The organism is Providencia sp. AGC89, from assembly GCF_053543535.1.
Window position 1 is genome coordinate 1 of the sequence record NZ_JBIXLP010000018.1, and the last position, 56,129, is coordinate 56,129.

41 protein-coding genes and 1 pseudogene are annotated in these 56,129 nt (G+C 41.8%); 15 read left to right on the top strand and 27 right to left on the bottom strand.

Translation table 11 applies throughout. From position 1 onward, the window contains the following. The 3 genes from ACIPUA_RS05520 to ACIPUA_RS05530 all read left to right on the top strand — a co-directional run. Positions 1–416, top strand: a 416-nt coding sequence (locus ACIPUA_RS05520; protein WP_449059406.1) for a hypothetical protein, incomplete at its 5' end; no start/stop codon positions are given. A 9-nt stretch (positions 417–425) separates the two neighbouring features. Then, positions 426–998: a 3'-5' exonuclease gene (locus ACIPUA_RS05525; RefSeq protein WP_449059407.1), complete on the top strand. Its 573-nt coding sequence runs from the start codon at positions 426–428 to the stop codon at positions 996–998. A 38-nt stretch (positions 999–1,036) separates the two neighbouring features. Further along, positions 1,037–1,291 carry a pyocin activator PrtN family protein gene (locus ACIPUA_RS05530; RefSeq protein ID WP_449059408.1) on the top strand — a complete coding sequence of 85 codons (255 nt, stop codon included), beginning with the start codon at positions 1,037–1,039 and terminating at the stop codon, positions 1,289–1,291. Positions 1,292–1,342: 51 nt separating this feature from the next. Here ACIPUA_RS05530 and ACIPUA_RS05535 read toward each other — a convergent pair whose 3' ends face one another. From ACIPUA_RS05535 to ACIPUA_RS05545, 3 genes are all read right to left on the bottom strand, one after another. Then, positions 1,343–1,768, bottom strand: a complete 426-nt coding sequence (locus ACIPUA_RS05535; protein ID WP_449059409.1) for a hypothetical protein — start codon at positions 1,766–1,768, stop codon at positions 1,343–1,345. Between the two features lie 3 nt (positions 1,769–1,771). After that, positions 1,772–2,041 (bottom strand): hypothetical protein, encoded by a 270-nt coding sequence (locus ACIPUA_RS05540; RefSeq protein WP_449059410.1) that lies wholly within the window; start codon positions 2,039–2,041, stop codon positions 1,772–1,774. Positions 2,042–2,552: 511 nt separating this feature from the next. Continuing rightward, positions 2,553–2,762 (bottom strand): YdgH/BhsA/McbA-like domain containing protein, encoded by a 210-nt coding sequence (locus ACIPUA_RS05545; protein WP_042848863.1) that lies wholly within the window; start codon positions 2,760–2,762, stop codon positions 2,553–2,555. A 245-nt stretch (positions 2,763–3,007) separates the two neighbouring features. Here ACIPUA_RS05545 and cbrC point away from each other — a divergent pair, with 245 nt between their 5' ends. Further along, positions 3,008–3,595: a PF03691 family colicin E2 tolerance protein CbrC gene (gene cbrC / locus ACIPUA_RS05550; RefSeq protein ID WP_048608749.1), complete on the top strand. Its 588-nt coding sequence runs from the start codon at positions 3,008–3,010 to the stop codon at positions 3,593–3,595. A 46-nt stretch (positions 3,596–3,641) separates the two neighbouring features. Here the strand turns inward: cbrC and ACIPUA_RS05555 are convergent, their stop codons facing one another. From ACIPUA_RS05555 to ACIPUA_RS05575, 5 genes are all read right to left on the bottom strand, one after another. Next, positions 3,642–4,436, bottom strand: coding sequence for an inositol monophosphatase family protein (locus tag ACIPUA_RS05555; RefSeq protein WP_042848865.1), 795 nt, complete (start codon positions 4,434–4,436; stop codon positions 3,642–3,644). Positions 4,437–4,539: 103 nt separating this feature from the next. After that, positions 4,540–5,013 carry a DUF6882 domain-containing protein gene (locus ACIPUA_RS05560; RefSeq protein ID WP_048608753.1) on the bottom strand — a complete coding sequence of 158 codons (474 nt, stop codon included), beginning with the start codon at positions 5,011–5,013 and terminating at the stop codon, positions 4,540–4,542. 3 nt (positions 5,014–5,016) lie between these two features. Then, positions 5,017–5,952, bottom strand: coding sequence for a uridine-preferring nucleoside hydrolase UriH (gene uriH / locus ACIPUA_RS05565; protein WP_042848868.1), 936 nt, complete (start codon positions 5,950–5,952; stop codon positions 5,017–5,019). Between the two features lie 104 nt (positions 5,953–6,056). Beyond that, positions 6,057–8,216, bottom strand: a complete 2,160-nt coding sequence (locus ACIPUA_RS05570; RefSeq protein WP_449059411.1) for an ornithine decarboxylase — start codon at positions 8,214–8,216, stop codon at positions 6,057–6,059. Positions 8,217–8,488: 272 nt separating this feature from the next. After that, positions 8,489–9,502 (bottom strand): mechanosensitive ion channel family protein, encoded by a 1,014-nt coding sequence (locus ACIPUA_RS05575; protein WP_042848870.1) that lies wholly within the window; start codon positions 9,500–9,502, stop codon positions 8,489–8,491. A gap of 153 nt (positions 9,503–9,655) precedes the next feature. On the opposite strand from ACIPUA_RS05575, the gene ACIPUA_RS05580 reads away from it, so the two are divergent. Beyond that, entirely contained in the window at positions 9,656–10,063 is a 408-nt protein-coding gene (locus tag ACIPUA_RS05580) for a DUF2750 domain-containing protein (protein WP_042848879.1), read from the top strand. A 51-nt stretch (positions 10,064–10,114) separates the two neighbouring features. Here the strand turns inward: ACIPUA_RS05580 and ACIPUA_RS05585 are convergent, their stop codons facing one another. From ACIPUA_RS05585 to rbsK, 3 genes are all read right to left on the bottom strand, one after another. Further along, positions 10,115–11,131 (bottom strand): aldose 1-epimerase family protein, encoded by a 1,017-nt coding sequence (locus ACIPUA_RS05585; protein ID WP_042848880.1) that lies wholly within the window; start codon positions 11,129–11,131, stop codon positions 10,115–10,117. Positions 11,132–11,200: 69 nt separating this feature from the next. Further along, the gene (gene fucP / locus ACIPUA_RS05590) at positions 11,201–12,508 is read right to left on the bottom strand and encodes an L-fucose:H+ symporter permease (protein ID WP_042848871.1); all 1,308 of its coding nucleotides are present in this window, start codon (positions 12,506–12,508) and stop codon (positions 11,201–11,203) included. Between the two features lie 107 nt (positions 12,509–12,615). Further along, positions 12,616–13,545: a ribokinase gene (gene rbsK / locus ACIPUA_RS05595; RefSeq protein ID WP_042848872.1), complete on the bottom strand. Its 930-nt coding sequence runs from the start codon at positions 13,543–13,545 to the stop codon at positions 12,616–12,618. A gap of 168 nt (positions 13,546–13,713) precedes the next feature. Here rbsK and deoC point away from each other — a divergent pair, with 168 nt between their 5' ends. Beyond that, positions 13,714–14,382: a deoxyribose-phosphate aldolase gene (deoC, locus tag ACIPUA_RS05600; RefSeq protein ID WP_042848873.1), complete on the top strand. Its 669-nt coding sequence runs from the start codon at positions 13,714–13,716 to the stop codon at positions 14,380–14,382. Between the two features lie 55 nt (positions 14,383–14,437). Beyond that, positions 14,438–15,217, top strand: coding sequence for a DNA-binding transcriptional repressor DeoR (deoR, locus tag ACIPUA_RS05605; protein WP_042848874.1), 780 nt, complete (start codon positions 14,438–14,440; stop codon positions 15,215–15,217). A gap of 40 nt (positions 15,218–15,257) precedes the next feature. Here deoR and rnz read toward each other — a convergent pair whose 3' ends face one another. Continuing rightward, a complete protein-coding gene (rnz, locus tag ACIPUA_RS05610) occupies positions 15,258–16,172 on the bottom strand; it encodes a ribonuclease Z (RefSeq protein WP_042848875.1) in 915 nt (304 codons plus the stop codon). A 235-nt stretch (positions 16,173–16,407) separates the two neighbouring features. Between rnz and ACIPUA_RS05615 the strand changes: the two genes are divergently transcribed. The 3 genes from ACIPUA_RS05615 (at position 16,408) to ACIPUA_RS05625 (ending at position 35,715) form a co-directional block, all read left to right on the top strand. Next, positions 16,408–18,696 carry an inverse autotransporter beta domain-containing protein gene (locus ACIPUA_RS05615; protein ID WP_449059412.1) on the top strand — a complete coding sequence of 763 codons (2,289 nt, stop codon included), beginning with the start codon at positions 16,408–16,410 and terminating at the stop codon, positions 18,694–18,696. 186 nt (positions 18,697–18,882) lie between these two features. Beyond that, positions 18,883–21,051, top strand: coding sequence for an inverse autotransporter beta domain-containing protein (locus tag ACIPUA_RS05620; RefSeq protein ID WP_449059413.1), 2,169 nt, complete (start codon positions 18,883–18,885; stop codon positions 21,049–21,051). 447 nt (positions 21,052–21,498) lie between these two features. Then, entirely contained in the window at positions 21,499–35,715 is a 14,217-nt protein-coding gene (locus ACIPUA_RS05625; protein ID WP_449059414.1) for an Ig-like domain-containing protein, read from the top strand. Positions 35,716–35,751: 36 nt separating this feature from the next. Here the strand turns inward: ACIPUA_RS05625 and rtcR are convergent, their stop codons facing one another. Continuing rightward, on the bottom strand, positions 35,752–37,332 hold the full coding sequence (rtcR, locus tag ACIPUA_RS05630; RefSeq protein ID WP_449059415.1) for an RNA repair transcriptional activator RtcR: 1,581 nt from the start codon (positions 37,330–37,332) through the stop codon (positions 35,752–35,754). A 486-nt stretch (positions 37,333–37,818) separates the two neighbouring features. On the opposite strand from rtcR, the gene ACIPUA_RS05635 reads away from it, so the two are divergent. From ACIPUA_RS05635 to ACIPUA_RS05645, 3 genes are read left to right on the top strand one after another with little or no spacing between them, the layout of a single operon-like run. Further along, the gene (locus ACIPUA_RS05635; RefSeq protein WP_042848432.1) at positions 37,819–38,937 is read left to right on the top strand and encodes a slipin family protein; all 1,119 of its coding nucleotides are present in this window, start codon (positions 37,819–37,821) and stop codon (positions 38,935–38,937) included. 2 nt (positions 38,938–38,939) lie between these two features. Beyond that, complete coding sequence (locus ACIPUA_RS05640) at positions 38,940–40,166, top strand: RtcB family protein (RefSeq protein ID WP_042848433.1); 1,227 nt, start codon at positions 38,940–38,942, stop codon at positions 40,164–40,166. Positions 40,167–40,177: 11 nt separating this feature from the next. Continuing rightward, positions 40,178–40,972 carry a nucleotidyltransferase domain-containing protein gene (locus tag ACIPUA_RS05645; RefSeq protein WP_042848434.1) on the top strand — a complete coding sequence of 265 codons (795 nt, stop codon included), beginning with the start codon at positions 40,178–40,180 and terminating at the stop codon, positions 40,970–40,972. Between the two features lie 87 nt (positions 40,973–41,059). Here the strand turns inward: ACIPUA_RS05645 and ACIPUA_RS05650 are convergent, their stop codons facing one another. The 5 genes from ACIPUA_RS05650 to ACIPUA_RS05670 form a co-directional block, all read right to left on the bottom strand. Continuing rightward, positions 41,060–41,515 (bottom strand): DoxX family protein, encoded by a 456-nt coding sequence (locus tag ACIPUA_RS05650; RefSeq protein ID WP_071547663.1) that lies wholly within the window; start codon positions 41,513–41,515, stop codon positions 41,060–41,062. A gap of 192 nt (positions 41,516–41,707) precedes the next feature. Beyond that, positions 41,708–42,274, bottom strand: coding sequence for a molecular chaperone TorD family protein (locus ACIPUA_RS05655; RefSeq protein WP_042848437.1), 567 nt, complete (start codon positions 42,272–42,274; stop codon positions 41,708–41,710). A 37-nt stretch (positions 42,275–42,311) separates the two neighbouring features. Then, positions 42,312–43,211, bottom strand: a complete 900-nt coding sequence (locus ACIPUA_RS05660) for a dimethyl sulfoxide reductase anchor subunit family protein (protein ID WP_272678418.1) — start codon at positions 43,209–43,211, stop codon at positions 42,312–42,314. Beyond that, entirely contained in the window at positions 43,208–43,846 is a 639-nt protein-coding gene (locus ACIPUA_RS05665) for a DMSO/selenate family reductase complex B subunit (protein ID WP_042848441.1), read from the bottom strand. Before ACIPUA_RS05665 ends, ACIPUA_RS05660 begins: the two co-directional genes overlap by 4 nt. Next, entirely contained in the window at positions 43,843–46,263 is a 2,421-nt protein-coding gene (locus ACIPUA_RS05670; protein ID WP_449059416.1) for a DMSO/selenate family reductase complex A subunit, read from the bottom strand. The genes ACIPUA_RS05665 and ACIPUA_RS05670 overlap by 4 nt, the downstream gene beginning before the upstream one ends. 192 nt (positions 46,264–46,455) lie before the next feature. Here ACIPUA_RS05670 and ACIPUA_RS05675 point away from each other — a divergent pair, with 192 nt between their 5' ends. Further along, the gene (locus tag ACIPUA_RS05675) at positions 46,456–47,229 is read left to right on the top strand and encodes an AraC family transcriptional regulator (protein ID WP_042848444.1); all 774 of its coding nucleotides are present in this window, start codon (positions 46,456–46,458) and stop codon (positions 47,227–47,229) included. Between the two features lie 134 nt (positions 47,230–47,363). Next, positions 47,364–47,984 (top strand): flavin reductase family protein, encoded by a 621-nt coding sequence (locus ACIPUA_RS05680; RefSeq protein WP_449059417.1) that lies wholly within the window; start codon positions 47,364–47,366, stop codon positions 47,982–47,984. Positions 47,985–48,043: 59 nt separating this feature from the next. Here ACIPUA_RS05680 and ACIPUA_RS05685 read toward each other — a convergent pair whose 3' ends face one another. The 9 genes and pseudogenes from ACIPUA_RS05685 to ACIPUA_RS05725 all read right to left on the bottom strand — a co-directional run. Next, on the bottom strand, positions 48,044–48,553 hold the full coding sequence (locus ACIPUA_RS05685; RefSeq protein WP_449059418.1) for an AAA family ATPase: 510 nt from the start codon (positions 48,551–48,553) through the stop codon (positions 48,044–48,046). Positions 48,554–48,754: 201 nt separating this feature from the next. Then, the gene (locus ACIPUA_RS05690; RefSeq protein WP_198861112.1) at positions 48,755–49,420 is read right to left on the bottom strand and encodes a hypothetical protein; all 666 of its coding nucleotides are present in this window, start codon (positions 49,418–49,420) and stop codon (positions 48,755–48,757) included. 52 nt (positions 49,421–49,472) lie between these two features. After that, the gene (locus ACIPUA_RS05695; RefSeq protein WP_042848447.1) at positions 49,473–51,119 is read right to left on the bottom strand and encodes a Na+/H+ antiporter; all 1,647 of its coding nucleotides are present in this window, start codon (positions 51,117–51,119) and stop codon (positions 49,473–49,475) included. A gap of 295 nt (positions 51,120–51,414) precedes the next feature. Then, positions 51,415–51,903 carry a MarR family winged helix-turn-helix transcriptional regulator gene (locus ACIPUA_RS05700; RefSeq protein ID WP_048608822.1) on the bottom strand — a complete coding sequence of 163 codons (489 nt, stop codon included), beginning with the start codon at positions 51,901–51,903 and terminating at the stop codon, positions 51,415–51,417. Between the two features lie 73 nt (positions 51,904–51,976). After that, complete coding sequence (locus tag ACIPUA_RS05705; protein ID WP_166687121.1) at positions 51,977–52,732, bottom strand: maleate cis-trans isomerase family protein; 756 nt, start codon at positions 52,730–52,732, stop codon at positions 51,977–51,979. Next, the gene (locus ACIPUA_RS05710; RefSeq protein WP_048608766.1) at positions 52,729–53,760 is read right to left on the bottom strand and encodes a carbon-nitrogen hydrolase family protein; all 1,032 of its coding nucleotides are present in this window, start codon (positions 53,758–53,760) and stop codon (positions 52,729–52,731) included. Before ACIPUA_RS05710 ends, ACIPUA_RS05705 begins: the two co-directional genes overlap by 4 nt. A gap of 9 nt (positions 53,761–53,769) precedes the next feature. Continuing rightward, on the bottom strand, positions 53,770–54,681 hold the full coding sequence (locus ACIPUA_RS05715) for a fumarylacetoacetate hydrolase family protein (RefSeq protein WP_042848451.1): 912 nt from the start codon (positions 54,679–54,681) through the stop codon (positions 53,770–53,772). Positions 54,682–54,777: 96 nt separating this feature from the next. Continuing rightward, positions 54,778–55,905 carry a cupin domain-containing protein gene (locus tag ACIPUA_RS05720; protein WP_042848452.1) on the bottom strand — a complete coding sequence of 376 codons (1,128 nt, stop codon included), beginning with the start codon at positions 55,903–55,905 and terminating at the stop codon, positions 54,778–54,780. 29 nt (positions 55,906–55,934) lie between these two features. Continuing rightward, positions 55,935–56,129, bottom strand: a pseudogene (locus ACIPUA_RS05725) (hypothetical protein); the annotation flags it as partial.

Consider the following 56,129-nt stretch of genomic DNA (forward strand, 5'->3'; position numbering starts at 1 on the left):
ACGACTGGAGTCATGGTTCGCCATATGAATATTTTGCTCTTTTATCTAATTACCATAAGGTAATTAACCTCTGTGAGCATATTGAGCGTATTTCTCAAATTAACGAAGATAGTACTAAATTGATTGAAGCATTCTGCGCTGATGATGCCGAATGGCATAAGTTACTTGATACAAGGGAGCAAGAAAACTCAAAACTAATCCGTTTAGTAGTTAAGTTAGCTGATAAATACTCTGAAATACAAAAAGAATTAGAGCGTATTAATAACTTGCAGCCTGTAGCTTGGATGTACCCTGTATTTCATGATGAAAAAATGCAATTCACAACTGATGCGGTTGCATCTGAAAATATTGATATCCATTTTCAATCTCATGGTTCACCACTTAAAGTCACACCACTTTATAAATTAGATAAATAAGGACTAACAATGAAATATAAGCACTTAATGGTAGATCTGGAAACTATGAGCAATAAAGGTAATGCCGCTATTGTTTCTATTGGTGCTGTAGCTTTTGAGCCGTCAACGGGTGAAATTGGTCCTACTTTCTACCGCACGGTTGATTTAACGAGTTGTGAGCGCGTTGGGCTTCATATTGATGCCGATACCGTTCTTTGGTGGATGAAGCAAAGCAGTGAAGCAAGAGCCGCTATTGTTGATGAGCGCGCAGAGCCTATTATGTATACGCTTACATGTTTGTCTATGTTTGCTGAAGAGCATTTATCGAATAAAATTTGCGTCTGGGGTAATGGTAGTGATTTTGACAATGTTGTTTTAGCTAATGCCTATAACGTATGTGATTTAGAGCCATTCTGGAAATTTTATAATAACCGTGATGTTCGCACCATTGTAGAACTTGGTCGCAGTGCTGGTATTGATCCTAAGCGTACGCTCGAATTTGAAGGAGAACAACACAACGCATTAGCTGATGCAATCCATCAAGCTAAGTATGTGTCTATTATCCACCAGCATTTGATTAAACCAGTTAACGACGATATTTAATTTTTAAATCTGTATGCGGCAGATATGTGGGGATAAATATGAACACAATGTTTTTATTAATGGCTGAATGTGGAACATCTCAGATACCACTAGAGATAGTCGCTGAAAAATATTTAAATTTGACACCAGCATATGCAGATAAAAAAGCAGCTTTAGGTGAATTACCATTTTTAACATACAGAGATGAAAATAGCCAAAAATCACCAAGAATGGTTCATATTAGTGACTTAGCTGAATGGATCGATAAACAAAGAAACATCGCTAGAAAAGAATTTGATAAAATTCAAAGCTAAATAAACATGCTAGCTACAAAATGCTATTACTATGTAGCTAGCATGTATACATTATGAGCTGAAAACCTTATAAAGTGCGATACCTGCGGCAACTGCAATTCCTATAAGCCATCTAATATTCGCTGATTGATTATCTTTTATCTTGTTAATAACAGTTTGTTCTGACCTTAGTATTGATTCTCTTAGTATGTCATTTTTATCATCTATTTTTGTTAAAATAGTGTCATGCTTATCTGCTATTTTTTGATTTAAATTATCACACTTGTCATCTAATCTATCTTTAATAATTTCATGATTTACTTCTACTTTGTTAGTAATAGAAGTTATATGATTTTCTAAAGTAATTTTGATAGCACTGTGAGATGCCGATAATCTATTTAATTCCTGCATAACCCATTGCAGTTGAGAGTTATCAGATGATGAACTAGGTGTGCTATTTGGGTTTGGAGTGCCATTTAAGTCCATTTTTTTACTCATATACTACCCCTTTTTAACGCTTAACCAATCCCACAGTTCCCTATTGTGCCTTCCCCAGTATGCGGTAAAAAGAGTAACTATAGTATTGTTGAGATCTACTGTATGAGATTCCAATAACTCATAAAATTCTTTAGGGGTAACAATATTGTTAGGACTAGATACAACCCAAGCTTTGGAGTCAATTTTATACCTATCTCCTTGGGGAACTATAGCATTAATAGCTTTTTCAACCTTTTCTGGACTACCTGAGGTTTGTACCATAAATACAGGCATACAAGTTTATCTCCCTATTGTTTGCTTACCTTGCTAGTTATTTTGTAATGATAGCATAAAATATTTTTATTCATTAGCATTTGAATGCTTATCTGAATAAGAAAAACAAACTTAGCAGGACACCAATAGCGCACCATGATTTTATAACTTATTGATATTTAATTGTGGTGCATCCCATCGAGCATTGGCGCAACGGAAAAGCGGTTTAGGTTATGGTAGCCTTGTTTTGGGGTATTTTGATGCATGCTGCTCTTTTGTGTTGATGTTGAAAGCCATTGAATAGCCCCTAACAATGATAAAGGGCCAATAATAAATAAAGGAGAGTATTATAACATAGACCGTTTGGGATGCGATGTATTCGCACAGATATCAATTAAGGCGTGGATGATATAACAATACCCCGATAGGGATTTCTCCGCTATCAGGGGGCATGTCATTTTTCAGTTGCAATCTTTAAGTAAAATCCGAAATTTTGGACAAAATATTTAATTAAGATTAACAGCCCAACATATTATTTAGTTTCTGCGCTCATTGTGACAAAATTACCCATACGTGCACTGGTAATGGTGTAGCTATCTGCACCCGCAGCTTTTGCTTTTGCCGCAATAATCGCTTCTGCTGAGTCTAAGGTATCGCTAGTTGCAGTTAAGGTTGCAGCGGAAGCACCAAAAGCCATTACCGATAATACAGAAGCTGCCATTAAAGTTTTAAACATGTTCATAATATAATTCCTTCGTTCGTTATAGGGGGAGGCAACCCGTGTTGCCTTCGATGGAGGTATCATATCGCCAAACCATATTTAAGTTAAAGCTAATAATATCGCTGTTCATATTCAAATTATTTGAATAATAAAAACGCAATTAAATAAACTCGTTGAAAGAGAATTAAAGTGACCTATCACGTTTTGTGATAGCCTGATTAAATCGTCATTCAGGGTAATAACCCCCTATTCCATAGGATTTTTATATGTCACTTGGTAATCGAAAACTTCCTCATTTTAAATACCACCCAAACCCTATTGAAACCAAAGCGTTTCTCACTGACAAAACTGTCACCTGTGATTGTTGCCAGCAACTTACAGATATTTATTATGAAAGCCCTTTTTACTCCGTTGAGGATATCAACGCATTTTGCCCTTGGTGTATCGCAAATGGCTCTGCTAGTGCAAAATTCGATGGAGAATTTCAAGACCCAGAAAGTGTGGAAGGGATCGATTGTGAATATGATAATAACGGCGAGTTTTTACAGACTATCAACCCCTATCCAAGCGAAATGTTTGATGAGCTAATCAAACGCACCCCTGGTTATCATGGTTGGCAGCAAGAGACTTGGCTGGCTCATTGTAATGAACCCTGTGAATTTATAGGTTACGTTAGTTGGAAAGACATCAAAGATAGGCTCGACGAGTTTGTTTCCCTTGCTGACGATGTGGCTGATTATGGTTTTTCAGTGGAAGAGCTAGCCACTATTTTAGATGAAGATGGAGCCGCACAGGGCTATTTATTCCGTTGTTTACACTGCCAAAAATTACGTTTGCATTTTGATTTCAGCTAATCAATAAAAAGGGCTGCACGAGGCCATATTGACCTCGCATTGACCTTTAAGGAGCCATCAATTCTACGATTTGCTCTGCAAGCTCTGGAGTTGCAGTAGAGAGCAAGCTTCCTGCAAACATGGCTTGTGTGCGTTCACCATTCAGCCCACAAACCTCACCTCCTGCCTCTCGAATACAGGGAATGAGGGCAGCGCTGTCCCATGGTTTCATTATGGTATCAATCGCACCATGAATACGACCAGATGCAACCATAGCATGTTGGTATGCATCATTTGCAAAAATAAAATCACGCGCTTCGCCCACGATGGCATCAAGATGATAAATTTGCGAGCCTTCAGAAGAATTATAATGACTGCTGTGGATCCCAGATGCACTGATTACAGCTTCTGATAATGATTTAGGGGATTGTTCGCCCAATTTCAGTTGCCGTAACGATTGCCCTGAGCTTTCCAACCAGCAACCTTCCCCTTGAGATGCATAGAACATCGTTGATATAGCAGGGAAACTAATGACACTTAGGAGTGGCTCCCCATTTTCAACATAAGCAATTAACGTACTAAAAAGCGGCACACCATAAATAAATGCACGCGTTCCATCAATTGGGTCGATAACCCAACCCGAACTAAACTTTTGCTCACCTTCAAAACCAAATTCTTCACCTAAAACTAAGGTATTAGGTGTACGCTTCGCAAACAGTTCCCTGATTTCTTCTTCAACTCGGATATCCGTTTCAGTCACTACCGAGCGATCGGCTTTATAGTCAAATTTCCCCGCGCTATAGAAAGCTTCTACCGTCATTGTTTTGACTAGTTTAGCGGCTTCAAGTGCGATATCTAACATGAGTATGCTCCTGATTGAAAAAAGAAAACCAGTATAACTGACAGGTCACTCAACCAAAGAGGGTTTAAATGCCTTGTTCACTGCTGAATAAGCCATTCCCGAGCTAAATTTGTTGTAGTGAAACATCACCAAAAGTCATAAAAACCAACGTGTGACCCGCGACACCTCGGTAAACACCTTGCTGGTTGTTTAATTCGCAAGCTAACGCGGTGAGCTGCCAAGCGTCATATTCTTCAATGTCGCTCACTCGTGCGGTCAACAACGGGTTATCACTGCGCTCACCATAGGCTTTAACTGCAATGGCATCATGTGTAAGCGCGGGTTGGATCGAACTATTTGCCCAACTCCACATCCAACTGCCTTGGTTTTGGTCATATGTTCCAACGATTTGTACCGGTGCAGTCGCCATTACATTGTCTGGAGCGTGAAAAATAATCGTCCCTTCGTCTTGGTCTACCGACCAATCGGCTTGGTCCAATTTCCACGTGTCACAATGAAACTGATTTTTAGCTTGTAAGGCATTCATACTGCGTTCAATAAGCGCCTCGTAAGGCATTTGTTCTAATTCGTTATTCATGAGTTACCTAATATTTTTTAACGCATTGATGACCAACTGCCAAAATTTATGGTGGTCTAACTTAACTGCGACCTGTGTATGGCAGTCAGCTGGTGCTGGGTGACGGAAATCAGCTACCGTCATACCTAATGTCAATGACCCTGTTAATTCGATATCAATAGGAACTTTTTGTGTAGTAATAACTGAAGGATCAATCACATAAGCTACAGCGCAAGGGTCATGAACCGGAGGAGCATCAAAGCCTTGAGCTTGTTTGTACATTTTCCCGAAAAAATCCAGAAGTTCCACAACAAATTGCGAACAATCACTACCTATCGCTGCAATTTCATTTACAACATCCGGGGTCGCGAGGGCTTGGTGCGTCAAATCTAACCCCACCATGGTCAGTGGCCATTTTTCATTAAAAACAATATGGGCAGCCTCTGGGTCAATTTTGATATTAAATTCCGCAACTGCGCTCCAATTCCCCACATGGTAGCCACCGCCCATCAGCACCACTTCCTTCACCCGCTCCACAATGCGGGGCTCTAGACGAGCAGCAAGCGCAATATTGGTTAATGCCCCTGTTGGTACTAACGTTACCGTTTTAGGGGGGTGTGACATAATGGTATCAATAATCAATGAAACAGCATGTCTTTCATCTAATTTAAGTGTGGGCGTTGGTAAAATAGGGCCGTCTAACCCTGAGTCCCCATGTATGTCTGGTGCAACTTCGCTATTACGCACTAATGGGCGAACAGAGCCCGCGGCAAAAGGAACCCCCGTGATCTTAGCCATTTCAGCAATCGCTAGAGCATTATAAGTGACTTTTTCGAGGGTTTGGTTACCTGCAACGGTTGTTACAGCCAATAAATCAATGTCTGGGTTGCCGTAAGCCAGTAATAATGCAATTGCATCATCATGACCAGGGTCGCAATCAAGAATTATTTTTTTGCTCATACCTTACCTTATCAATAAATGAGGAGTCAGCTATGACTAGTCTGACCCCAATGTAACGAGCTAATAAGGTAAAATCTATGCTTACTATCTGAATAACTACAAAATTACTTTAAAACATGTGCATAGACACGTTTTTTCTCACCTTCATTCTTGGAAATATAAACGCCTTGTAATTCAGGAGCAAAACCCGGTAGAGCGTTGATCCCAGCTTCAAGAGCTTTGAAGTAACGCAATACAGGGCCTGACCAAACTTCCCCTGGCACAACACACAATACCCCAGGAGGGTAAGGCAAGGCTCCTTCAACGGCAATACGCCCTTCTAATTCATCCAAGGGTAGTAACTCACAGTTACCCCGAATAAATTCAATATGGGCTTGCTGAGGGTTCATTTTTACCTTAGGGAAATGTTGCTTACGGAACATTTCTTTTTGCAATTGCTTAATATTATCGTCAACGCTGAGTTGGTGCATTTCTTGGCACAGACGGCGTAACGTATAACCATGGTAATGGCTTTCATAGCGCTGATAAACCGACGGTAATACGTCAACTAATAATGCATCTTCATCGAGTAATTGCTCAAAGCGAACTAAATGAGACACCAGCAATTCCAGCTTTTCGCGCGTTTCCGCTGGTGTTAATAGAAATAGAATGGAGTTTAAGTCGCATTTTTCAGGGATCACACCATGTTCACGTAAAAAATGCGCCAAAATAGTCGCAGGTACACCGAAAGCCTCATATTCACCACTTTCGACGTCGATACCCGGTGTCGTTAACATTAATTTGCATGGGTCAACGAAGTATTGATCCTGTGCATAACCATCAAATGCATGCCAACGTTGCTTAGGGATAAAATTAAAAAAGCGCTGCTCACTCGCAATTTGCTCAGTAGGATAATCCTGCCATAACTTGCCATCAACCATTTCAGGAACAAAGGGCTTAAAGTAACGGCAGTGCTGAAGTATGGATTTTCTGACTTCAATGCCCACTTTTACACAATCCATCCACATCATATTGCCGGCAGCGCCTTGATGTATACGTGCATTGACATCCAGAGAAGCAAATAGTGGGTAAAATGGGCTCGTAGAGGCATGCATCATAAAGGCATTATTGAGTTTTTTATGAGAAACAAAACGCTCTTGACCTTTGATGTGATTATCTTTTTTATGGATCTGTGAGGCTTGAGAAAACCCGGCTAACTGCTTATGGACGGACTGAGTGACCATAATACCAGGGTCATTTTCAGTTAATTCGAGCAGTAATGGCGAGCACTGACGCATCATCGGTATAAATTGCTCATAACCAACCCATGCAGAATCGAATAAAATATAATCACATAAATGCCCAATTTTATCGACCACTTGTCGTGCGTTATACACTGTTCCGTCATAGGTGCCTAATTGGATCACCGCCAATCGAAACGGCCGTACAGCTTGCGACCGTTCTGGCATAACATCTGTAATTAATTCACGTAAATAAGTTTCTTCAAAGCAATGTGCATCAATACCACCGATAAAGCCAAATGGGTTACGCGCCGTTTCAAGATAAACCGGTGTCGCCCCCGCTTGGATCAATGCGCCATGATGATTTGATTTGTGGTTATTACGGTCAAATAATACGAGGTCGCCCGGTGTTAATAAGGCATTTAATACCACTTTATTCGACGATGAAGTGCCATTTAGGACAAAATAGGTTTTATCTGCATTGAACACTTTAGCCGCAAATTTTTGGGCTTCTTTCGCAGCACCTTCGTGGATCAGCAAATCCCCCATCGCAACATCTGCATTGCAGAGGTCGGTACGAAAAAGGTTTTCACCATAAAATTGGTAAAACTGCTCCCCCGTAGGGTGACGACGGAAAAATTGCCCCCCTTGGTGCCCAGGGCACGCAAAAGTCACATTATGACCCGCAGCATAATCCATCATTCGAGCAAAAAATGGGGGTAATAACTGCTCAAGATACTGATTAGCAGCATCAAGTAATTGGCGGCTATTTTCTTCACGCTCAGCAGGTGCTGGCGGCAAAATGGCCGTTAAATAAGGAGGTATTTTTTCATCCGTTGGTAGCTGTTTATCACTAATGATAAACAGCGGAATACTGAGCTGACTCTCAGCAACCCTTTTCCACAGCCCTTGGTTGGCATCTTGTTCAGATAGCACAACAGCAGCAATATTGTTTAACTGTGAATCGCGAATATCTACCCACTGAAATTCACCAGTAAAATAGATAGCGACCCCCTGGCTACATGCCACATTGATTTTATTCATAACAGTCTGGCTCTTAGTTAGCTGAGGAAAAGAGGCGGCCAATATACTTGATAGGTAGGGGAATTGGAATGACCTGCGCCTTGGCAAAAAAATCAGCAAAACAAAAAGTCGATTATTTTTTATAAGCCTCTGGTTAATAGCATAAAAATGCTAACAGCTAGCAGCTCAATTACCGAAATTTTATTTTTACATTTCAAAGATATAAAGATAAACCGACTAATTAATTAATAATTAACAATCAATTAGTCGGCTAATTTATCATGTGCGGAACGTTAGTTGTTTTTTTCCACATACAATGTTTGAGATGGGAATGCGAAGTCAGCATTATGACGTTTTACGATATCGATTATCTTTAAATATACCGCTTGCTGCGCAGCTAACCACTCTGCCCATACGGTTGTTTTCGTAAAACAATACACCATAATATTTAACGAAGAATCGGCAAAGGCATCAAAATATACTAATAATGTTTGCCCTGTATCGATATTTTCATCTTGTTTTAGCATCGTGCGTATCTCATCAACAATCGCACCAATTTTGTCAGCGTCTTCATAACGCAAACCAATTTCTGTTTTAATACGTCGATTAGTCATACGCCCAGGGTTTTCCACACTAATTGAAGAAAAAACTGAGTTCGGTATGTAGAGAGGTCGATGGTCAAAAGTAATAATTTTTGTGATCCGCCAACCAATTTCGACCACGGTACCTTCAATATTTCTATCTGGTGAACTGACCCAATCACCAATATTAAAAGGACGATCAAAGTAAAGCATTAATCCCGAGAAAAAGTTACTGAGAATGTCTTTACCTGCCATACCAATGGCGATACCACCAATACCACCAAATGCCATCAGCCCTGATAAGCTCATGCCAAAATGTTCACCAAAAAGCAGTACAATGATAACAAAAACTGTCGTTTTAAATACCCTAGCCACAATACGTGCTGATGTAGGGTCACTCCCTTTTTGAATTTGTTTCTTTTCTAATCGATTCGCTAATTGAAACAATTTTCGCATTAAAATTAAGGCGATAGCTGAAATTGTTAAAAAATTAACTAAAGACGTTGAAATAAAACTTAAATCAAAGTCTGTTGCTGCCATATCCACATACTGGGCCAATACAATCACAATGCCACAGAGTACAACTGTTTGAATAATATGGATAAGAATGCTTTTATTTTTGTGCTTATGCCTTTTATGGAGCACTTCAAAAACGACATACAGTGCAAGGCATGCTGCAATCAATGTCATTCCAATCGCATATTTTTCAAGTAACGCTTCTATCATCTCTAACCGCCCTAAAATTTAACCGACAGGTATTATTATTGTGAGTTAGTTCATTTTTGCTGCATGTTGTTATCAATTCATTTTGTTATTAAGATAACAATAATAAATATAATTTTCCCAATAATTATCAATTACTTTTTCGATAATCCAATAATGAATAACACACTATTTTCCCCTAACGAAAAAGAAATCTGCAACGTCCAGAAGCTGCGACCACAACAAAAATACACGTATTTTGTAGGCAAAATAGCCGATTGGGAGCAAGTTTGGGCAATCAGTGATGGAAATAGCCTTATTACAGTAAGAAACGGTATGCATGACCTTTCCCTCCCTTTATGGCCAGCTAAAGCATACGTAGAGCAGTGCTTAACCGGCGAATGGGCTCATTTTTCACCCATATTATTTTCCCTTGAGCATTTGATGACGGAAGTATTACCAGATATGCATGAAGCAAATATTAAAGTTGCAATAATGATGCAACCTGATAGAAAAAACATACTACTTTATGATGCAGCGAGGCTACTTTCTGATTTACAAGAAGAATGTCAACAATATGAATAAGGCAGCGAATCGCTGCCTTTCATCAAAGATCCCCTGAAAAATCGTCAATGACTATTTTTCAACCCCCGTTGTTACGGTAAATTGACGTGTTTCACCCGCTTGTAACCAAATTAATGTTTGGTTATTTTTTGCCGCCATAAAGCCTTCTGGCCGGCAAGTTGCAGGGAGTACAAACGCGCCAACCTTTTGGTCTCCATTATATAAAATCCAGCGGGTGGCATAATTAAGTTCATTCGAGTTAAAACGTGTGATGAACGTATTCCCATCTGGCGATGTCATCCTGAACTCTGGCTCGGTAGTATATTGGCTCAAGTTATCCATAAAGAAAACAATTTCAGGGTCACACATGTCTGGTTGGTCAAGTTGATTTAACGTCACTTTGCCTGATTTTAAGGACTCATTAAACTCAAGCCACTGCTCGGTTGGATGTACATGACCCGGTATTGATTCACGCAGCTTAATCGCATGTTCTGGGATATTTTGCGTCAATGTTGCCTTATCTACATAAGCATAATTCATATGGCACATATACTGGAGTGGCATAGGAACAGACGCCAAGTTTGTCACTGACATTTGTATATCAAATAACGTACTGTTTTCCTTTAATAAAACTGATGGGGTAGCGCGATAATGATGACCAAAACCCATCACATACTCATATTCACCGACAATTTTTAAGCTATCTTCTGTCAGCTCAAGCCAACTGCTATCCATTGATGCACAAGGCATTTCTCCATGCAATGGGTGAGTATCCTCTGGTGAAGGGCAGCCATTACTGATTAAACCTGAGTGAAAAGCAAAGCAACCATACGTTTCTACGACTGTTGGGACACGTTTCGGGGCTGAAAACATATTTTCCATTTTCAGATTTTGGCCACAAAATTCAGCATCCCAAATCATTTGCCCTAAAAAAGGTAAAATAGTTAAATAACCTTGCTGATTTTCAATACGTAAACCTTCTACGCCCGTTTGATAACGGAAAGCTGTCGCAGAAAATTGGTCATTTTGTAAAATAAGGGTCGGTTTTTCCGTAAATAAGCTTCTGTGAAGTGGTATTAGTGTATTCATTTTCATACTCACGGTTTGATTAAATGGATGGAATTGGGTAGCTCACACTACCCAAATTGATTCGCTGAATTATTTTGCTTCTTGTTTTGCTTTAAAACGGCGTTCACCAACAAAGTAAATACCAACATAAACAAAGCACAACATAGAAACCAAGAATGAAAGCTGTAAAGAGTGCAACATATCAGCGACATAACCTTGTACCGCAGGGACAACTGCAGCCCCAACAATCGCCATCACAATGACCGCACCCGCCATTTCAGTATGTTCATTATCGACTGTATCCAAAGTGCCCGCATAAATAGTCGCCCAGCAAGGTCCAAATAAAATGCTCACCATTACAGCGGCGTACACCGCGGTAAAACTTGGAATAAATGCAACATAAATAAGGAACAGAGCACCAATCACAGAATAGATAATTAATACTTTTTCTGCGTTAAAACGAGTCATTAAGATATTGGCGATAAATTTACCAATAAAGAAACACGCAAAGCTATATACCATGAAGTTCGATGCATCACGTTCATTAATATCGCCCATTTCTAACGCTAAACGAATAGTGAATGACCAAACAGCAACTTGCATCCCAACATATAAGAACTGAGCAATAATCCCTTTTCTAAAACGGCTATTTTTGGCTAAATACTTTAACGTATCGATCGCAGAGGGGCGTTTGTGATCCTGAGTTTCTGCAACTTTACATTTAGGAAACTTAGTAATAAGGAATAAGATCATCACCACGACCAATACCATGATCATATAACGATAGGGTTCGAGTGTATTTTCTAACATCGCTAGGCGGAATTCATGAATTTGTTCCGCATTCATTCCCGCCATTTGGCTTTGCAGGCTATCTCCTTCGGAGAAAACGAGATATTTACCCAGTAAAATCCCCCCAGCCGCACCGATAGGGTAAAAGGTCTGGCTAATATTCAAACGAAGTGTAGCGTACTGTTTTGGACCAATCATCGAACTATAGGTATTTGCTGCGGTTTCAAGGAAACTTAAACCAATAGCAATCGCGAAAATTGCCGCCAAAAACATCGTATAGGTTGCCATATGTGAAGCTGGGAAGAACAAACTACACCCTGCGATGTAGAGGATTAGCCCCACCATAATAGTGTATTTATAGCTGGTTTTTTTGATCACCAAAGATGCAGGGATCGCAATCAAAAAGTACCCACCATAAAACGCACTTTGCACCAAAGCTGATGCAAAGTTACTAAGTTCAAAAACACTTTTAAACTGTGTGATCAAAATGTCATTTAATGCCGCTGCACAACCCCAAAGAGGAAAAAGGCAGGACAGTAGGATAAATTGAAATAGAGGAGTCTTACTCAGGTAGCCATCCGGTAACTGAGTGATGTTCTTAATGTTCATAGTAACCCTTATAATTTTATAATTTATACCCGATGACTTGCTATTCAGTTCTAGTGACTGATTAATACATCAAAGGGTATACAGCTACGTTGACTATTATTATTTAGCTATTTGTTAACTGTGTTGATTTGCACAAATTCCGTAAATTGCTCAACACTTGGATAAGAAGATTGAGTCCCTTTCCCTGTCACACTAAATGCAGAAAACATCACTGCTTTTTTCAGTGCTTCTTCAATATTCCCGGTGTGTACATAATAATGAGAAAAACAGCCAATAAAGGCATCTCCAGCGCCACTGGTATCAATGGCATTTACTTTGATAGCAGGTATATACAACTCACTATCGCGCGTCATCCACAAAGCCCCTTTATCACCAAGTGTGACAATCAGGTTTTTTAGGCCTTTATCCAATAGTGATTGTGAAGCTCGGCGGATGTTGTCCATCGTGTCGACTGGCATATTGGTTAGAATTTCTAATTCCGTTTCATTGGGTACAAAGAAATCACAACGGCAGGCAAAATCTAGATCGAGCGTTCGTTGAGCGGGGGCCGGGTTAAGTAATACGGGTATCCCATGCTTGTTACCAAAAGCGATCGCGTGATACACCGTTTCGAGTTGGACTTCTAATTGTAGGACGATCAGTTTGCATTTTTTTAGATCTTCAGCAGCCCGATCGATATCCTCTGGTGATAAAAACTTATTCGCTCCTTTAACGATCAAAATACTATTAGACGAATTTTGATTAACAAAAATTGGCGCGACACCACTTGAAGTACACGGAACTTTTTCCACATAGCGCGTGTTAATCCCGTAAGATTCAAGATTACGGATGGTGTTATCTGCAAAGATATCATCGCCGACTTTAGTTAACATAATCACTTTAGAATTCAATTTAGCCGCAGCAACAGCTTGGTTCGCACCTTTACCGCCGCAACCAATTTTGAAAGCTGGCGCTTCTAGCGTTTCGCCTTCTTTTGGCATTTGATCGATATAAGTGATCAAATCAACCATGTTTGAACCAATAACTGCTATATCCATAATGTCCCTCGTGTTAAATAAATCACATAATGATATGATACTAACATTATCATGTTGCAAAAATATCATTTGTGATTAGGATCTCGAATAACGAATGATCAAGTGTTACATCTACCACATTTCCTCATTCTTTGTTGTCTTATCCACATTTATATAGGAAAGTTGAAAATGCAAGACTTAGCAAAATATATTGATCACACTTTACTCGCTGCTAATGCAACTGTTAGTGATATCACAAAATTATGTGCAGAAGCGGCAGAGCACCATTTTGCCTCAGTATGTGTCAATACAGGATATGTGCCTTTAGCCAGTGAGCTGTTAAAAAACAGCGACGTTAAGGTTTGCTGTGTGGTAGGCTTCCCTTTAGGTGCATGTTTAACTGAAGCTAAAGCTTTTGAAGCGGCTGAAGCCGTGCGCCGTGGAGCTGATGAAGTTGATATGGTCATCAACGTCGGGATGCTAAAAAGTGGTGATTTAGACTTTGTTCGTCAAGATATTGAAGCTGTTTTTGCCGCTTGCGGTAACGCAACACTCAAGGTTATCTTAGAAAACTGCCTACTAACAGATGAAGAAATTACACAAGTTTGTGAAATTTGCCGCACAATTAAAGTTGGTTTTGTGAAAACTTCAACAGGTTTCAGTACAATGGGGGCGACTGAACACCATGTTGCTCTAATGCGTAAAGTAGTCGGCAACGAAGTTGGTGTAAAAGCGTCTGGCGGCGTTCGCGATCGTGAAACTGCCATTAAAATGATTGAAGCTGGTGCTAACCGTGTTGGCGCTAGTGCAAGTGTTGCAATAGTCACGGGGAATAATGACCAGCCAAGTGACTACTAAATGCTGGGGCGCGGTCTAACCGCGCCAATTTTATGTATTACAAAAGGACTGTAGGGTGATAGAAACTAAACAAAAAGAACGCCTTCGCCGCTTAAGTGAATGTTTAAAACGTTCAGGACGCATTCATTTAAAAGAAGCCGCTAGAATACTCGAAGTATCAGAAATGACCATTCGACGAGACCTTAGCGCAGATACCGAAGGCCCTATCCCAATGTCACTACTCGGTGGCTATATTGTTTCTGTTACCCAACCCGCCAATTTAATCGCTCAAGAACAACAAGCGGATATTTTTACCCCAGACCAAACCGAAGCACTGTATATTCCAAACCTTGCCGCGAGTATGGTTACTGAAGATGATGTGATTTTCTTTGATAATGGTATTGAAATGGCAACATTGATTTCTCTTATCCCAGAGGAGATCAGTTTCACTGGAATTTGTTACTCACATAACGTTTTTTTAGCGTTAAGCCAGAAGAAAAATGCCACCGCCTTGTTATGTGGTGGTGAATATCGGCCAAAAAGCGATTCCTTTTACAACCCTTCATTACCTTCACTACTCGATTCAATTAACCCCAAAAAAGCCTTTATCTCTGCGGCTGGCGTACACGGGAACTATGGTGTGACTTGCTATAACTTGGATGATTTACCCATGAAGAAAAAAGCCATGGAAAAGTCCATTCGTAAGATTTTATTAGCGCCCTATAACCTATTTGATGAAGTTGCTACCGCCAATATGGGGGAATTGTCACAATTCGATGTGATAGTCACCAATCGCCAACTTTCCGATGAATACGAAACTTACTGCCGCAATGGTTTTGTGAAAGTGATTTTTTAAAAAAATTATCATTAAGCGGGCCGTTTATTACCCGCTTAAATTAAATTTTCACGGTTAAATAATCCTCTGCCATTATTGTGGCTGGGAATATTGCTTGGCACTCAGCAAGTAACCTTGGGATATCATGAGTCATATAACGCCCACTCAAATGGGTTGCAATAAAGCGTTTTACCCCAGCAGCACGAGCTAATCGAGCCGCTTGTTCCGTAGTTGAGTGCCCGCGTTCATTGGCTTTTTCCGCAAATGCTGCTTCTAAAGTGGTTTCATGCACCATAACATCTGCATTTTTAGCGAGTGCTAGCCCCTGGTCGGTTGGCTGAGTGTCACCAAAAATTGCAATCACTTTACCAGAGATAGGTTCGCCTAAATACTCCGCGCCATTCACAGTTCGACCATCTTCCAAAGTGATTGTTTTACCCGCTTTTAGGTCTTGCATCCACGGCCCCCGAGGGATGTTATCTTGCGCGAGTCGCTCTGCATCTAAAGCCCCGCTCTTTGCATGCTCTTCAATACGGTAGCCGTAGCATTCCACTCGGTGGTCAAGGGGGTAAGCCGTCACAATCAATTCGCCATCATCAAATAACTGCCCAGCTTGAATTTCAATGATGTTGAGTGGATAAGTCATATAAGACTCACTCACACTCAAAACGGTTTCAACATATTGTTTCAACCCTTTCGGACCATATAGCGTCAAAGGTTCTGTTGCGCCCCCCATTGAGCGGCTGCATAACAAACCCGGTAGCCCAAAAATATGATCGCCATGTAAATGTGTAATAAAGATCTTGTCAATTTTTGGCGTTTTAAATGGGCTATTTAAAATACGGTGTTGTGTGCCTTCCCCGCAATCAAATAACCAATAGCTTTTTCGAATACCGACCAAATTTAATATCATACTGGTGACATTACGCTCTTTCGTTGGCACACCAGCACTGGTTCCTAAAAATGTAAGCTCCATACTACCCTCATCTAATCCATTGTTTTTATTATAGTAAGATTTTTTCCAATGACAATTTTATTGATTTTACCCAGTCACTTATTCGATATTTTTCAATTATCAATAAACGCGGTCATTCCAAATAATTCCAATATAAAAACCGCTTTTCCATATTATTCCAAGTAATTCCCAAGCGTTTTTCTCAATACTTGTTCCAAAATAACGGAAATGAATATCCAATCTAGGAATGTATTTAATGAATTGCCCTAAAGACAAACGCTCTCATCCTTTAGCCTTATTTATGGCAGCTTGGTCATTGACCATTATGCCAATGTTGCCTAGCTATGCAAAAATGCTCGAACCGAAAGAATTACCGCTTTTAGGCAGCACGGTAGAAAACCCTGAAAATAGCACCATGGAACGTGACTTAGCACAATACAGTAAAACAACTGCAACACTGCTATCTCAACAAAAAAATAGCAATGATATCGCTGAGATGGCACAAAGTTACGCGTTTAACCAAGCCGCTAATGTTGCAATAGACGAAATTACCCGTTGGTTATCAAAAGCCGGTAATGTCAAATTAAGCCTAAATGTTGATAAAAAATTATCCCTTAAAAGTAGCCAATTTGACTGGCTAATCCCTTGGTATGAACAGGCTGATATGCTGTTATTTACCCAACATAGCATTCATAATACCGATGGAAGGTTACAAAGCAATAATGGTATTGGGTTACGCCAGTTCAACGACCGCAACACAGTTGGTATCAATGCTTTCTTTGACCATGACCTTTCCCATTATCATTCCCGTTTAGGCATCGGTGCCGAATATTGGCAAGATTATTTAAAACTCACGGCGAATAGCTATTTACCTGTTTCTGGATGGCGTAGTACATCGGCATTATCTCAAGCCTATAATGCACGCCCTGCCCGCGGTTGGGATGTACAAGCAGAGGGGTGGTTACCTGCTTACCCTCACCTCGGCGGTCACCTTAAATTTGAACAATATTTCGGTCAGGATGTTGCTCTTATGGGGAAAAATAAACGCCAAAAAGACCCAACAGCAGCCTCAGTTGGTGTCAATTGGACCCCAATTCCCCTAGTCACCTTGAGTACTCAGCATAAAATCAGTAGTGGATTACATGATACCAGTGCCAAAATGCAGTTTACTTGGGCATTTGATAAAGCATTCGCTGAGCAAATGGACCCATCGAAAGTAGGCGACTCCCGTCGAGTGTCTAGTAACCGCCACGATTTCGTTAATCGAAATAACAATATTGTTCTAGATTACCAAAAGAAAACCGTTATTCAGTTAAAGCTCCCAGAAAAAATACAAGGTGAAGCAGGCCAAGAATTACAACTTGTACAATCAGTTACAACTCAATACCCCCTTAAAAAAATTGTCTGGAACTCCCCTGAATTATTCGCTGCTGGGGGTGTTATTAGTTCATCAGGTCTAAATGCTAGGTTAAAATTGCCAGCATATAAAATGGCCTCAACCCCTTCAGAAAGTAAAAAATTGAACCGTTATCATTTAAGTGCCGTTGCTTATGATATTAATGGGAATACATCATCAACAAGTGAAACACTGATTGAAGTCACGGATACCATTGCCACAGCAACCAGCCCAGCACAAATACAGGGTATTAATATCAGTAAAACAGCATCATTGGCGGATGGCAAAGAAGCCAATATAGTTTCCGTTTATATTACCGATGCTAAAGGTAACCCTATCGCAGGGAAAACCGTCAATTTTAGCGCCACGCTAGGTAAAATTGACGCTCATGGTGTGACAAACCAACAGGGAATGATTGACATGCCCCTGACCAGTATGATGAGTGGTATCAGCGAAGTTACCGCATCTGTCGATGGTCATACTGAAACCGTTGCCGTCTATTTTATTAGCGGTCATTTAAACAAAATTAAAATTCTTAACACCAGTACAACCTATGCTGGCGCAGAGACGACCATTTCACTCAGACTCATTGATGAAAATGACAACCCTATTTCTGGTGCCGATGGGATCATTATGATCAATATGGGTAATAAACAAATCCCAGTAGAAATCGAAGAAAACTCCACCAACCTAGGTGAATATAGTGGAATACTTGCAGGGCAAATGGAAGGTGATTACACCATAACTGCTTCTTTACAGGGAAAAACGTCACCAGAGTACACTTTAACTGTAAGCTCACCACTCACCGTCGATGCGATCAACCCTGACGGCAGCGGCCCTCAAGGTCAGTTAGGTGTTGTTGCGCATGTAGAAATCACCACAAGAGCAACCAGTAATTTGAACGTCGGTGATGATTTACTACTTACCGTTACCCTCAGTGATGCATTTGGTAATACACTTGAAGGTATAGACCCTCGTAATATCGACCTTGGAAACCATAACGCTAATCTTGTCGGTTGGTATGAAGAGCGCGATGGGGATTATTCTACCGACTTAACATTAACAGCAGCCGGTAACCTTGATATTGCAGCCTCAATCAATGGCCACTCAACACAAACAACGGTCTCAGTAAGCCAAGTAACACCTTAAACACCCTATTTCCCCCCGTATATAGGGGGGAATGAAAAAACCTTACCAATCAATTGGTAACCATACCATTCCAAACTTTTCCACAACGCTAACTTAATTTCCGTTTAAGTCCAATAAATTCACAAGCATATACACCACTCCCCCCTGAAAATAGCAACGTTAATATTGATATCAGGAATAAGTTCGATGGCTCCCCTTTCGTCAAAATTGAAACCAACGTTCTCGAATCGCTTGGCGCTCGCCGCTGCCATTGGGTCTATCGCCATTGTGCCGGCCATACCCAGTTACGCCCAAATACTCAGTACGGACAACTTACCTACATTGGGGAGCGATGCCTTTCAATTTGCCCCACTTCCCTCCTCTGATGGTACTGAACGCTTTCTGGCTAAATATGGGCAGAATGCGGCAAACTTGACCTCTGAGGAAAACAAGACAAAAAACCTCTCGGAAATGGCACAGGACTATGCTCGTCAAAAAGCAGCTGATGTTGCCACCGATGAAATATCTCACTGGCTGTCAAAAGCCGGTAATGCTAGGCTCAATATTAACCTTGATAAACAACTGTCGATTAAAAATACCCAATTGGACTGGTTGATACCTTGGTATGACCAACCCGATTTGTTACTGTTTTCCCAACACAGCATTCACCGAACTGATGGCAGGCTGCAAACTAATCACGGTATAGGGTTACGCCACTTTAACCAAAACAGCATGATGGGTCTGAATACCTTTTTTGACCATGATTTATCCTATCATCATTCCCGCTTAGGATTTGGCCTAGAATACGCACAGGATTACGCCAAAATCAGCGCTAATAGCTACTTAAGGCTATCTTCTTGGCGCAGCACATCAGAATTAAAAGATGATTATGATGCGCGCCCTGCCAATGGGTGGGATATTCAAGTCGAAGGGTGGCTTCCTACTTATTCAAACTTAGGCGCTAACTTAAAACTAGAGCAATATTACGGTGATGACGTCGCTTTATTTGGTAAAAATAAACGTCAGAAAAACCCTATGGCCACCACTGTTGGTGTGCATTGGACCCCTTTCCCATTACTGGGTATTAATGCAGAGCATAAAATAGGAAATGGCAATACCAACGAAACTCGTGTAAACCTCGGTTTAACCTGGCTATTAGGCAAAAATCTAGCGCAGCACCTTGACGCTTCAGCAGTCGATGCAACTCACCGTATTTCCAGTAACCGTCATGATTTTGTTAATCGCAACAATAATATTATTTTGGAATATCAAAATAAAAACTTAATTTTGCTGTCATTACCTCAGGTTATTCAAGGCGTGACCGGCGAAGAAGTGTCTATTATTCGCAACTTAATCTCAGAGTATCCTCTCGAAAAAATTATTGTTGAAGCCCCTGAGTTGGTAGCGGCAGGTGGTAGCATTACGCTAAATGGTCTCAAGAGTTCAGTGAAGTTGCCCTCTTACAAAATAGCGGAAAATGACGTTAAAAACCAACAACTCAACCGATATCGCCTAACAGTAACCGCTTATGACATTAAGGGGAACATGTCACCACAAGCTGAAACCTTAGTTGAAGTGTCCAATACTGGCTTGCTCGCTATCATCCATAAAAATGGTACAAAAAAGAGTAATGTTATAGCAAATGGTCGAGACCCAAATGTATTCACTGTAGTTATTAAGGATGCGCTTGGACATACCGTCCCAAATGCAAAAGTGAATTTTACCCTACCCGCTGGGCTTACCTCGTTCAATCAAAAAAATACAAGTTATTATTCGTTATTTAACCATTTTATGTGGAAAGCACAGGTCGCAAAATCCGCTTCAGAACAAGAGTTCGCCATTATCGCTAATAGCAAAGGAGAAGCTTCTATTCAATTTACAGCTTCGGTATCAGGGAGCTACGCCTTAAAAGCCAGTACGCAATATGGTGCAGAAATTAACGAACAGTTTAACTTTAAACCCGATATTGATCAGTCGTTTATCGGCAGTATAGAGATTATGCAAAACAATGCGTTGGCAGATGGGAACAGTAAAAATAAAATTAAATTTCATATTGTGAATAATAGCCGACAAAGTATCGCAGGTGCACAAGTGCATTTTAGTGGTAAAAATGTCGCTATTTCACCGACGATACCTACCGATGAGCAGGGAAATACCGAATTAGAAATCAGTAGCTTAACTGCTGGAACAACAGAAATCATTGCCACTCTTAATGGTGATAGCAGGGTCATACCGGTTAACTTTATAGACAAAAATGCCACGTATCACAGTCAAGAAAACCGTATCGTTTATAAGGGGGCCTTATTTAGGCAGCCCACTCATAAACCTGCCCCCCAAACAGACTCATTGTGGCATTTATTCGGTCAATTATTTTAATTATATGGATACCCCTCACTTGAGACCACGCCATAAAATAAAAATAGTGGTTTAACTCTTAGCTCATTATTACCCCTTAAATGGGGCTTTTTTTTATTTTTTAGTAACGAACTGATGACGGCCACAAACCGCGACTAAATTTAATATTATTCCAATAAGAATAGCGTTTATACCATCTATTGATTAATTTGAAATGCATAATTTCCAACCCATTATTTCACCCTTTAGATAACTGATTTTGTTCAGGTAAGATTAATTCTCAAGCAACATAAATAGCATTTACTCGCGTTATAAACGGTCGCTTTTTATTAGCAATAAAAGCCACTCATCCCCCATTTTTTCGCCTTGCAAATTCCGCTTCTGTTTAAGTCAAACTAATTCACAAGCTCTTACCTTTATAAGCATTCCACAATAGCAAAGTTAAAATTAAAACTAGGAATGAATTAAATGAGCCCCACTACATCAACAGCAAAGCCAACATTGAGACACAGACTCTCAAATGGTTTTGTGATATTTACTGCTATTTGGTCTTCGGCTGTTATGCCTGTTATGCCAAGCTACGCAAAAATGTTAAGCCCTGATGAATTGCCAACACTAGGTGGTGATTCACTCCCTCTTGATGACAATAAAACCGAACAGCTTATTGCTGAGTATAGCCAAAGTGCCGCTCGTTTTATTTCGGATAAGAAAAAAGCTGCAGACCTCGCTGAGCTAGCACAGGATTACACGCGTAATAAAGTTACCAACGCAGCAACAAATGAAATTAACCATTGGTTATCCCAAACGGGGAACGCCAAATTTAGTGTTGACGTAGATAAAAAATTAAAAATTAAAAATACCCAGTTAGATTGGTTAATCCCTTGGTATGACCAACCTGATTTATTACTGTTTACCCAACATAACGTTCATCGTACTGATGGCCGCTTACAAACCAATAATGGTGTTGGCGTCCGTCACTTTACCCCGGATAGTATGGTAGGCGCGAATGCCTTTTTTGACCATGACTTATCTCGTTATCACTCTCGTGTCGGTTTTGGGGTTGAATACGCACAAGATTTCTTAAAATTGAGTGCCAATACTTACCTGCGTACCTCGTCATGGCGGGGGGCGTCTGAATTAAAAAATGACTACAATGCTCGCCCAGCTAACGGTTGGGATTTGCAAGCTGAGGGCTTTTTACCATCATATCCGCACCTTGGTGGAAACCTGAAGTTTGAGCAATATTTTGGGGATGATGTTGCTTTATTTGGCAAAGATAAGCGCCAAAAAAACCCACTGGCAACCACAATTGGTATGAGTTGGACCCCTTTCTCACTGGTAACCTTAAGCGCAGAACAGAAAATAAGTGGAGGATTGAGTGAAACCAATGCCAAAATGGAATTCACTTGGACATTGGGTAAAAGCTTAGCTGAACACCTTGACCCGACTAAAGTCGTTGAGTCGCGCCGTCTATTAGGTAGCCGATATGATTTCGTTAACCGTAATAATAATATCGTATTGGAATATCAAAAGAAAACCTTGATATCGCTTTCTCTTCCTGACATGGCCCAAGGAAAAACAGGGGATATACTCCCTATCATCAATTCCCTTAGTACCAAGTACCCTTTAAAAGACATCACAGTCCAAGCCCCGGAGTTTTTAGCTGCAGGCGGAGAGATCTTACTTGATGGTGCAAAAACAAAAGTTAAATTGCCCACCTACAAAGTGGCAATGACCAAAGAAGAAAGCAAGAAAAATAACCGCTATCGATTCACAATAACCGCATCTGACCACAATGGAAATCACTCTCCACAAGGAACGACATGGGTTGAAGTTACCGACTACGGCGTATTATCAATTAACCCAAACGAGGTCATCAAACAAGGTAACGCGATAGCTAATGGCCAAGATATCAATACATTAACCATAATTGCCCAGGATGCTTTAGGAAATATCGCACCGGACTCCGTCGTGACCTTCACCTTGCCTGCTGAGCTCAAACTGGCTACGCCAAAAGCCACCTCGTCACAAATGGCTTTTTCTAATCTATTAAAAAAAATGCAGGCGGCAAAATCAACCACCCAAAGCAAATATCGCGTTATCACCAATATGAAAGGAGAAGCATCGATTCAATTTACCTCTCTCGTCACAGGTAAGCACCGAATTCAAGCGACTGCAAACGGCGGCGTACCGGTTGAAGCGGCTTTTTCCTTTATTGCAGATACCCGCCGAGCGCATATTAATCATTTTAATATCCTCAGTGATAATGCGGTTGCAGATGGAAAATCTACAAATAAAATTCAATTCCATATCACTGATAACCATGCACACCCAATTCAGGGTGCCATGCTGCAACTTGATGCTGAAAATGCCAATGCCACACAGCTAAGCCCAACCGATGAGCAGGGTAACACTGATGTTGAAGTGGACAGCAAAATAGCGGGAACAACTAAACTGTCCGCAACACTCAATGAACAACGCGTTGAAGTAAAAGTGAATTTTGTATTTGGTCAGCTAGCCAATGTCTCCATTTTAGACCTTGAGAAAACAGCCGCGGGTACAGATAGTATCATCATGATTTCTTTAACTGACCAATATAACAACCCAATTTCTGGGGCTGATGGTAGCGTAATAGCCAACATCGATGGTCAACCAACCCCCATTACAATAAGTGAAACTTTTGCAGGTAGTGGCGTTTATATCGGCACATTACCGGGACAACAAAGCGGTACACCAAACGTAACGGTGACTATTGGTACACACACATCTTCCCCAGAAGTTCTAATCGTTGAGTCTCCGAAGCCAATTACTCCTCTCACGCCAGATGGGACAGGAAAAAAAGGGGAAAAAGGTGTTGTTGATAATATAACTATAACGCCTAGTTCTCCCTACTCTTTGCAATCTGGGGATACGCTTGATGTTACCGTCACCATTAAAGATGCCTTTGGTAACGGCTTAACAGATTTAAACAGCAATAATATCAATATTGGCAAATACCAAGGCGATACATTGAAATGGATTGATAACGGTGATGGTTCATACACCACCTCTTTACCATTAACCGAAGTCGGTACCAATGATTTAACTGTTTCTGTTAATGGAACAATGAGCCCAGCCACTAAAGTCGAAGTGGGCAACGCCACAGGCACTAAAAATGTCGATAACGTGAAAGTCACCAACATCAGTAAACCCGCAGCAGGTGAAAATGGTACCGTGACTTTCCAGTTAAGTGATAAACACAACAACCCCATAGTCGGCGAAAAAGAAATTACCGTTAATATTGATGGTCAGCCACACACTTTGCCAGTAACAGAAACCTCCTCAGGTACTTATGAAGCTATTATTCAGGGGCAAATTGCAGGCAACCATTATATTTCAGTGGTCGTTAACGGGAAAGAGTCCCCCAAAGAATTGCTAATTGTTGATAAGCCACAACCTATCAAGCCTAAAGACCCGAGTGGTATAGGGCAAAAAGGTGAGCAAGGCGTCGTCGATAATATCGCCATCACCACAGGTGATACCAGCCATCTACAATCTGGCGATAAGCTCGAAATCACCGTAACCATCACAGATGCCTTTAACAATGGTTTGTCAGGGCTAGACACTAATAATATCAACATTGGTAAACACAAAGGCGATACGTTGAAATGGGTCGATAACCAAGATGGCTCATACTCTACCAATATTGAATTAACAGAAATTGGCAATAATGACCTCACTGTTTCTATTAATGGCTCTACCAGCCCACAGAAACAAACCCAAGTTAGCCATGCCAAAGGAAAAGACAAAGTTAGCAAAATCGTTATTACCAATCCCCCTACCCCAGCAGCGGGCGCGCAAAGCACACTGACTGTCAAATTAACCGACAAAAATGGTAACCCTGTGGTTGGTGAACAGGAAATGGTGATTAAAATTGATGGCAAACCCTACACTTTACCTGCAAAAGAAGGAAAACCGGGTATTTATGAGGTCACATTGCCAGCGCTACAAGCAGGCAAACATGATATTCATGTTAGTTTGAATGGCACCACATCAATTAAAGAAAAGTTGCTGGTTGAGCAGCCAAAATCAATTTCCCCGAACAACCCAAACGGAACGGGCCAACTAGGCGAGAAAGGTGTTATTGACAAAGTGGCTATCACGGTTGATCACACTCACCGTTTTGAATCCGGTAATCCTCTTGATGTCACCGTAACGGTGTCAGATGCCTTTGGTAACGGTTTAGCTGGTTTAAATACCGATAATATCGATGTCGGTAAACACAAAGGGAATACCTTAAAATGGGGAGACAATGGCGATGGCTCTTATACCACTACCTTGACCTTAACCGAGGTTGGCAGCAATGATTTAACCGCCTCAGTCAATGGTACCCGCAGCCCACTCACAGAAGTACAGGTTAATAACGCCACAGGGGCGTCCCATGTCGACCAGGTGAAAATCACCAAAACAGAAAAACCAGCGGCAGGCTCAAATAGTATTGTGACTATCGAGTTAACCGATAAACATGGCAACCTAGTGGCCGGTGAAAAAGAAATAACTATCAATATTGATGGTCAAGCCCATAAACTGCCAGCGAGAGAAAGGAAACCGGGTATTTATGAGGTCACGCTACCAGCACTGCAAGCGGGTAATCATAGCATTAGCGCGAATGTGAATAGTAAGGTCTCAACTGAAAATACAATCGTGGTCGCGAAACCAACACCAATAAAATCGAATAATACCGGAAAACTTGGGGAAAAAGGTGTTGTCAACAACATTGCCATGACAATGGGCGATACCAGCAACTTACAATCTGGCGATCAGCTTGGGATCACAGTGACTATCACTGATGCCTTTCATAACGGTTTAACCGAAATCAATACCCATACTATCAACCTTGACGGGTTTAACGGCAAACCAGTCTGGAAGGATGAAGGCGATGGTTCTTACACCACCACCATCACATTAACAGAGATTGGCTCAAAAGATTTAACCGCCTCAATTAACGGTCAAAAAACCCCTGCGACGGCCATTCAAGTCAGCAACGCTTCGGGTAAAAATAACGTCAGTAAAGTTGAAATTACCAAAATAGAAAAAGCAGATGCAGGTTCTAATAGCACACTGACTGTTAAATTAACCGATAAAAATGGTAACCCTGTGGTTGGTGAACAGGAAATAATTATTGAAATTGATGGCAAAAAACACACACTACCCATCAAAGAAATCGCCCCTCAAACCTATGAGGTTATTCTTCCAGGGCAACACGAAGGTAAGCATAGTATTATCGCGGAAGTGAATAATAAGCTGTCAGGCGTAAAAACACTGGTAGTTGAGAAATCAAAACCCATTAAATCAATAAACCCAACTGGCAGTGGTCTGCAAGGGGCAAAAGGTGTTATCGATAAAATTACCATGACCACCGGTAGTGTAGCCAATCTGCAATCAGGCGACGCACTCCGTGTGATGGTAACGCTAACCGATATCTTTGGTAATACATTAACAGGGATCGACACCAGTAATATTATTCTTGATGGCTATAATGCTGGAACACTACAATGGATTGATAACGCTAACGGAACTTACTCAACCACCTTGCCATTAACTCAAATAGGAGACTATAAATTAACCGCTTCAATTAGTGGTCATAAAACACCTCACACACCAATTAACGTCGCTAATACGACAAATAGTGCCAAAGTGAGCAATATCATCTTTGACGCTATCCCCTCTAGTGCAACAGGTGACAATAGAGTTATTACACTAAAAGTGACTGATGCTAATCAGCATCCTGTGACCCAAATAGCAAATGAAATACAAGTCACCATTGAAGGGAAGACAAACACTTTACAATTAGCAGAATCAACAACAAACAAAGGCACCTACATGGCTGTTTTGCCGGCGCAAATGCCTGGCACTTACATAATTAATGCCAAAGTTAACACGAAAACCGAGACAAGGATCTGGGTGGTAGGAGCAGCAAACACTATTACCGCCTCCCCGCAGGGCCAATTAAATGAACGCGGCACCCTCAACACCATTGAGTTTCAAATATCACCCCATAATGGTCTAAAAGTTGGCAATACCCTAACCCTAACCGCGACCATGAAAGATGCGTTTGGTAATACCTTAACTGGTGTTGATACAAAATTAATTAACTTACTTAAAAGCAAGAATAAAAATGCGCCATGGCAAGATAATCAAGATGGTTCTTACCGTTCAAGCCTACAGTTAATTCAGTTTGGAAAAGCGTCATTAAAGGTTGAGGCCAATGGCATCCAAAGTAATGAAGTGGCTATTGATGTGGCCTATAGCGAGCAAGTCAGCCATATCACCGCATTAAGTTTAGAGCCTATTTCCAATAGCGAAGCAGGTAATCAACCCACTATTACGGTGAAAGCTATTGATAATCAAGGTCATGCAATTACAAATATTGCAAATGCCATCACTGTAGCGGTAAACGGTCAAAAAGTGGCTGTCACCTTGACTGAATCTACACAAAATAAAGGCTCTTACATTGGCACCTTGCCAGCAATGACGGCAGGGAAATACACTGTCGAAATCAAAGCTGGTAACCAAACACAATCAAAAGAGTGGACTGTCAATGGCGCAACCACTATTACAGCCAATCCCAAAGGCCATACTGGTGACCGTGGTGTCGTTAACAATATAACACTCAATACGTCGTCAATTACCGCACTCAAATCTGGTGACTCTCTAAAGCTAACGGTCACCGCAAAAGATGCATTTAACAACCCCCTTAAAGGGATTGACCTGAACAGCATTACGCTAACGCACAACCAAAAAACCAACGTGACGTGGAAAGACAACCAAGATGGCACTTATACCACTGATTTATTGCTAACCCAACTCGCTAGCGACACAGTAAAAGTGAGCATCAATGGGCATGCCCAAAACGTCAATATTGTGGTGAATAATGCGATAGAAAGCACAAAAATCACCCATGTTGTACTTGAGCCTATCTATGCAAGTGAAGCAGGTGAAACTCAAACTATTACAGTAAAAGTTACTGATAATAATAAGCACCCGGTTACTGCAATTGCTAACCATATCACTGTTAAGATCAACAAACAGTCTCGATCAATACCTTTTACTGAATCCTCAACCCACAAAGGCATTTACACCGCCGCATTACCTGTAGAAAAAACAGGAGATTATACTATTGAGGTGAGTGCTAACCGTCACACATCAACAAAAACGTGGCAAGTAAAACAGCCTACGACCATTAAAGCGACAGCAAAAAATGGGAGTGGCGCAGAAAATCAACGTGGTGTAGTTAAAACTGTTAAATTAACCTCTTCGTCGCCCAACGGTCTCAAATCAGGGCATTCGTTACAATTAACCGTAATACTAAAAGATGCCTTTGGTAACACCCTTGAAGGTGTTGATAGCTCAGCTATTCAATTGCGGAACAAGCAAGCAAACACTGTCAGTTGGTCAGACAACCGCAATGGAAGCTATACCATTATTTTACCGTTAACCGCTATTGGTGAAGATCAATTAATGGTTACCGTAAACAAGAAAGACAGTTCACCGCTGAAAATTAACGTCGATAATGCGACGGGTGCAACTCAAATTCATAAGGTCGAAATTAACAAGCTACCTAGCCCAGCAGCAGGTAAAAACAGCACCATCACGATTGTATTAACTGATGCAAACTCCCTGCCTGTCACAGGAGTGAACGGTAGTGCAATCCTTTCTATTGATGGTGTAGAAACGTTAATTAATATCACTGAAAAAACCAAAAACACGGGGATCTACACCTCATCGCTTTCAGGTCAAAAATCCGGCGATCATAAAATAAAGGTTACGGTTGGTGGTATTCATTCAACAGAATCAACCTTACACGTCAGCGCACCAAACACCATCACCAACAATAAGCATGGCGCAGAGGGTGAACATGGCGTGGTAAAAACCGCTGAGCTCACAATCGCACCGGCTCAAGGCTTTAAATCAGGGGATAATGTAACACTGACACTGACGTTAAAAGATGCGTTTGATAACACACTGGTAGGAGTTGATACCTCAGCAATTAAGCTTACCCATAACCAACGACTGACTCCAGTTTGGACAGATAGAAAAAATGGCACCTATACCGCGGCATTAAAGCTGACAAAATTAGGTCAAGACCAGCTCTTTATCGCCGTGAATAACGAACAAAGCCAGAGCGTTTCCATTTATGTCTCCGCGCAAGCAGACAACAAGGCTATCCAACAAATCAACATTACTGATGTTACCCAAGTTGCAGCAGGAGCAAACAGCGCCTTTGTGGTTGCATTAATCGATGATCAGGGTAACCCTGTCAATGGCATCGATGACGTAACGGTGAAAATCGATAAGCACCCACCAATCTCTGTTTCAGTCACTCAACAAACGGATGGCAGTTACACAGGAACATTACCGGGGCAACTCAGTGGTGCTCATGAGGTGGTTATTTCTACCAATGGGCTAACATCCAAGCCAAAAACGCTAAACGTGGCACAAGCCGATACCGTTACCGCAACGGCAGATGGCAGTGGCATAAAAGACAAGCAAGGTGTTGTTAGCAGCGTGGTACTAAGTGCATCAAAAACAGCGTTAACATCTGGCGCGAATGTGCAACTGACCGTCAGCTTAAAAGATACCTTCCACAACCCACTCAAAGGAGTTAGCAGTAAACATATTGCGCTACAACATAGTCAAATGGGCAGTGTGGCATGGGTAGATCACAATAACGGCAACTACACAGCAACATTGCCGTTAAATAAACTGGGGCCTGATACACTGAAAGCCACAGTAAACTCAGTAGCAAGCCAAGCTATCACTGTTCACGTACAAAATACCAACCAAGTGACGCAAATTAGTACACTGGAGCTTAGCCCTATTACCCCAACAGCAGCAGGTAACTCGCCAACACTGACAGTGAAAGCCGTTAATATCTATAACCATGGCATCACGGGTATTGCTGATAACTTTAAAGTTTCACTTGATAATACGTCACAGCACCTAACTTTCACTGAAGATAGCCAACAACTAGGGACTTATACCGCCACCTTACCGCCTAAAAAAGCCGGTAGCTATACAGTTGAAGTTCGTGCGAATACACACACAGCAACACAAACCTGGGTGGTAAACGCTGCAACGGTCACCAAAGCAACCCATCACGATGGCTCTGGGGTTCAGGGTCAGATAGGTGTGGTTAATACCGCTGAACTGGCCATAAAAACCGCTGCCAACCTCAAATCAATGGATACGATAAAACTAACGCTGACCTTGAAAGATGCGTTTGATAACCCTCTAAGTGGTATTGACGTTAAAAATATTGAATTAACCCACAACCAAACTAGTAATGTGCTTTGGGTTGATAACAAAGATGGGACCTACACTGCGGACTTAATGTTAACGGCATTGGGTGAAGACCACTTAGTCGCTAAGGTTAACAGTTCGCAAAGTGATCTGGTTAAGATTGATGTCGGGCATGCTGAAGGGGATAGTAAGGTTTCCCAGATTAAAATTCTGTCGTCCATGCCTGTACCTATGTTAGCGGGCGTAGGCGGTACACTGGTGCTTTCCATGACAGACAAAAACGGTCACCCAGTCGCCAATATTAATCAAGTGTCATTTGGCATCATAAATAATTTGGGGACTACCTTCAACGTCTCTCAATTGGCTAATGGTAACTATATTCTCACATTACCAACCCTACAGGCAGGGGGATACACCTTTAGGATTAGAATTAACAAAATATCCGACACTATAAGCCTCACAGTGGAAAAACCAAAAGCTATTCTCGCAGATAAACCTGATGGCTCGGGGGCTACAAACTCACGCGGCGTGGTGAAGAACGTACAATTTGACCCTATACAGATAACTCATCAGCAAGCCGGTAATAAACTAAAACTCACAGTCACCTTAACTGACCATTTTGATCATAAGCTAATCGGTGTTAGTCACGGCATTATGACCAAGACAAAACAAGCCAGCTCTGTAAAATGGCAGGATAACGCAGATGGCAGCTATTCCACGGAGTTGTTGTTGAGTAAAGTAGGGACAGATACGTTACAAGTAACCGTCAATAACATTTCCCAATCACAAACCATTCAAGTTAATGCCCCAGAAGGTAAATCTGCCGTTCACAGTGTGGAGTTAAAGGAGACTGGCAAGATGTTTATGGTCGGCGATTCCGTCAAATTACAATTAACATTGACAGATAGCCATGGTAACGGTGTTGAAAAGGTACAGGCTAGCGATATTCGATTAGAGCATAATAATACGCTTATCTCTGCACTCTCTTGGCAAAAACTAGGCACAGGGGTTTACACCACCACACTCCCGTTACATAAACAAGGGAGAAACACTTTTGTAAGTCGAGTTAACAACCAAGCAAGCACACCACTTGCCGTTAGCGTCAACGCACTAACCGGCCCAACACAGGTAAAAACCGTTCAGCTTAACGCCAGCACTAACCAACTGACAGTGGGAAGTAAAACAGAACTGACTCTGACATTATTAGACCAATGGAATAATGGTGTTGGCGGGATCACCGCTAAAGATATCACCATTAATGATGCGCATATTAAGAAAAACCTAACGGGTTTAATCTGGACGCCACAAGGAAATGGTATCTATACTGCACCAACAACGGTTTCTACCGTAGGGGTCCACTCGCTGAAAGCAACCGTTAATCTAATAGAAAGTCATAATGTATTGGTTGATGCGCAGCCGTCAACCAACCAAAGTCATATAAGTAAAGTTAAACTAACAACAAACTTAAGCACCATTACCGCAGGCAGTAAAGTCACGTTATCGCTAAAAATAACTGATATAAATGACAATCCAGTTATTAAACTCGATAATCATAAGATCACGCTGACTGAAAGTAACAACACCATACCCACTGTCTGGGATGAAGATCTCCACGGCTTAGGTATCTACTCCACCAGCATCAAGCTCACTAAGGTTAAAACACATAAGCTAAAGGCTGAAATTGGCCAGTTTACAGATATAACAAATGTCATGGTCAATTCACCATCGGGTAAAGATGCGGTGACGGCAATCGCCATTTCACCGATAGCCAGAAGTGAAGCAGGGGAAGCATCATCGTTCTTAATTCACTTAACTGACCAATATCGAAACCCTGTTAACAATGTCCTAAGTAGTGATATCACCGTGAAAATTAATGGGCAAAAACAGAACATTATATTTACGGAAAAAAATATATTGAACGGGTATACAGCTCACCTTCCTGCCACTAAAGCTAACAGTTATCAGATAATGGTGGAAGTTAACGGGCTATCAAAAACTGCCGAATGGGTCGTTAATCCCCCTATAGCGGTCCCAATCACTTCTTATGATAAAGATGGGTTAAGGCGCTCATTAGAGACGATTTTTGTTACTCACAACGCTCAAAGCACCACAATAAATTCAGGTGATAAAGTCACTCTAACTGTTGCGCTAAGAGATAAGTTCAATAACAAACTCACTGGTGCAAAAAACGCATTGAATTTACTGACTAATCTACAACCAACTACCGCATGGATAGAAGTCAGCGATGGGCTATATACTCAAGAAGTCATTATGAACAAGCTACACAAGCAATCAATTCAAGTGGTGGCAAATAAAATGCTCAGCGATAAGCTTGAGCTAACCATTTCACCTGCCGAAGGGGTAAGTCATGTCCATAAAACCCGACTTGAAACCAAAGAAGGCACCATTGAAGCAGGTAAAGAAGTCACCTTAACATTAACCCTAACCGATAGCGTTGATAATGGGGTTATCAAGGTCGATACTAACGATATTCAATTCACCAACAACCAAAAAGCCGTCAAGACGACATGGGCTAACATACAAGATGGCGTGTATACCACCAAACAACGGTTAGAAACCATGGGTAATTACCAGTTCAAAGCGATTGTAAACAACCAGCCAAGTCGTATACAGACCGTGGAAGCCACCTATCCAAGCGGAAAGGATGTGGTAAAAACAGCGGACATATCAGCAAATACCAGCATGGTTAGTGCAGGTGAAAATGTTGAGTTAACCTTAACACTGAAAGACCAATACCAAAACTTGGTGACTGGCGTCAATGGCTTGGATATTACTTTAGTCGATAACCATAGCAAACAAAAAATTGATAGCAGTAGCATTGCTTGGAACATGGAATCAGCGGGGGTTTATAAAGCCAAAGTTCCACTGACATTAGTCGGTAAGCATACGTTAACAGCCACCGTGAATACGGTATCCGCTCCAACCAACGAAATTACGGTGAACTCCCTAACAGGTGCTGCGAATGTGAAATCTGCAACACTTTCAACATCAGCAAAATCAATCATGCCGGGTACTAATGTAGCACTATCCTTAACCCTAAAAGATAAATATGACAACCCGGTCACCAAGGTCGACACAAAGGATATTTCCTTAACTGATGCGTTCGCGACCTTGCCTACAGCAAGCGTAACGTGGAGTAGCTCGCAAGATGGCGTTTATACGACTAACGTCCAGTTAAATAAGGTAGGAAGCCACACATTAACGACCTCAGTTAAGAATGTGCTGTCTAATGATACCGTGAAAGTTGAATCATTCAGTGGCACTCGCCATGTGAATAATGCAACATTGGCTCTGGACAATTCAACAATAACCGTTGGTAATTCAGTCACATTAACCCTATCACTTATCGATATGTATGGTAACAACGTTAGTCAGGTGCCGGACGGTGACATCACCATAACTTATGGTAATACGACACTCAGTCCAAACTGGTCATCTTCTACGAATGGAACCTATACTGCATCGCTGCCATTTAACAACGTCGGCACTGGGTCATTGCAGGCAAGGGTGAATAAATACGATAGCCTTGCTCAAACCCTGACAGTCGCTCATCCAAGTGGCCAAAATAAAGTAGCAAAAGCTAACTTAACGGTAAAAACAACGTCACTCAAGGCTGGGCAAGACGTTGAATTAACCTTAGTGTTAAAAGATAAGCACGATAACTTTGTGATTGGCGTCAATGGCTCGGATATTGCTTTAATAGATAGCCATAAACAAAAAATTGATAGTAGCCGTATTGCATGGGGCATGGCATCAGATGGCGTTTATAAAGCCAAGGTTCCACTGACATTAGTCGGTAAGCATACGTTAACCGCCACCGTGAATACGGTATCCGCTCCAACCAACGAAATTACGGTGAACCCACTTAAAGGTGCTGCAAATGTGATCTCTGCGACACTTTCAACACCAGCAAAATCAATCACACCGGGCACTAAGGTAACACTGTCCTTAACCCTAAAAGATACATATGGCAATCCTGTTACCAAGGTAGATGCAAAGGATATCACCTTAACTGATGTATTAGTGACCTTGCCTACACAAACCTTAATGTGGAATAGCACACAAGATGGCGTTTATACGACTGATGTCCAATTAAATAAGCTAGGAAACCACTCGTTAATAGCAGAAGTTAATAATGTACCATCTAGCCATACAGTAGCAGTTAAGCCATTAAGTGGCCCTAGCCATGTCAAAACAGTCAAGTCAACTGTACCCAAGAAGGTTAAAATGGGTGAAAATACATCAATAACAGTAACCTTAGCTGATATGTATGGGAATGGCGTTATTGGCGTCCAAATGGCCGATGTCACTATTTCAGATACGCAAAATAATACCTCCCCTTCATCTTGGACAGATAATAAGGATGGTAGCTACACAGCAAACATTGTATTTAATACCCTAGTGACAAAGAAAATTAAAGTCAGTGTCAATTCACTCTCACACACCCAAGATGTAGAGGTAGCCGTTGGTGTCCCGGTATTTAGAACTGGTCGCAGTGAGTTCTCCGTTGTTAACCGCGATATTGATAAACGCGGTCACTCTATAGCCACTATCCAATTAGTGCTAAAAGATGCTGCTGGTAGCCTGATTACCGACCAATTCCCTACAATTAAGGTAAAAGGTGCGGCTTTGTATAATGATAACATGAAGGAACTCTCTAATTCCAAAGGGACTTATATCATTGATATATCCAGTGACAAACAAGGCACAGCGATTGTTGAAATAGATAAAGACTCCATCGGTGCAACAAACAGACCACCGACATTCACCTTTACCGCTTATGGAAAAGTACAGCTGGAGACTCATATTAACCCACATACTTTTGAATTCAACAGTGGTTTCCCTAAATTCGGATTCAAAGATGCAACCTTTACCATTAAGGTACCTGTTGGAAGGCCATCGGATTATAACTGGCAGGTATCTAAAAATTGGCTCACAGTCAATAACAATGGCGTAGTCACTTTCAACAAAAAACCAAGTTCTTCTTGGACGGCAGAAATCACAGGTCGTGCAAAATCAGGTGTTGGCCATGATGGGGTTGTCAAATTTAGTATTACCCCCCACATTTGGTTGGATCTCCGCTCATCTAAAGCGAGTACGCCTGAAGAGCACTGTAAAATCAACGGAGGAACTCTTTCCACTGTTACTGATTTTGCTTCAAACTTCGCAAGACAAACAGGTTCAATCATCCCTGAATGGGGGAACCTACAAAGATATCAATCCAGCATCTTCGCAATTCCGTATATCGTAGTTAAGCATGACCAAAGTTCTACCCATGATCGTACTTTGCTATCTATTGTAGATGGTGGCCTACTACCTTTTAACAGCAACTCCGGTGTAAAAATTTGGGACAATAGCGCTGTCTGCGCCTTTAAACCTTAACTCACCCTCCCCCCGCCTCGGCGGGGGTTTTTCTTTTTATCCCTTTCTCACCCCATCCCAATCTAACCCAAACTTTGCCAAATATTTTCGCAGCCTATCTGCATCATTTGGCTGTTTTTTATGTTGCCGTGAAATGGCAAACAGCTCACGCCCCGCTTCTGACAAAGAAGATGAACGCCGGCAAACTTCCAGCACGGTTGCTAACTGTTGCTGGTCGAATAAATCAATTTCGCCAATTTGCTTTGGTAATGTATTGGTTGATTTTGACTGCCATTGAGCTTGCAAACGGCCAATTTCCTCTTCGGCTACCGCTTTGGTAATACGCCCGCGTTCAGCAAACGTTGCCATTCGGTTAATGGAGGCACCCAACTCACGGAAATTTCCACGCCAATGGGCTTGAGGGGAACAGGCAAACTTCACATAAACGTTTCGAGCTTCGCTATCAAAACGAATTTGGCTTTGTTGGTCTTGGCAAAATTTGGCTAATTCATAATCAATATTCGGTTCGATGTCTTCACGGCGGTCACGCAAGCCCGGTAAGGCAAATGTCCACATATTGATACGGGCAAATAAGTCTTCACGAAATTTGCCCTTTTCCACTTGCTGCGCCAAATTACGGTGAGTCCCTGCAATTAATTGAAAGTCACTGTGAATTTCTTCATCTGAACCATAAGGAAAAAAGCTTTTCTCCTCAATGGCTTTCAATAGCATTGCTTGTTCATCTAGCCCAAGTTCCGCAATTTCATCGAGAAATAAAATACCGCCATCCGCTTCTTTCAGTAACCCACGCCTTGGGTTGATTGCCCCTGTGAACGCCCCTTTTACATGACCAAACAGCGTCGACATAGCGTTATCACCACGAAGCGTTGCACAGTTTACTTCCACAAATCGCCCTTTAACTTGATGGCGGCTTTCACGCAGTTGATAAATTCGCCGAGCTAAGAAAGACTTCCCCGCCCCCGTTGGCCCATTGAGTAAAATCGGGGCTTTAGAGCGTAGTGCGACGCGTTCGATTTGCTCAATCATGGTATTAAATGCCGCGTTGCGGGTGGCAATACCCGATTTTAAAAACGAAACCTGCTGTTGCTGCTCTGTTTGGAAACGGCTGGTGATATGGGCGTAACGGCTAAGATCAAGGTCTATCACCGCATGAATACCGGCAGGGTCTTTCTCCCGCCCCTTTTGGCTTGGGGAGGTTTGAATTAACTTCGCAGGCAGGTAATGAGCCTCGGTTAATAAGAACCAGCAAATTTGCACCACATGGGTACCCGTAGTGATATGTACCAGATACTCTTCATTATCAGTATCAAATTGATAATGCGAAGAAAAATCCAGTAATGAGGTATAAACCTCTTCAAAATCCCACGGGTCAGCAATATCCACCTCATGCAGTACCACTTCCGTATTGGGAGAAGCTTGTTCAATGTCCTCTTTCACCCGGTGCGCCATGCCATAGTCATTCACCTGATGCAGTAATTCAAAACGACCAATATCCAAATTAGGCTGTTGGCAAAGGCCAACCGTTGGCCGCCATTTTGTCCAGCGATTGGCTTTTTTGCCTCTTCTATCGAGTACTGTGCCCAATACACCAATGACCACTTTGCGTTTCTTATTCATGATGAGTTTATATAAATTTATAAAATGCGATATAAAAAGATAATAAATAGCCTAATTCATTTCTCTTGGTAATGTTAGTAAAATTTAACCAGATATATTTATTTGTTATTTTTCAATAATATAAAATTTTTTAACTTACTTTAATAAAAGTTGGCACGCTTCTGGCAATTATATCTTCATCCACTGCCGGAAATTGTCTGAACTTCGAGTTCAACCGGTGCAGACATGGTGACTCAGTCACTACATGGTCTGTATGCCGCCGTCAGTAAGATACCTTGGTAATAGCCTAGCTATCAGGTTCGACTCCTGAAAAAAATACAAATCCAACTGTATAAAACTAAGCAGAAGTTAAGCTTGAAACCGCCACTCGAGAGCTTTGCCGAGTGATGAGCAGAAATTTAGACAGCCAATTTTGGCACTCTACTTTTCCCCTCACCACTTCGCTTTTTTCTTCAGTGCCGGATAAATATTGAAAAAGGAAAAATAATGAAAAAAATAAATATCGCTCAAGGACAAATCGCATTGACCGCTAAAAATGGGGATTTTAAACAATTACTGACTGCGGGTGAGCACCGTTTAAACGATTGGTTTAATCAATTGACGGTGTCATTGTTCACACTTGATAACGAACCTATTGATGAAAAACTGGCAGACCACTTACGCCAATTTCACCCTGATTGGGTTGATGATCACTGTATTGACATCGCTTTGACTGATGACGAGATTGGTTTTATATACTTGCACAATAGTTTGACAGAAATACTGCCACCTGCGAGCCGTCGGTTGTATTGGAAAAATGGCAATAATTTAAAAGTGGAGCCGCAGTCGCTAGAAAATAGCGTTATTGACTCTGTATTCGTTGCACGTCTGATGGGTAAAAAACGCATTAAAGGCAATGAGTTGGCCTTAATTAGCCAAGTACCTGCATGGCATGTCGGTATGCTAAAAATTGATGGTGAGATACAAGATTTATTACAACCGGGAACTTACGGTTATTGGAAAATCAACCACAAACCGGAAGTTGAGATAATAGACACTCGCTTACAATCATTAGAAGTTAGCGGACAAGAGATTTTAACCAAAGACAAAGTCACATTACGCATCAACCTGTGTGCCAACTGGCGCTATCACGATGTTTTGCTGGCATTCTCAAAACTGAGCCAGCCTGTAGAGCATTTATATCGTGAATTGCAGTTTTCAATACGAGAAATCGTGGGTACCCGAACCTTAGATGAACTTTTAGAAAACAAGCAGTTAATTGATGAGTTGATGTTGATTCAAGTCGCGCAGTGCGTCGTTGAGTTTGGCTTAGAAATCGATAGTATCGGTGTAAAAGACATCATTTTGCCGGGGGATATGCGCACTATTTTATCTCAAGTCGTTGAAGCCGAAAAATCGGCACAAGCTAACGTGATCCGCCGCCGTGAAGAAACCGCCGCGACTCGTTCACTGTTAAATACCGCAAAAGTGATGGAAAACAACCCAGTTGCGCTGCGTTTAAAAGAACTTGAAACCTTAGAAAGTATCGCACATCGAATCGACCAAATTTCCGTTTATGGTGGGTTAGATCAAGTATTAAACGGATTGGTAAAAATTAAGGAATAACAATGAATAACAATAACTTTAATCAATTAATTCAAGAAAATGGCGTGCCTGTAAAAATGTGGACCAACGGCGTGCCTGTAGACCCGAAAGCGGTAACACAACTACAAAACACCGCTAAAATGCCGTTTATTTTTAAGCACCTTGCGGTAATGCCGGATGTACACGTTGGAAAAGGTTCGACGATAGGAAGTGTTATACCAACCAAAGGGGCGATTATCCCTGCGGCAGTTGGCGTGGATATTGGCTGTGGGATGATTGCCGTGCGTACATCATTAACAGCGGCTGATTTACCAGATAGCCTGCAAAATATTCGTTTCGCTATCGAAGCGGCGGTACCACATGGTCGAACAACCCACCGCCATGGACGTGATAAAGGGGCTTGGTATCGTACACCGGATATTGTCGATACCCACTGGGCGCACTTGGATGAAGAGTTTAAACGTATCTGTGATAAATACCCAAAACTACGTAACACTAATCATTACAAACATTTAGGGACATTAGGAACGGGGAACCACTTTATTGAACTGTGTTTAGATGAACAAGACCGTGTATGGGTAATGCTACATAGCGGGTCACGCGGGGTGGGAAATGCGATAGGTAACTTGTTTATCACGCTGGCACAAAAAGATATGCAACAGCATATCGCCAATTTGCCGGATAGAGACCTTGCTTACTTTGAAGAAGGTAGTGTGCACTTTAATGACTATATGGAAGCAGTGGGTTGGGCGCAAGACTTTGCTCGCCATAACCGTGAAGTAATGATGCACCGCGTATTGGAAGCACTATCACGTGAAATTCCAAAGCCGTTTATCACAGAACAAGAAGCCGTAAATTGCCATCATAACTATGTGCAAAAAGAACAGCACTTTGGTGAAGAAGTACTGGTAACCCGAAAAGGCGCGGTATCTGCACGAAAAGGCCAAATGGGGATCATTCCAGGGTCAATGGGGGCGAAAAGTTTTATTGTGCGCGGTTTAGGTGACGAAGAAAGTTTTTGTTCATGCAGCCATGGTGCAGGACGGGTCATGAGCCGGACAGAGGCTAAAAAACGTTTCTCTGTAAGTGACCAAAAAATAGCGACAGCCCATGTTGAGTGCCGAAAAGACAGTGATGTGATTGATGAAATACCGATGGCTTATAAAGACATTGATGCGGTGATGGCTGCGCAGTCCTCACTGGTAGAAATTGTTCATACCCTACGCCAAGTAGTGTGTGTAAAGGGATAAAAGGAGAAAGCATGGAAACTAGCCATGAAAGTATATCCGTGCTGATGAAAGAACGGATAGGTAAAACACTTAAAGAAATAGAAGAAACTCACCACGTTAAAATACTCTTTGCGTGTGAGTCGGGTAGTCGCGGTTGGGGCTTTGCCTCCCGCGATAGCGACTATGACGTCCGGTTTATCTATGTTCACAAACTTGATTGGTACCTAACATTGGATAAAAAACGCGATGTGATAGAGAAACCAATTGATGATGAGTTAGATGTGTCGGGTTGGGAGCTTTCTAAAGCATTGAAATTAATGCGAAACTCAAACCCCGCATTAATCGAGTGGCTACACTCACCCATTGTGTATTTTAAGGATGAGGCATTTTTTACTCAACTGGAGCAACTAGCTGCACAATTTTATTCGCCACTAAAATCACGTTATCATTATTTATCAATAAGTAAGCGCAATTTACATACTGATTTTAAAGGCAAACAAGTTAAACTGAAAAAATACTTTTACCTATTGCGTGCTGTATTAGCATTACACTGGATAGAAAAAAGTAAAAACATGCCTCCAATGGCATTTTCAGAATTGGTGACTGCAACAGTCTCAGATAAATCAGTACGATTAGAAATTAATGAGTTGTTGGCGATAAAAAGCCAATCTGACGAAAGTCATTATGGTGCGAGACGGCCAGCTATAGACCAACTCGTATCAGAGACTATGACTAATGCAGAGCGAATGCAATTCCCTGAACCCGCTTGCCGTGATAGCCGTTTACTAGATAGTTTTTTCCGTACAGTTGTATTAGAAAATAACTAGCTATTGGTTATTCAAAAAAATAGACCATCAGAATATTTTTGATGGTCTTTCTTTAAAGGCAATGTCAAACACTTAAGAAAAATAATATTACCGCCAGCATGGGTTCTTCATAATTGAGAATTTCCCTGCGCCCATAAATGCCAATGCAATCGAGCTTAAGAAGAAATAAACAATACTTTCGATAGCCCAAGCGCCGGTTTTATCGAGTAAAAAAGTTTTATCCAAACCAATCATTAGCCATGCAACAACCATGGTAAACGCCACTAATAAAGCTGATGGACGCGTTAAAAAACCTAAAATAATAAAAATTGGGGCAACCACTTCACCTAAAATAGTCCCATAGGCAATAAATTCAGGTAAACCGTAAGAAGCCAGCAATGCCTTAATACCACTAGCCCCTGTTAATAATTTACTCATACCATGGAACAGCATTAGCCCACCAACCGAAAGGCGTAATAGCAACCTTCCTAAATCTTCATGAGACAATAAACGATTACATAGATTGACCACTTTATACCCCCTTAGAATATTTAAGCACATCATTAAGTAGTATGACTTAAAAACGTATTATGGCTTAGAAATATAAAGTAAGAATCATTTTAATTTGCATTTCTTATAACTAAATCAATTTTCATTTAATTATAATTTATTAACCTTTAACTCGTTCAAATATTACGTTTAATTAACGATTTAAACATCAAAAATACTGATCAATTAAGCCTAACATTAAAAACTTTATGAACAATTTTTTACCGTGACCAGAGCAAGCTCAGTCAACGCATTATAAAAAAGGCTCTGGTTTGTTCGATTTAATTGCTCAGAAAACTGTGGTAACCAACTTTCTAAATGTTCATGCAATAATTCTTTTAATGCCTCTTCTCTCACTTGTGAAGCTAAAACCGCCGCTTGAAATAACATTAAACCAACATGGTCTGACGGTTCTGGATAAGGTGTTTGTACCGTCAAACGCTCACGTTTTAAAAAATCACTTAGCGCCGCTGTTGATGAGCCTTGCAATACCCCTTCAGGGTCTAAATATACCGAGCCCCATGGTGGGGCTGGTAATGCATTTGGCCCAATAAATAGCGCTGTCCACTGAGTATTTAACGTCGCGATATCTATTTTAAGTGACTCCGTAATACGACGACTAAGTTGAGAACTTATTTTACAGGGCCACTGAGAGGCAAAATCATCGAGCTTGAAAAAATGAATAGCATAATCAGCTGCGTCGTCCTCTGGTGAAAATAAATAACAAGTACCCAATATATTAAATGCTGCTGCATAGTGTGAAAAATGGATCATACAACGGGTTATTTCCTAGGTAATAGCGGTTATTCATTTAAAGATGAATAGTATAAAAACAGTAACGTAACAGAAATTCAGCAACAATAGCGGCAACACAGCCTACAGCAAAATAAACCTGACTCGCTGATGCATGAATACCCAGCGTTGTTTGCCGAACTTGGCGATAAACCCCATACCCTAAAACCACGATAGCCAATATGCCAATTAACCAACTCCCTATGCGTAATGACCAAATTCCTTGATAAGCACGGATAGAATCAATAGGAAAGGTAATAGATTCATTATGATAGCCAGTGTGTAATAAATAGCTTTCGTATGCAGGCTGATAAACTAAACGCGCTAATAAGCTAAGAGCAATAACTGCCCATAATATCCACAACCCTCGGACTGGAATTTGCACATCAAGTGAACCAACATTAAAACGCAATAACATATTGATGAGTAAATAATACCCCGCTGCTCCCGCGGTAAGCATCGTGCCGTAAAACATCAAATAGGTGTTATCATTCATCCAAGTTAACATTGATGTATACCGATAAATTGACGCCATAGCATACACATCACAGAGCCCAACAATAATGGCTAACCCTAACAACAGATATGACAATTCCTTTTTGAACCATAACCATAAAAAAGTCAGCCCAAGAAAAGCAAAGTAGCTTGCAGTGAGTACCACTTCACGACTTAACCAAGACGAGAAAATATTTAACAGTGAATTAGGGGCATTAAGTGGCACGCCTAGGTGCGTAATCGAAGATAACAATCCAACACCAGCAAGCACACAAGCAACTAATAAATACCATAAGAAAAACTGTGAGTTAATTTTCCCCGCTAACGCCATGGATAATTTTTTCGCAAAGACCCCCAACATCACACTCAGCCCAATGGATGTTTGCATTAAAAATGTGAATAACAATAATGGCCATTCATTCATTTGGCATCTCCTTGTAAGTCTTGAGTACGACCCGCCCCTTGATGTGGGTGGATCACTAAATTGGGATGGGTAATTGAGGAATCTGGTAACCCACGGACATCCGCTTGATCCCCATACTGTTTTCTCAGTTCATCAATGGGGCCAAACTGAATAGCTCCTAACGGGCAAGTCGCGACGCAGACGGGTTGCTCCCCTTTTAATTGCAAGTCGATACAAAAATCACATTTCGACATTTGCTTAGTTTCAGGGTTCATTTGAGGAGCACCATAGGGGCAAGACCAAGCGCAGGTTCCACAACCAACGCATTTGTCAGTGTTAACCATGACGATGCCGTCCCCTTCACGTTTATGCATAGCCGTCGTTGGGCAATTCTTTACACACATCGGGTCAGCACAATGGTTACATGAAATGGATAACGTATAAGCAAACACATTATTCACCAGCCCTCCCGTGCCGTTTTCAATAAATTCTCCCCCCGTTACTTCGTAAACACGGCGATACTTACGCCCCACATCAAGGTTATTTTTATCTTTACAGGCCACCTGACACGCTTTACAGCCTGAACAGCGCGCCGAATCAATATAGAACCCTAACTGTTTGTTACTGACAGCGGGATAAACGTGGAATTTACTCATGCTTTAGTTACCTCCACCAATAAAGTTTGATGGGCATTACCATGTGCCATTGCTGTACTACGTGCCGAGGTTAAAACGTTAGCACAACCACCTTGGTCAACCCCGTTCTCATCGGGCTGCCACCATGCTCCGGCCTGCAAGGCAACAACACCCGGCATAATGCGCTGAGTTATTTTGGCAGGCACCATGGTGACACCACGGTCGTTATTCACCTTGACGCGTTCTCCATCTGTAATGTTTCGTCGTTTAGCATCAATCGGGTTGATCCACAGTTCTTGTCGCTGTACTTCTTGTAACCACGGGTTAGCAAATTGCGTTGAATTGGCACGATTACGGCCTTTCCATGTAATTAGTTGCAATGGATAACGAGTCGTGAGGGTATCTTCAGGCCCTTCAATGGCAGGCACGTAATGTGATAGTGCTGGAATATCCGCATCCTGACGCTCATAAAGGCGTTTAGAGAAAATTTCGATTTTCCCTGATGGCGTTTCAAACGGGTGGTTTTGTATATCTTGGATATTTTTCTCAAAAGCAACATGCCCCACATGCGGCTGATGCTTTAATAGATGACGGCGTTTTACCAAGAGTTCATCAAAGCTAGGAATATTATCTTCTGGGCGTTTTTTGTGCGCATCATTCACCAGATGTTCTATCCATTGCTTTTCTGTTCTACCTTCACTGAATACGTCACCTACTCCTAACTTTTCTGCGACTTCACATAACCATTCATAGTCACTACGGCGTTCAAATTCAGGCTCGATGACTTTTTCAGATAAAATGATGTAATTACCCGTCCCCCATGTGCCCCCGACGTTCCAGCGTTCTAAGAAACTGGTTTCAGGAAGCAAAATATCGGCATATTTAGCACTCGGTGTCATATATAAATCGCTGTAAACGATAAATTCGACTTTGCTTTCATCTTCCAGCACTTTAGCGGCATGCAAAATATCCGGATTCTGATTAGTCATATAATTACCCGCTAATGAAAAAATCATTTTGATTTCGGTATCGAGTTTTTCTGCATTTTTCAAACCGTTATCAGGGGTCACTAAATCTTTATTTTCACAGGCTTGAACCCAATTAGTGATATTGATTTTTGCTTTCACTGGGTTCTCAAATAAACTTGGGCCCGCTAAGGTTTTACGTAAATCAGGAGTGACTGCCATACCGTAGCCAGCAGCCCAACCGCCTTTACGCCCCACATTACCGGTAATAGTCGCCAACAAAGTCGCCCCTCTCGCTGAGCGCTCACCACAAATATGACGTTGAGGCCCCCAGCCCTGCATTAAGGCGGCAGGTTTGGTATTAGCATATTCACGAGCGAGTTGGCGAATAGTCTGTGCAGGGACCTTTGTAATCGGCTCTGCCCATTCAGGGGTTTTCACAATTCCATCTTTTTTCCCCATTAAATAAGCTATTAATGACTCGTTCTCGGGGACACCTTCAGGCATCTGATGTTCATCAAACCCGATGGTGTATTTATCAATAAAGGCTTGATCATGCAGGCCTTCGCTGATGATCACATACATCATCGCATCCATCATCGCGTTGTCTGTGGTGGGTAAGATAGGGACCCATTGATCAGCTAAGGATGATGCGGTGTCCGAGTAACGCGGGTCGACAACGATAAATTTAGTGCCATTCTTTTTCATCTTTTGGAAATAATGATTTGAATGACCAAAAATCGTTTCGTTAGGGTTGTGCCCCCATAAGATCACTAAAGGCGTATCTTCTAAGGTATCTAAGGTACTACCACTCGCTGAGGTGCCATAAGTATATGGCGTGACTGCCATGGTATTGCCATTACTCACTGAATGGTAATTTTCCAGAAAGCCCCCCGTTAAGTTAAATAAACGGCGTAGCATGTTAGCACCAGAAAAAATACCGCCTGTTACCCCCGTACTCAAACTGACAAAACGCGATGCTGGGCCATATTGCGTATTAATACGCTGCATATTATCTGCAATTAACGTCGTCGCTTCTTCCCAGCTAATACGTTCAAAACGCCCTTCACCACGTTTACCAACCCTTTTCATTGGGTATTTCAAGCGATTTGGATGATAAACAAATTTTCGATAGCTACGACCACGTACACATGCACGCATGATCGGCATCTCTTCATCAAGGTTGGCATCAGGGCGTGTACTTATGCGTGTAACGACCCCCTCTTTGACATGTGCTCGAATATCACATTTTCCACCACAGTCAAAACTACTACAGGTTGATACGATGCGTTCCGCTGAGTTTTGAATGAGCTTAGTAGGGATGATCTCTGGGTCTTCTGGTGTTGAGGCAATGGTTTTAGCAGCAATAAAGGGGACAGCCATGAGTGCAGAGCTGCCTTGAATAAACCGACGGCGGGTTAGTGGTTCTATCAGATGTGTTTGGCTATCATTCCGATCTGGGTAATTTTTCATAGTAACTCTACCTCTGGCGTACATTAGGTTGCCGCGATAGAGTAAACATTTCCCTCTTAGCCAACTTTCGAAAAATCGCCAAACACATCGGAATTTCAGCCAACCATATAAAACATGTGGTTATATCAATAAAAATTGCCTATATTCATAAAACCAACAACAATATTTGAATCTCAGCCAACAAAATTGCCTATGCGAAATATTCCACTGAAAACAATTGATGCGACGCCTCGTGATGTTCTCGCCATTGGAACCGATTACTTACCGAATGTACTCTTGAGCTCTCATGTTCACCGTCGAGCTCAGTTTCTCTATGGTGCTACCGGGCTAATTGAAGTCAGCACCGCAGATGGCGAATGGGTGATCCCACCAGATAGCGGAGTTTGGATCCCCTGTAATACTCCCCATGAAACACGTATGCTGAATGTCAGCACTCGTAGTTTATATATCGAGCCAAAAGCAGCGCCGCGTAGGGGGAATCGATGTGAGGTATTACGGGTATCTCCATTACTTCGTCAGCTATTGCTTGAAGCCGTTGATACCCCGCTCGAATATGACTTAAATGGTCGTGATGGCGCAATGTTCCAACTTATTTTACATGAAATAGCACAAGCGGAGCCGCTTCCTTTCTATGCCCCCATCCCCCGAGATGAGCATTTAGCAACACTGTGTCGTGAGTTTTTGAAATCACCACAAATTACCTCTCTTCCCCAAGAATGGGCAGCAAAACTCCATAAGAGTGAGCGCTCGTTTAGTCGTTTTTTTGGAACTCAAACAGGGTTGTCTTTCTCTGATTGGCGGCAACAAGCTTGTTTGTTAAGTGCAATCACCCATATTTCTGCTGGGAAGTCGATTACTGAAGTGGCATTTGATTTGGGCTATAGCAATGTGGGGTCATTTTCAACCATGTTTAAAAGGTGGTTAGGGCAAAGCCCATCAAGTTTTATTCAACGAATTTCTGGGTAAGCTTGCCTCAGATAGTGCTCAATCCTGAGCACTATCCACTGACTGCTAACTTTATACATTGATTGCCTTTTTCATTTTTTACTCTTACGCCTCCTAATATTATCCGTTAGGATAAAACAAAAAAGGAGCGTGCAATGACCACTCAGTTTTATAGTTATCAACCCACAAAAGGCCACGGGCTTCCTCATGACCCTATCCCATCGCTCATTGGCCCCCGACCAATTGGTTGGATTTCAACTTGTGATAGCCAAGGAAGAACAAACCTCGCACCTTACAGTTTTTTCAATATTTTCAACTACTCCCCTCCAATATTGGCATTTTCAAGTGTTGGTAAAAAAGATTCCGTCACCAATGCGATTGAAACGGGAGAATTTGTTTATAACCTCGCAACACTGGCGCTTGGTGAACAAGTGAATATGAGTAGCGCGACTCTGGCACGTGGTGAAAGCGAATTTGCCTTAACCCAACTATCAACATTACCATCCGCATTAGTTTCTCCTCCACGTATTGCACAAACACCCGTATCAATGGAATGCATTGTCACTCAATATCAACAACTTAAACGGGCTGATGGCCAACTGTTAGATACTTGGATGGTAATGGGTGAGGTCGTGATGGTGCATATTGATGAATCAGCCCTACGAGATGGACTATATGACTGTGCAGGGCAAAAACCTCTGCTACGAGCGGGTGGCCCAGCAGATTATTATTGGATAGAACAACAGCAGAACCTAAAAATGTATCGCCCTAAATAACTTAAAATTAGAGTGGTCAATATTGTCTGGCTATTAACCACGTTAGTCCCTTCCCTTTATCAGTAGAACTTACACACTAGTTGCTCACTGCTATCTGGATAGGAAAAGTGCGCCGTAATTAAGTCAAACTGTGCTTCAGAGGTTTGAAATGGGTTTTCCCCTGTTAAATTACGCGCTGCTAACCTTGCTTTACACTTTTGATTATCAACGTTTAATACATGAAAAACATAAGATGCACTAGATGATTGCGCTAAAGATTTCAACCATTGGCGCTGGGTAGGCGTGTTTGCAGGGAAATCCATCACGACGGTATTACCCGCAGCAACAAGGTGCTGAATATGCTTTTCTAGCACTTTTTTCACTAAAGCACTTTTTTCAATATAATCAGATAGTTCTTTAATTTCATTAGGATATAGTGCAGAAAGCCATTCGTCTTCGCACAATAAAATAGTACGAGGCTGTTGCGATAGTGTTTTCGCTAAGGTGGATTTGCCTGATGCGATTTTCCCACAAAGAAAATGCAACTGGGGTTCACTATTAGGCTGTTGAGGGGCTTGTACTGAGTTCATCATAAATTCCTTGTTGGTCACTAACCAGACAAGAACAAAAAACCCGCCTTGTCTGGCGGGTTTAGGATGTAGCTTACCCCCACCACTATGTGATGGTAATAATAATGCTTAAGCCTGCTACAACCGAATACATATTTTTTACTAACCTAGAAAGAGGGACAGGCATAGTATCAACCCCCTTAAATAAATCAACAAGGTGATTTATTCTAAAAACGAAAAAGGTAATGTGACTGCGGAAGCTAAAATACCAAACCCGCTCTCCACAGCGTCAGCCACACAACCAACTGTATCCCATGCAGTCCAACCCTCGTCATCTGTTTGACCTAGCAAAACAAGTTCCTGCATGTGGCCTAAATTGATAGGTAGCATTTCCCATTGCGGTGAGTTAGTTAAATCCCCAGAAATATCAACCAATACCACACACCAGCCAAATGGGCTTGTCAAATCGCCGTATTGATGACGACCAATCCACTGACCAAAAATATCAACCCGATACCCTTTTTCTTCATTCGCTTTCGAGTCTATTTGACCGCATAGCCATAAGCTATCACGTTTTTCAGGAGCGATATCTTCAAGAGGTAACATCTTCAGTTTTAATTTTTTCTTTTCAGAGTCTAGTTCTTGTTTCTTTACAAGGCGCCAGTGGCACGGAATATAATCACTAATATCAAACTGTTCAGTACTGTTTTTAACCCTCAATAATGACCAACCATATTCACTATTAGGGTTACCAAATTCACTACGACGAATCCATTGACCATGCTCATCTTGGCGAAAGCCCTTATTGTCATTCACATGGGAAATAAAAATAGCTTCATCCCATAGTAAGTTCAGTTCTCTTTCCGTCAGTTGATATTTTTTTATCACGCTATTCCTTTTGAGCTAAAAATGGCCCAAGTTTTTGCTTGGGCCATTTAAATTAATGCTTTCCTTTTTTATGATGATTAAGAGTTTCTTCTTTTAAATCAAGTTCATCACGTAAACGATGGTAAACACGTTCATTGATATTTTTATTTTTGCGCATTAGGTAAAGCGCTTCACGTTTGGCTTTGAGCGCCGATTTAGACATATCGCGCTCCATTTCAATCATTCTATGTAAATCATAAACATCCGATTCACTTTCATCTGAATTATCAAGTCGCCTACCGTAGATTTCGAGTAGTTGAGCACCAACTTCAGTTCGCATCGCGATTTCATCCACATCTTCTGAAGGGTGGTTCATTAGGTCACGTAAATGTGCCATTGCAGCTTCGTTTAATGCTAAACGAGCACGAATTTCGTCGTTATCGTACGGTAAATCCTGTACTAAGCCTTTGGTCAAAATTGGCAAGGCAATGCTGGCAATTAATAGTGAACATAAAATCACCCCCATTGCTAAGAAAATAGCCACATCACGATTTGGAAATAATGAACCATCTGGCATCAATAAAGGTAACGTTAAAATACCGGCTAACGTAATCGCTCCGCGCACACCCGCTGTCGCCATTACTGCCATCATACGAATATGCATAACATCTGCTTCTTTACCGCGACGGCGTTTATGGAAGACTGTTAAAGTCATCGAGATCCACACCCAAGTAAAACGCAGAATCGCCAATGCAATTGTGATCACAGCAACATACACAAACAACATCCAAGGGTGGCTAGCACCTGCGGCTTCTGCAACTTCAGGCATATTGGTCCACATACCAGGCAACTGTTCGCCAAGTAAAATGAAAATCATCCCGTTTAATGCAGTTTGAACAGTATCCCACACCGCTTTACTTTGCATACGAGTCGCTGCTTGCATTCGGCCTGCTATTTTCTCATAGTGCATCGCAATACCGGCAACAACCGCAGCTAAAATACCGGAAACATGCAGATGCTCTGCCAGTAAGTAAGCAGTAAATGGCATTAGCAAGCTAATCATTATCTGAATTGCCGGCTCTTCCCCTGTGCGTTTAACTAAGAATTGATTTAGCCAACCAATCGCCCACGCAACTAGCAGGCCTATTAAAATCCCACCAAATGCCACAAATACAAACTGCCCAGCCGCAGAAACTAGTGAGAATGTCCCAGTTAACGCCGCTACAACCGCAAAGCTAAAACAAACTAATCCAGTGGCATCATTCAGTAATGATTCCCCCTCAAGGATATGCGCCATACGTGAAGGCAATGGGGAGTTCACTGTCATTGCTGACACTGAAACTGGGTCCGTAGGGGACAAAATAGCAGCTAACGCGAATGCGACGGCTAATGAAATGGCAGGGATTAACCAATGAATAAAAAAGCCCATACCAATAACGGTGACAACAACTAAACCTATGGCTAGCGACATTATCGGTTTAATTTCTTGAAATAAGGCTTCTTTAGGGATACGCCATCCATCAAGGAATAATAAAGGAGGAATAAATAAAAATAGAAATAGATGAGGTTCAAATTCAACGGTAAAACCGTATAAAGACAAGCCAGCCCCTAGTGCTATCTGGATCAGGGGTAATGGAATAATATCTTTGAGCAGTCGTGAAACAAAAACGCTCACAACAACGGCTAATAAAAAAACGAGTACAAGTGTCACTACTGACATTAATTGCTCCATGTTTAGCTAATCATTAATTATCAGTAATGCAGTAAATAGATAAATTGAATCAATGTAAAGTAACTATTAATTATCAGATACAAAAAAAATAAAATTGGGAAATCGCCTAACAATCATTACGTTACAATTTTATTATTTTTTATCCCACCTCTTAATATCGCTAATTATCTATTTGATAGATAAAAATAAAAAATGCACACCATAATAAGTTAAGTATTAATATAGAAAATATACCTAAATCATCATTATTAGACTATTGACTGTTCTTTTAAAGATACTTTGTTTATTCACTAGTTTTATCTGTATGACGTTTATCTATATTGTTCCCCTCAAAACTATGGCGCTCAATCAGCTCCCGCAATATTTGCTTAAGCATTTTACTTTTACGAACACCTAGCGGTGCTAAAACAGCTTCTTCATGCTGCTGTGCTGCGATAAGGAGATCATCAACTAATGACATCCCGCTCGATGTCACGCTAACTAATGTTATTCGTTTATCACTACCATTATGGTTATTATGGCGGATCACATGCCCTTGCTGTTCAAGTCGTTGTAGCACACGTGTAATTGTTGGCTGCTTACTCACTGTTTTTTGCGAAAGCTCGGTGATCCCCATAGACCCATTACCTGCTAATGTGGATAACACCCGCCATTCCAATACAGAAAGCCCTTTGGTTTCCACGGTCGCGTGAAACTCTGAAGAGACCAGCATCCAAGCCTGCCCAAGCAGGGCAGGCAAATAATGATCAACAAAAATTTTTGAATCTGGCATTTGCTCCCCTTGATAAGCACTATGCATTAAATCACCGCCCCTCAAAGAGTAACAGAAAAGAGCAATAATTCAGCTAAAACTTACCATTTAGCAATGAACCAAACCCACTAATACCAGTCTCTAAACCCAACTTTTTCAACATCATATACGTGGTAGCCACCGAAGACGATAATACGGGTAGCCCTACGCGGTCTTCAATAAGCTGTATTGACGGTAACGAAGGCATCTGTACACAAGCGGAAGCCACAATAGCATCCACTTGCGTATTCAATTTTTTGGTGATTTCAACGGGAGCTAGCGGGTTTTGCCGCCCCACATCCAAGTTATCAGGGATTTCTAGTGAAATGCTATCCACCACTTCAATGCCTTCATTTTCTATGTAATCAATCACTAACTGTGTGAGAGGTTTCATATAGGGCGTTAAGATAGACACTTTTTTTGCCCCAATAGCTTGTAACCCTTCCACTAATGCCCCTGCACTAGTTACAACTGGAGCTGGATGGCCATTATCCATGGTACGTTGAAATAAGCGTTTTTCAGAGACCCGATGGTAACCGTTCCCCATGCTCATGATCGCCACTAGGCAAGCATATCCCAGCACATCTACAGCAGCATCTGACAATTCAAGTGCGCAGCGGTCGCTATCTGAATCCATTTTTGCCAATTCGTCTTTGGTGACTTTTTGCATCCTCATACGGCTTGAGTGGAAAGTAAAACGCTCAGCAAATAGAGCTTCCCTAGCCCGTAATATAGCCGGGATCTCCGTTTCCATCGTGGTGTTGGATGAAGGTACAATTTGCCCGATCCGATATGTTCGCACTAAATTCATTGCCCTACCCCCCCAAACGGTTCTTCTGAGCTGGGAAAAACATTTAATTCATCGATATCTTGCCCTTGGTGATTAAAGCGTGCAGCAGTCAGCGGGCGACGATTTACCTGTAAATCAAAAATATCAAACCGATTATAGTGCCCAGTAATATCATGCATTTGCCGTGGCTGAATACAACGATTCAAATCAATCTCACCATACACAATGCCTTCTTTGTCAACCAATGGTTCACCAATCACCCGCCCATCAGGGCCGATAATGCCAGAAAAAGCACTATTAGGCCGCGCCAGTAAGTCACGGGCTTCTGGATGAGAGGCAGACATCGCCTCAATAATTTCCTCTGATACTGTTGAGCAAGCAATAATGGTGAATACTTTGCCTTCAAAACAGTGTGCAGAAGCGCGCAGACGAATAGCATCCGCCATATCGTAATCTTTTGGCGCAACGGGTAAAGCAATATAGCTGGCGATATGCACTAATTCCCCTTGGGCTAATAAAGCAAACCTCGCTAAGGTATTGGTATTTTCCCCACACGCTAGGGCCCCCAATGGCCCAATACTCGTTTGGTGCACTTTTAATGAAGAGGCATCCCCATTGGCCCACGTCAGTTTTTCCGCCCATGTCGGTACCAGTTTGCGATGACGGCCTAAAATTTGCCCCTCATCCGAAATGGTGACTAATGTATTGTACAAAGTCGCGATGCCTGTAGGGCTGCGCTCATTGACCCCAATAACAACGTTAATGTGATGGCGTGCCGCAGCTTGCGCGACTTTTTGAATTTCCGGCCCCGGAACTTCGATTGCCGATTTACACAGTTTTTCAAACCACGGACTGCCGTCAATTGGGTTCATTACCCAACTCCAATACGGATAGCCTGCAATAAAAACCTCTGGAAAAGCCACTAATTTTGCACCGTTATCTGCGGCTTCCTCAATTAACCGACACACTTTATCCACAGTTGCGTCAGTGTCTAAAAAGACAGGAGCCGCCTGTACTGCTGCTGCTTTAAAACATTGAAGTTCTAACATGCTTCCCCCTTACACTGACACAACCGGATGACGCAATTCACCAATGTGTTCAACATAGGCCTCTATCACATCCCCCGGCCAAACCCACTCTTGAGGAGAGCGCCCCGCACCAACCCCCTCAGGCGTCCCAGTAGCAATAATATCCCCTGGCTCTAACGTAATACCTTGGCTGATATCTTCAATCAATGTATTCACATTGAATAACATATGACGGGTGTTTGAATCCTGTTTGGTCACACCATTCACTTTTAAGTTCAGGTTTAAATTATGGGGATCAGGGATTTCATCAGCAGTTACAATACATGGGCCAAACGGTGCATAAGTGTCTTGCCCTTTAGAGTAAATCCATTGCCCAGCACGGCGGCAATCACGCGCACTCATATCTATCATCAAGCTATAACCAAATACATAATTGAGGGCATCTTTAGCTGCAACCCTTTTCGCACGAGTCCCAATGACCACAGCAAGTTCGACCTCCCAATCTAATTGTTGGGTGATCTGCCCGTTATGTTCGATAGCATCTCCAGGGCCAATTACGGTCGTTGGCGGTTTAGAAAAAATAACCGGTTGTTTAGGCAATTCTTTCGAAGTATCTAAAGTACGACTGGACTCAGCAACATGCTCTACATAATTTAAACCTATGCCAAAAATATTTTTACGCGGACGAGGAATAGGCGCTAAAATTTTCACATTTTGCACTGGCCATGCCGTACCCGCAGGAAATAACCCTTGGTAGATATTAAGCAACTCAGTACCCACGCGTACGCCTTGAGGGCCTAAATCAATAAAATCCAACATATTATCTGGTAGATATTGCCCCTGTTCTTCAGCTAGACGAGCTAAATCCACGACTTGCTGGTCAACAATAGCCCCTAAACGAGCAGCGGCAGTTACATCAGAACGGTAAGTTATTAAGCGCATATGATTTCTCCTTGAGTGCCACTTAGAATTGCACTCAGTTTCACGTAAAATTAGTTAATTAAAACCAGACAAAATTGTTATCAATAACTCAGCCTGTTAAGAGGCCACCTTTTGGTGCCCATCGTTATCTACTAAGGCTTCTTCGTAATACAGGCCTAAAGACTGCATCACGGGTAAATCATTAAAACAAAACAGACATGCGTCATCCGTTTGTGAAATATTGACGTGTTCATGGAACATCCACGACGGTACGCAGAAAATGTCACGCTCTTGCCAATCAAAGCGCTGGCCATTAATCACTGAATAACCTTGGCCTTTCGCAACTTGATAAATAAAGCTCCCCGTATGGCGATGGGCTTTGCCCACAAACCCCGGTCGTAGCAATTGCATACTAGCCCCAATTGTCGGCATCACTGCCCCTCCCGTTAATGGGTTGGTGTAGTGCATCAAAATGTCATCAAATACCGAGCCATCCGCGACTTTTGCCGCACGACGTAATGCATCGTAAGTTGGCCCCCATTGGTATTTAAATAATGGGGAATACGGTTTATCCCAGCCGATATCATGTGGCCTTAACGCAGTGCCGCCCCACATGCCAACAGGGTAATCAAGTGGGCGTGTCTGTACTTGGTGTAAATCAGGGTGAACTTTATAGAAACCGGCTTCCATGGCATTAACCAATGGAATATCAAGGCCATCTTGCCAAATACACGGTAAACCATCTTCCGCTACCCCATGCTCATGCCATGTGCCGTTAGGTGTGAGTACAAAGTCGTTAGCTTCTAGCATCATTTTCTGCCCTTCTACGATGGTATAAGCACCACGACCTTCCATAATAAAACGCAACGCCGAAGAGGAATGAGCATGAGCAGAAGCGGCTTCTCCGGGATGCATGACTTGCAGACCGGAATACAACCACCCCACGGCGGCCGCCACATCTTGACGACCGGGGTTATTCAGGTAAATCACACGACGCCCTGCTTTTTCTGGGGTCACTAATTCCACCGAACGCAACACATGCTCACGTAGGTCACGGTAACGCCACAAAACTGGCACAGAACTAGACTGAGGTTGCCACGGCTCTATTTTGTTTGCGACTGTCCATAAAGCACCAGTTTTTAGTGCATCCAGTTGTTGGTAATACGCGACAAGTTCAGGGGTGTCAGCTACATCAGCTCGACCCGCCACATTTTCACGATATTGGTCATGGGACTGTGTTCTCATGCTATTTTCCTCTTCATTTGCCAACGCCCTTAGCGTGACCTCAACGATTGGGTAAGCTGTTGGCGCCCGTATTCATACGCTGCTGGCCACTGTGTTTCCCAGCCATAGCGAGCACATTCATGTAATAACCAGGCTGGGTCAGATAACAATGGACGCGACAATGCACATAAATCTGCCCGCCCTGCTGCGATAATGCTGTTAACTTGGTCAGCGTCGGGATCGCC

Coding starts and splice junctions, on each gene's coding strand:
- ACIPUA_RS05700 (WP_048608822.1), bottom strand. CDS start 51,903: ATGCCAGATTCAAAAATTTTTGTTGATCATTATTTGCCTGCCCTGCTT.
- ACIPUA_RS05545 (WP_042848863.1), bottom strand. CDS start 2,762: ATGAACATGTTTAAAACTTTAATGGCAGCTTCTGTATTATCGGTAATG.
- ACIPUA_RS05525 (WP_449059407.1), top strand. CDS start 426: ATGAAATATAAGCACTTAATGGTAGATCTGGAAACTATGAGCAATAAA.
- ACIPUA_RS05665 (WP_042848441.1), bottom strand. CDS start 43,846: ATGAGTAAATTCCACGTTTATCCCGCTGTCAGTAACAAACAGTTAGGG.
- ACIPUA_RS05640 (WP_042848433.1), top strand. CDS start 38,940: ATGAATAACAATAACTTTAATCAATTAATTCAAGAAAATGGCGTGCCT.
- ACIPUA_RS05530 (WP_449059408.1), top strand. CDS start 1,037: ATGAACACAATGTTTTTATTAATGGCTGAATGTGGAACATCTCAGATA.
- ACIPUA_RS05585 (WP_042848880.1), bottom strand. CDS start 11,131: ATGAATACACTAATACCACTTCACAGAAGCTTATTTACGGAAAAACCG.
- cbrC (WP_048608749.1), top strand. CDS start 3,008: ATGTCACTTGGTAATCGAAAACTTCCTCATTTTAAATACCACCCAAAC.
- ACIPUA_RS05705 (WP_166687121.1), bottom strand. CDS start 52,732: ATGAATTTAGTGCGAACATATCGGATCGGGCAAATTGTACCTTCATCC.
- ACIPUA_RS05570 (WP_449059411.1), bottom strand. CDS start 8,216: ATGAATAAAATCAATGTGGCATGTAGCCAGGGGGTCGCTATCTATTTT.
- ACIPUA_RS05715 (WP_042848451.1), bottom strand. CDS start 54,681: ATGCGCTTAATAACTTACCGTTCTGATGTAACTGCCGCTGCTCGTTTA.
- rnz (WP_042848875.1), bottom strand. CDS start 16,172: ATGGAGCTTACATTTTTAGGAACCAGTGCTGGTGTGCCAACGAAAGAG.
- ACIPUA_RS05685 (WP_449059418.1), bottom strand. CDS start 48,553: ATGAACTCAGTACAAGCCCCTCAACAGCCTAATAGTGAACCCCAGTTG.
- ACIPUA_RS05670 (WP_449059416.1), bottom strand. CDS start 46,263: ATGAAAAATTACCCAGATCGGAATGATAGCCAAACACATCTGATAGAA.
- ACIPUA_RS05650 (WP_071547663.1), bottom strand. CDS start 41,515: ATGATGTGCTTAAATATTCTAAGGGGGTATAAAGTGGTCAATCTATGT.
- ACIPUA_RS05575 (WP_042848870.1), bottom strand. CDS start 9,502: ATGATAGAAGCGTTACTTGAAAAATATGCGATTGGAATGACATTGATT.
- ACIPUA_RS05555 (WP_042848865.1), bottom strand. CDS start 4,436: ATGTTAGATATCGCACTTGAAGCCGCTAAACTAGTCAAAACAATGACG.
- ACIPUA_RS05660 (WP_272678418.1), bottom strand. CDS start 43,211: ATGAATGAATGGCCATTATTGTTATTCACATTTTTAATGCAAACATCC.
- ACIPUA_RS05695 (WP_042848447.1), bottom strand. CDS start 51,119: ATGTCAGTAGTGACACTTGTACTCGTTTTTTTATTAGCCGTTGTTGTG.
- uriH (WP_042848868.1), bottom strand. CDS start 5,952: ATGAGCAAAAAAATAATTCTTGATTGCGACCCTGGTCATGATGATGCA.
- ACIPUA_RS05645 (WP_042848434.1), top strand. CDS start 40,178: ATGGAAACTAGCCATGAAAGTATATCCGTGCTGATGAAAGAACGGATA.
- ACIPUA_RS05635 (WP_042848432.1), top strand. CDS start 37,819: ATGAAAAAAATAAATATCGCTCAAGGACAAATCGCATTGACCGCTAAA.
- ACIPUA_RS05625 (WP_449059414.1), top strand. CDS start 21,499: ATGAGCCCCACTACATCAACAGCAAAGCCAACATTGAGACACAGACTC.
- deoC (WP_042848873.1), top strand. CDS start 13,714: ATGCAAGACTTAGCAAAATATATTGATCACACTTTACTCGCTGCTAAT.
- ACIPUA_RS05675 (WP_042848444.1), top strand. CDS start 46,456: ATGCGAAATATTCCACTGAAAACAATTGATGCGACGCCTCGTGATGTT.
- ACIPUA_RS05540 (WP_449059410.1), bottom strand. CDS start 2,041: ATGCCTGTATTTATGGTACAAACCTCAGGTAGTCCAGAAAAGGTTGAA.
- ACIPUA_RS05535 (WP_449059409.1), bottom strand. CDS start 1,768: ATGAGTAAAAAAATGGACTTAAATGGCACTCCAAACCCAAATAGCACA.
- rtcR (WP_449059415.1), bottom strand. CDS start 37,332: ATGAATAAGAAACGCAAAGTGGTCATTGGTGTATTGGGCACAGTACTC.
- ACIPUA_RS05615 (WP_449059412.1), top strand. CDS start 16,408: ATGAATTGCCCTAAAGACAAACGCTCTCATCCTTTAGCCTTATTTATG.
- rbsK (WP_042848872.1), bottom strand. CDS start 13,545: ATGGATATAGCAGTTATTGGTTCAAACATGGTTGATTTGATCACTTAT.
- ACIPUA_RS05620 (WP_449059413.1), top strand. CDS start 18,883: ATGGCTCCCCTTTCGTCAAAATTGAAACCAACGTTCTCGAATCGCTTG.
- fucP (WP_042848871.1), bottom strand. CDS start 12,508: ATGAACATTAAGAACATCACTCAGTTACCGGATGGCTACCTGAGTAAG.
- ACIPUA_RS05680 (WP_449059417.1), top strand. CDS start 47,364: ATGACCACTCAGTTTTATAGTTATCAACCCACAAAAGGCCACGGGCTT.
- ACIPUA_RS05720 (WP_042848452.1), bottom strand. CDS start 55,905: ATGAGAACACAGTCCCATGACCAATATCGTGAAAATGTGGCGGGTCGA.
- ACIPUA_RS05655 (WP_042848437.1), bottom strand. CDS start 42,274: ATGATCCATTTTTCACACTATGCAGCAGCATTTAATATATTGGGTACT.
- ACIPUA_RS05580 (WP_042848879.1), top strand. CDS start 9,656: ATGAATAACACACTATTTTCCCCTAACGAAAAAGAAATCTGCAACGTC.
- ACIPUA_RS05710 (WP_048608766.1), bottom strand. CDS start 53,760: ATGTTAGAACTTCAATGTTTTAAAGCAGCAGCAGTACAGGCGGCTCCT.
- ACIPUA_RS05560 (WP_048608753.1), bottom strand. CDS start 5,013: ATGAATAACGAATTAGAACAAATGCCTTACGAGGCGCTTATTGAACGC.